Genomic DNA, 56763 nt, shown 5'->3' with positions numbered 1-56763 from the left:
TCTCGCCGGTCCGGCGCAAGCAGTACGCCATCACCCGGCGGAAGGTCTGCCGGAACAGCTGCTCCAGCTGTTCGCCCCGTTCATCCGCGTCCATGCACAGTAATGTCCACCACGGGGCGATGCCTTACGGCTCCCAGCCGGCAGTTGTCCCGCTTGGACGCGGAGCCTTGCTCCGGGTAGGGGGACAGGGGGAGTTCGGACTCAGGGGAGAGCCTGGCGACTGCTTCGTTGACCTTTGACCTCTGGCCTTTGGTCTTTGGCCTCTGACCTCTGGCCTTGGTCGGCTGGAGTCGGCGTACCGCATTTCCTACGGCGTGCCGCTGCGGCCGGGGCCTCTGAGGCGCTGATGCGGTTGCCGGTCCGGGGGATCAGGACGGCTGGTCCAGGCATCAGGTGGCGACGGATGTGTCATTTCCACGTGAGTCGTCGAGTCGTCGAGTCGTCGAGTCGTCGAGTCGACGGGTCGGCAACCAGGCGTCGATGACGCCTGCCAGGTCATCGCGACCGGTGAAGACGTGCCCGTTCATGCCGATGGCCTGCGCGGCGCGGACGTTCTCCTCGCGGTCGTCGACGAAGAGGAAGTCGGCCGGGGCTGCCCGCAGGGGGTGACGCAGTGCTGGAAGGCGGCCGGGTCCGGTTTCGCCGCTTTGATCTTTCCGGAGAAGGCGACGTGGTCCAGCTGGTGCAGCCAGGGCTGCGCGGCGAGGAAGGCGTCCGCGTGGTCGGCGGGGATGTTGGACAGCAGGGCGACCTCGGCGACATCGCGGAGGGACTGGACGTAGGCGACCATCCGTTCGTCGACGCGCGACCAGCTGTCGATGTCGGTGAGGCGCAGTTCCTCGATCGTGTCGGCGTCGGCGGGCCGGGACAGCTGTCGTAGTACGGCGGTCCAGTACTCGGGCGCGGACTGCCGGCCGGCGTCGTAGGGCGGGCGGTAGTCCCAGTACGCCGTGGTGAAGGCGTCGGTGGGTGTGTGACAGCGGGCGGCCATCTTGCCCTGGGCGCCCGGGTGTTGGTGGCGGGCGATGACACCGAAGAGATCGAAGAGCACGATGCGCCGGTCGGTAGGCATGGTGAGGGTTCCTCCGGGTTCTGGCGGCCGGGGTGGGCGGAGAAGCCTGTGCGGCACGGAGTGAGCCGTGCCGCACAGGCGGTCAGTGGCTGCTTGCCGCCGGCTCGCGCGGGCGGTCGGATCCGGTGCGCAGGACTCCGGCGGCCACGGCGGTGATCGCGCACAGCAGGATCAGCAGGACGAAGGCGTGGTTCAGGGCGACGAGGTGGGTCAGCCAGCCGATGGCGGCGGGGCCGGCGAGCATGCCGACGTAGCCGAGACCGGCGACCCGGGAGACATTGGCCCCGGCGGCGGAGGGGTCGGCGTGTCCGGCCGCGCTGAACAGCTGCGGGACACAGCCGGACAGCCCCAGACCGAACAGCGCCCATCCCGCGAACGCGGCCCATATCCACGGCGAGACGGTCACGATCGTGATGCCGACGGCGGCCGTCGCCGCGCCGTACCTCAGGATCGCCATGGATCCGAAGCGGGCGACGAGGCGGTCGGCGAGCAGTCGGCCGACGGTCATGGTCGCCGCGAAGGTGCCGTACGCGAAGGCGGCGGTGCTCGCGGGTGCGCCGAGAACGTCCTTGAGGTGCAGCGCGCTCCAGTCGTTGGCGGCTCCCTCGCACAGCATGACCATCAGGGCCAGGGCGGCGAGGATCCAGATGCGCCTGCCGGCGCGGCGGGGCCCGGCGGCCGGCGTGTGCTCGACCTGCTGCCCCGCAGGGGCCGTGGGTGCGATCGGCAGCAGGGCGCGGGCGGACACCAGGGCGATCACGACGCCGAGGGCTCCCATGGTGGCCATGCCCGTGGCCGGGCTCAGGCCCGCGCTCGCCGTGGCCGCTCCGACCAGCGCGGCGAGGACGCCGCCGACCGAGAACGTGGCGTGGAAGGCCGACATGACGGGCCTGCCGTACGCCTTCTCCACGTGCACGGCGTGGGCGTTCATGCTCACGTCCAAGCAGCCGTTGCAGAAACCGAACACCAGCAGCGCGGCTCCCAGCGTCCACGGCTCGCGGGGCAGGCCTGGCAGCACCAGGGCCGCGCTGCACAGCACGGCGGTGGCGGGGACGACGATGCGCGCCCCGACCTTGTCGGTCAGGCTCCCGGCCACCTGCATGCCGATGAAGGCCCCCAGCCCCAGAAGCACCAGCAGTCCCCCGAGCGTCGCGTGGCTGATGCCCACGCGCTCCTCGATGGCGGGGATGTTCACCACCCAGGTGCCCATCAAGGTGCCGCACAGACTGAAGTAGACAAAGGTCGCCACTCGGGCGGATCGAAGCGAATGGCTCATGACAGCAACCGTAACGAACATCCTGTGTGATTGAATACTGTCGCTTCGCACACATTGCATGTTCGTTTCGAGGGGTGTTCAATCGCGGTATGAGCAACGCAGACCGGCACGGGACGATCGCGCAGGCCGTCCGGGAGACGGGCAGGATCACCGTCCAGGAACTCGTCGAACTGACCGGCGCCTCTGAGATGACCATCCGGCGCGACCTCGACGCGCTGTCCGCGCAGGGTGTTCTGGAGCGCGTCCGCGGCGGGGCGCGGACCCTGCTGCTCCGGGGTGAGGAGCCGCCCTTCGCGCTGCGTGCCCACGAGGCCGTCGACGCCAAGCGTCGTATCGCGGCGGAGGTGTGCTCACTCATCGCCGACGGCGAGACCGTCCTCCTCGACAGCGGCACCACCTGCCTGGAGGTCGCCCACCTGCTGCGTCGGCGGCGGGTCACGGTGATGCCCCTGTCCTTGCAGGCCATCCAGGTGTTCGGCGAGGGCCCGGGCCCGGTCACGCTGATGGTGCCCGGCGGGCAGCCCCGGGCCGCCGAGGGAGCCCTCACCGGTCCTCTCACCCTCGCGTCCCTGGCGGCTCTCCGCTTCGACACCGCCGTCATGGGCTGCTGTGGTCTGAGCGCGGCCGAGGGCCTGACCGCCTACGACCTCGACGACGCGGCCGTGAAGAAGGCCGGCATCGCCGCCGCGCGCCGCATCGTCGTCGCCGCCGACGGCGGCAAGCTCGGCCACACCGCGTACGCCTACGTCGGCCCCTCCACACTCCTGCACACCCTGGTCACCGACACCACCGCGCCCGCCGACGAGATCACCGCACTCGAAGGCACCGGGACCGTCGTCAAGGCCGTCTGACGCGGCACGGGTTCAACAGTGCTCCCGCCAAGGGGAGTTGGGGACCTCAGTCCAGGTCGAGGACCACCTTGCCGACCGCCTCCCCGCTGCGCAGCCGCTCCGCCGCCTCGGCGAACGCGTCGATGCCGTGCCGTTCGATCTCCAGGGTCAGCGCCCCCGTCCGCAGCTCCGCCAGCAGCGCCTCCGCGTCCGCCGCGACCTCCTTGCCCCGCGTCATCAGGTTCACCGGGAGCAGGGACACGTCGGCGAGCAGGAAGTCCGCGAGGTCGACAGTGAGTTCGCGTCCGGCGGTGTAGCCGACGAGCGCGACCCTGCCGCGCGGGCGGACGAGCGGGAGCGTGTCGCGGAGTACCGGGCCGCCGACCGTGTCGATGACCACGTCGACCGGGCCGCCCACGGACTCGGCGGACAGCTCGGAGGCGAGGACCGACTTCGCGGGAGCCGGGACATGGGCGAGTTTGGCCGGGCGTCCGACGACTCCGATCACCTCGGCCCCAGCCCGCGCGGCGACCTGCACCGTCATCGCCCCGACCGCGCCCGCCGCGCCGGTCACGAGCACCCGCTCCCCCTGCTGGACGCGCGCGACCGCGTGCACCGCGGCCCACGCCGTGCCCGCCGGTGAGAACCAACTGCACGCCAGGGCAGGGTCCGTACCCTCCGCGACCGCTTCCACGGCGGCGTCCGGCACCAGTGCGTGCTCCGCCCAGCAGCCGTCACGGCGCAGGCCGAGCGCCTTGCCGCCGAGCCGGACCAGGGTGCCCTCGGGGTGGGTGTCCGAGGCGAGGACGACCCCGCAGCCCGTGGTGCCCGGTACGGCGGGCAGGTCGGGGAGGATGCCGAACCTGCCGTCCACGACGTTCAGATCGAGGTGGCCCACCTGGGCCGCCCGCATCCGGACGAGGGTGTGGCCGGGGCGCGGCTCCGGCACCGGGCGCTCCACCAGGCGGGGCAGCGAGCCGAAGCTCTCCAGGACCAGGGCGCGGGACAGTGCGGACGTCACAGCTTCACTCCGTATCGACGCAGGACGCGGGACGCGACGATCCGCAGGACGCGGTCGAAGACGAACCCGAGGATTCCCAGGGTGATGATTCCGACGAAGACCCAGTCGATCCGCCCGTAGTTGCGGGAGGTCCAGATCAGCGAGCCGAGGCCGACCTGGGAGGCGACGATCTCGGCGGACACGATGGTCAGGAAGCTGTTGCCCATGGCGAGGCGGGCACCGGTGACGATGTGCGGCACGGTCGAGGGCAGCACGATGCTCTGAAGGATCTGCCGGCGGCTCGCGCCCAGGTTCTGTGCCGCGCGCAGCTTCGACTCGCTCACCGCCATCACGCCGGCGCTGGTGTTGACCGTGACGATGAAGACGGCCGTGTAGAAGATCAGGACGACCTTCGACGACTCGCCGATGCCGAGCCACACCACCGCCAGGGTCACGAAGGCGACCGGCGGGATGAAGCGGAAGAACTCGATGTAGGGCTCCAGGAGTTGGCGTACGACCGGGACCTGTCCGACGAGCAGGCCGACCGGTGCGCCCACGAGCACGCCGAGTCCCCAGCCGATCAGGATGCGGCGGCTGGAGGCGACGATCGAGTTGGTCAGCGTGCCGTCCGACGCCAACTCCCTTGCCGCGCTGAGGGTTTCGCTCGGGGAGGCGACCAGTGAGGAGCCGTACGCCAGCGCCAGCAGTTGCCAGACGCCGAGGCCGACGAGGACGGACAGGGTGTACATGCCGAGTGCGCGCAGGCGGCTTGCGGTCGCCCAGGCCGGGCGTTTCCCCGCCTCCGCGCTGCCGGTTGCCGCAGCCGTCGCGACGGTCATCGGTCGTCCTCCTCTGTGTCCCGCGGCTGGTCGTCGAGTCCCTGGTCGCGCAAGGCCTTGCGGACCTCTTCGCCGATGTCCTCCCGGAGTTGGCGACGGAGTCGGACGGTGGCCGGATCGTCCTCGTCTCGCGGCCTGGGCAGGTCGACGGGGTAGACGGACTTCACCGAGGCCGCCGGGCCGGCCGTCATGACGGCGATCCGGTCGGCGAGCAGGATCGCCTCGTCGATGTCGTGGGTGACGAAGACGACGGTGCAGCCCGAGGCCCGCCAGATGCGGTCGGTCTCCTCCTGCATCACCTGCCGGGTCTGCGCGTCGAGCGCCCCGAACGGCTCGTCCATCAGGACCACGCCGGGTTCGTTGGCCAACACGCGGGCGATCTGGACCCGTTGGCGCATGCCGCCGCTGAGCTGGCCCGGGAAGCGGTCCGCGCAGTGCCGCAGCCCCACCAGGCCGAGGTATTCGTCGGCCAGCTTCGTCTGTTCGGCGCGTGAGGCGCCGCGCATGCGCGGGCCGAAGGCCACGTTCTGACGGACCGTCATCCAGTCGAAGAGCGCCTCGCTGCTCTGGAAGACCATGCCCAACTCCGGGTCGGGGCCGGTGATCCGGGCCCCGCCGACGCTGAGGCTGCCCTCGTCCACGGTCACGAACCCGGCCATCGCCGACAGCAGCGTGGACTTGCCGCAGCCGCTCGGGCCGAGCAGGCACAGGAACTCGCCGGCGGCTATGTCGAGGGAGATGTTCTGGACGGCCTGGAAGGAGTCGAAGCGGATGCCGACGCCGTCCGCGCACAGGGCGGCGCCACGGACCTTCGACAGAGCGCTCTCCACGACCTCCGTCATCACGACGTTCCCTTCAAGTGCTGGGTGAACCAACCGCGTTGGACAGCCGTCGTGACATCCGGCTGGGCCTTGACCTTTCCGGTGTCCACGAAGAACTTGGCCGTGTCCGCGTACCCCTTGAGGTCCGTGTCGGTGAAGTCGCGGGTCCCGAAGTCGATCTCCTTGATGGCGGTCAGGGTCTGGGCCGCCGGGACCTTCACGGCCTTCTCGGTCGCCTCGGCCGCGGCCTTCGGGTCGCTCTCGGTCAGCCGGGCCGCCTCTTCCAGGGTCTCGGCGACCTTGGTGGCGGTGTCGGGATTGGCCTTCAGCCAGGCCGCGCTGGTGAGCAGCCACTGGGAGTAACTCAGGCCGTAGGCACCGGTGTTCTCCAGGATTCGGCCGCCCTGCGCGACGCCCTTGGTGGGCCAGGGCTCCCACAGGACGTACGCGTCGACGTCGCCCTTCTGCATCAGGGCCGGGATCTCGGGCGGGTCGGCGGTGATGAACTTGACCGACTTCGGGTCGATGTTCTTCGACTCCAGGAACCGGGTGGCCGCGAGCTCGGACAGCCCGGGGGCCACGGCCATCTTGCGTATCTGCGAAGGGGACTTGACCTTCGGGCCGAGGACGACCTTGAGGTACTTGCCGGACTGCTCGTAGACCAACAGGGAGCGCAGGTCGGGGTCTTGGGGCAGCATGCTGATCGTGGTGGTGTCCGAGTTGCCGGACATCTGGACCTGGCCCGCCACGAGGTTGTTGACGCCTTCGCTGCCCTGTCCGAACTGGACTAGCTGGACGTTCACTCCGTGCTTGGCCCAGAGGCCTTTCGCGTCGGCGAGGAAGAAGGGCGCGTACGAGGCGTCGATGCCGACGCCGATGCGGATCGTGGGGCCCGCGGCGTTCTTGCCGGAGCCGGAACCCGCGGCCGAGTCGGTGGTGCCCGCGCCGCACGCGGTCAGCGTGAGCAGCGCGACGGCCAGGGCGGCGGGGCCTGCGAGGGGGTGGCGTGTCGTGGACCGTGTCTCCATGAGTACCTCAGGGGTCGATGGGAGACCGCCGGCTTCGGCTGGTCGGTGGGGGGGCGGCACGGGATCTGGCGCACCGTAGAACGGGGGGTGTCTGTCGCGCATCGACGAAGGTCCGCTGAACGGGACGCGCAGGTGAGCCCAGGTCTCCCGGCCTGTCCCCGGGGTGCGGTCTGCTCAGCGGGACGGGTCCCTTGGGCGGATCCGCCGGTCCGCCGCATGCTCGCCGGACAGGCATCCCGGCAGCAGGAGGACGCGCACGATGACGGTCGAGGACTCTCCCGACGCACAGCCCACGGTCCGGAGCCGGAGCCGCCGCAGACCCACAGGTGAGCCCGGCCGCCAGGACTGGAAGTCGTGGCCGCACTACGACGCGGCGGGCGCGGGCTTCCGCGGCTACTGGTACCCGGTCACGTGGTCCAGCCAGATCACCGGCGATCCGCTCCCGTTCACGGTCTGCGGCGAGAAGATCACGCTGATCCGCGACGGCGGCACCGCGTACGCGCTGCACAACCGCTGCCCGCACCGCGGCGTCCCGCTCTCCGAGGGCGACCAGCAGTTCCCCGGCACGATCAGCTGCCCGTACCACGGCTGGACCTTCGACCTGCCGACCGGCAAGCTCGCCGCGGTCATCACCGACGGCCCCGGCTGCCGGCTGACCGGCAAGGTCTCGGTGCGGACGTACCCGGTCGAGGAGCGCCTCGGCATGGTGTGGGTGTACATCCCGCTCACCGACGAGGAACCGCACTCCATCGACTCGCAGTTGCCCGAGGAACTCGTCGAGAACGCCTTCGTGATGGGCGGCCGGATCGACCCGCGCAGCGGCAACTGGCGCTTCGCCTGCGAGAACGGCTTCGACGAGGGACACGCCAAGTACCTGCACCGCACGGCACTTTGGCGCCTGTTCAAGCCGATGCCCACCTGGAACATCACGCGCGTCGTCCCCAAGGGCCGCTGGATCTACCGCGTCCAGGACGAGGTGTACTGGGAGGCGGACTTCCCCGGCGTCGGCCGCTGGACCAACAAGCGCTGGTGGAAGGCCCAGCCACCGAAGGAGACCTTCAACATCGGCAACACGGGCAAGCCCGACAAGGTGAACCCGACGATCGAGGCCCAGGAGTTCCCCGGCTTCGCGTCCCTGTCGATGCCGGGTGTGCTGCGCATCGCGTACCCGAACTTCATCCACTACGAGTTCTACGTCCCCGTCGACGAGGACAACCACCGCTATGTCGGCGTGATGGTCAACTTCACCGAGGGCTGGAACACCCTGCGTTTCTACGCCAAGTACCTCGGTGCGATCCGGTGGTTGTTCCACGGCCAGTTCTCCGGCCAGGACGCGTGGATGGTCGACATCACCGACGCACCGCCGGAGAAGCTCTACCGCCCCGACATCTCGCTGACCGCCTGGCGGAACCTCAGCGAGGAGGAGTACGGCAGGAAACTCGCCGGCACGGGCGCCGACTCCGACCCGAGCGCCGAATCCGGCACCGACAAGAAGAAGGCATGACATGGGCCGCACCCTGCTCACCCTGCTGATCGGAGCCGGTATCGCCATCGGGCTGCCGCTCGCCAAGAAGCGCTTCGAGCGCACGGCCATGACCCAGGTCCACAGGATCAACCAGTGAGCCCCGCAGGCGAGTTGGCAGGGCTGGACGCGCAGCGGAGCGGCTGGGTGGAGGACGCCTGGCGGCATGTCACCGCCGACCGGCTGCGCGACCTGATCACCGGGCTGGTCGACATCCCGTCCCCGACCGGCGACGAGGGGCCCCTCGCCGAGCACATCGCCGCCACCCTCACGGCCGCCGGCTGCCGTGCCACGGTCCAGCCGCTCGACGACCGTCAGGCCAACACCTGGGCCCGGCTCTCCGGCGACGGCACCGGCCCCGACCTCATGCTCTACGCGCCCATCGACACCCTGACCGTGGGCGAGGAGAGCGAGGATCTCCCGTGGATCGGGCCGGAGTTGCGCGACGACATGCGTCCGCGGGCCACCGTCCACGACGACCTCGTCGAAGGCCTCGGCGCCTCCAACCCGAAGGGCCACGCCGCCTGCGTGATGATGGCCGCCGAGGCGATCGCCCTGGCCGGCATCCCGCTCACCGGCGACCTGGTCGCGGCGTTCGGCGCGGGCGGCATGCCCACCAACGCCCGGCCCGGCTCCACCCGCCTCAACACCGGCCAGGGCGCGGGGTGTTCGTTCCTCCTGGAGCAGGGCGTGTGGACCGACTACGCGCTCATCGCCAAGCCCGGCTGGACGGTCTCCTGGGACGAGGTCGGCCTGGTCTGGTTCAAGGTGACGATCCACGGCACGCACACCTACGTCGGCTCCCGCCACCGCCTCCCCTACGACAACGCCGTCGCCCGCGCCGGTGAGGTCGCCCGGCATCTGGAGGAGTGGTTCGTCGAGTACGCCGACCGGCACACCTCCGGCACGGTCGCGCCGCAGGGCATCGTCTCCTCGATACAGGGCGGTTGGCCCCGGATGGCGGCGGTGACACCGGCGTCCTGCACCCTCATGGTGGACCTGCGCATCGCCCCGGACACGACACCGATGCAGGCGAAGCGGGAGTTCATGGGTACCCTCGACGCCCTCCGGGAGAAGAACCCGGGCATTGACGTCAGCGCCGACATGGTCCTGTCCATCCCCGGCACGCGCACCGACCCGGAGAGCTGGATCTGCCGTAGCGCGACGGCGAGTTGGGCCGCGTTCGAGGGGCGCGAGCACGAGGTGATCCGGGGCAACAGCGGGGCCACCGACGCCAACATCCTGCGCGGGCGCGGCATCCCGACCGTGCGGGTCGGCATGCCGAAGGTCACGGACTCGCTGTTCGACATCGACTTCGCCCGGGGCATGAACACCGTCTCCGTCCAGGCGATGGAGAAGCTGACGCGCCATCTGATCCGCACGGCGGTCGACACCGTCACCCGGTCCCGCACAGAGGTCACAGAGGTCGAAGGGATGACGCCATGACCGAGATCGTCCTGGGCGTGGGCGCCTCGCACAGCACGCTGATGAACACCCACTGGGAGGAGACCTTCCACAAGGACCGGGCCGAGCGCTTCCGCGACGCGCTCGCCGAGGCCCGGGAGGCGCTCCTCGCGGCGCGGCCCGACACGGTGATCCTCATCGGCTCCAACCACTTCCGGGGCTTCTGGCTGGACCTGATCCCGAGCTTCACGATCGGGGTCGGCGAGTGCGTCGCGAGCGGCGAGTCAGGCACCCCGAAGGGTCCGCAGCCGGTGGACGTCCCGCTGGCCCGGCACATCGCCAACTCCCTTGTGGAGGGCGGCGGTTTCGATCCCGCCTTCTCTGCCAAACTCCAGATCGACCACGGCCAGTCGCACGCCATCCAGTACCTTTTCGAGGGCCTGGACGTGGAGATCGTGCCGATCGTCGTGAACGTCTTCGCCCCGCCGCTGCCCACTCTCACGCGCTGCGAGGAATTGGGCCGCGCGATCCGGGACGCCGTCCTCGCCTTCCCCGGCGACCGGCGCGTCGCGGTGGTCGGCTCGGGCGGGCTCTCCCACCGGCTGCCCTGGCCGGACTGGCGTGAACCGCACGGCGACGACGAGGAGTTCATGGTCGGCGCCTGGCTGAACGGCCGGGAGAACTGGCAGGACTACGACGTCCGGCGCCGCGAGATCATCCGTGCCGCCGAGGCCTCGCTCAACCCCGAGTTCGACGACGACTTCCTGTCTCTCGTCCAGCGCGGCGAGACGCGTCGTATCACCGAGTACACCGCCGAGGAGCTGGAGAAGGTGGCGGGCAACGGCGCGCAGGAGCTGCGTACTTGGCTGCTCATGTCGGCGGTGCTCGACCACGTTCCGGGACGCCGGCTGGCCTACGAGCCGATGCCCGAGTGGCTCACCGGGATGGGCGTAGCCGTCCTCGACCCCCAACAGGCCCCCACCGAAAGGCAGTAAGGCAGTCATGAGCATCTGGACCGAACTCTCGGGCATCGACTACCGGCACGCGTACGTCGACACCGGTGACGTCACCACCCGCGCCCTCCAGGCCGGCCCCGAGGACGGCGAGCACGTCGTGTTCCTGCACGGCACGACCGGTCACCTGGAGGCGTTCGTCCGCAACATCCCGGCGCACGCCGAGGCCGGCTACCGCTGCCACGCCATCGACATGCTCGGCCACGGCTACACCGGCAAGCCCGACCGTCCCGGTGAGATCCCCGCGTACGTCGACCACTTGATGTCCTACCTCGACGCGGTGGGTGCCGAACGCGCGCACCTGGTCGGCGAGTCCCTGGGCGGCTGGGTCGGGTCCTGGGCCGCGAGCGAGTACCCGGACCGGGTCGCCTCCCTCCAGCTCCTGTGCATGGGCGGCACGAAGATCAACCCCGCGGTGATGGAGCGCCTGAAGACCTCGACCCGCGCCGCGGCCATGGAGCCGGAGATCTCGTACACCCGCGACCGGCTGGCCCTGCTGTGGGCCGAGTGGGACGAGGACCTGGGCGAGGAGCTGACCCAGGTGCGCTACGACATCTACCACCACCCCGATTTCCAGCGGAACCTGCACCACCTGCTGGCGCTCCAGGAGGTCGAGGCCCGTGAGCGCAATCTGCTCCGCCCCGACCGCATGGCCCGCATCAAGGCGCCGACGCTGGTGGTGTGGGGCAACAAGAACCCGCTCGGGGACGTCCCTGAGGCCGAGGCGATCGCCGCCGCGATCCCCGGAGCACGGCTGGAGATCTTCACAGAATGCGGACATTGGCCGCAACATGAGAAGGCCACCCTGTACAACCCCCTGAGTTTCGCGTTCCTCGCGGAGTCGTCGTCCGGACACCACCAGTGAGATTCCTGTCGTAACCGTTGATCGAGAGGTGCCCGCCATGACCGTCGTCCCGATCGCCCGCGCCGCGGCCTACTCTCCCCCGCCTCCCGTCACCGGTGCGTCTCCCTCTCCCGTCACCGGCGCGTCCGCCTCGCCGGACTCGATGAACTCCGTCCTCGGCAAGGTGCGGCCCATCCTGGAGGCGTTCACCGTCGACGACGAGTCGCTCTCCCTCGCGGATCTCGTGCGCCGTACCGGAGTCGCCAAGGCCACCGTGCACCGGCTCTGCCAGGAGCTGGTGGTCTGGGGGCTGCTGGAGCGGGCGGGGTGCGACTACCGGCTCGGGCTGAGGCTGTTCGAGATCGGGCAGCGGGTGCACCGGCAGCGGATCCTGCGCGAGGTGGCGCAGCCGTACATGGAGGATCTGCTGCTCGCCACGCAGGAGACCATCCACTTCGCCATCCACGACGGACTCGATGTCGTCTATCTGGAGAAGATCCTTCCGCACCGGGGTCTGAGCGAGGAGTCCCGGGTGGCGGGGCGGCTCCCGCTCTACTGCACGGCCACCGGCAAGGCGATCCTGGCCTTCTCCCCCGCCACGCTGTTCGGGGAGGTGGTCAGGAACGGGCTGAAACCGTTCACCCGGCACACGATCACCTCTCCCGGGCGGCTGCGCGGTCAGGTGGAACGCATCCGGGAGGAGGGCATCGCGACCGAGGCGGAGGAGGTCAGACTCGGCTACATGAGCATGGCCGTGCCGGTCTTCTGCCGGCAGAACACCCTCGCCGGCGCCCTGTCGATCACCGCCCCGACCTACCGCGTGGACGCCGCCGCGCACGCGAGCGCGCTGCGCACCGCGGGTCTGGGCATCGGCCGGGCACTGCGGTCGGCCCTGTGAACGCCCTGGACGAGGTGCTGACCCGGGCCCGAAGTCTCGTCGACCGGTGGGAGGACGAGGACTGCGGCACGGTCACCGTCAAGGACTTCTGCCGGTACGCCGCCGCGCTGAACGACGCCGACTACATCGACCGGGCCCGGAAACGGGAGGCGACGGGCGAGCCGGTCGAGGCTCCCGCCCTCTTTCTCGCCGCCACGATGAGCTGGGAAGACGGGCCGCCCGAAGGGGAGTTGAGGCCGGACGGGCTGGCCGCCCGGGAGTCGCCGTGCACCGAGGGCCTGCCGGTCCGCCAGGTGCACGGCGGCCAGACCGTGCGACTGCTCCGGGCCCCGGTCGCGGGCTGCCGCGTCACCGCCTCCCGCGCGGTCACCTCCGCCGCCCGCAAGCAGGGCCGCTCCGGTCCCTTCGTGCTGCTCGGCCTCACCACCCGCTTCACCTCGGCGGACGGCACCGAACTGACCGCCGTGGACGAGACGATCGTCGTGATGGAAGCAATGGAAGCGATGGAAGCAATCGACTCCCCCGAGGCCCCATGAACCCGCCCGTCGCCGGTGACACCTGCCCGCCGCAGCGGTACACGCACAGCACGGTCCAGCTCTTCCGCTTCAGCGCTGTGTCGTGGAACTCCCATCGCATCCACTACGACGCCGAGTTCGCGGCCTCGGAGGGCTTCCCTGGCGTCGTCGTACAGTCCACGCTGCACGGCGAGACCCTCACCCGGTACGCGTTGGCATGGGCCGGGCCGAACTCCCGTCTGAAGACGGTAAGTTGGCGCAATCGTACGACCGCCGTGGCCGGCGAGCCCCTCACCTGGACCGGAACCGTGCGGGCCGTGGAGGGCGCCCGGGTATCCCTGGAGGTCGCCGTCCTCAAGGCCGACGGCACCCCGTGCGTGACGGGAACGGTCCAAATCGCCCTCGTCTGACCCCCGTCCCGGCAGCCGGACCGGTTCCATTGGGCGCTGAGCAGTCCGTTCCTACGCTCCTGAACCATGAGCGTTCCTATAGATGCGCCGGTCCAGTCACCGGTGATCGAGACCGACATCCTGATCATCGGCGCCGGCCCGTCCGGCCTCTACGGCGCCTACTACGCCGGCTTCCGCGGACTGCGCGTCACCGTCCTGGACGTACTCCCCCAGTGCGGGGGCCAGATCAGCGCGATGTACCCGGAGAAGCCCATCTTCGACATCGCCGGGTTCCCGTCGGTGCGGGGCCGCGACCTCGTCGACAACCTGGTCGCGCAGGCCGCGCCGTACGACGTCCGGTACCTCCTCGGGGAGCGGGCGGTCGACCTGGCCCACGACCGCGAGGGCCATCCCGTCGTCCGTACCGACAACGGAACTGCCATACGGGCGGGGGCAGTTGTGATCACGGGCGGGGTGGGGACGTTCACGCCCAGGGCGCTTCCGGCGGGTGAGGGCTATCTCGGGCGCGGGCAGGTGTACTTCGTGCCGGACCCGGCCGAGCACGCCGGTCACGACGTGGTCGTCGTCGGCGGCGGGGACAGCGCCTTCGACTGGGCGGCGCTGCTCGCCCCGATCGCCCGGTCCGTCACCCTCGTCCATCGCAGCGCGCGGTTCCGGGCGCACGCGGCGAGCGTGGAGAAGGTGCGCGCGCTCGGCATCGAGATCATCACCGACTCCGAAGTGAGCGCGCTGCACGGCGAGTTGGGTGTGGAGAAGGTCGAGGTGCGGCACCGGGTCGAGAAGACCGTCCGGCTGCTGCCCGCCCGTACCGTCGTCGCCGCGCTCGGCTTCATCGCCGATCTTGGACCGCTCCAGACCTGGGGACTCGAACTCCAGGCACGGCGGATCGCCGTAGACACGCGGATGGCGACCAATCTGCCCCGCGTGTTCGCCGCCGGCGACATCACCGACTACCCGGGCAAGGTGCGGCTGATCTCCGTCGGCTTCGGCGAGGCCGCCACCGCCGTGAACAACGCGGCCACCGTCATCGACCCCGAGGCCGCGCTGTTCCCCGGCCATTCCACCGAGAAGGAGAACTGACATGGCCTACGTCATCGGATCGGCCTGCGTCGACATCATGGACCGGTCCTGCATGGAGGAGTGCCCGGTCGACTGCATCTACGAGGGCGAGCGCAAGCTCTACATCAACCCCGTGGAGTGCATCGACTGCGGCGCCTGCGAGACGGCCTGCCCCGAGCAGGCCATCACCGTCGACCGCCTCGCCGACCCGGAGTTCCGCGCCGACAACCGCCGCTTCTTCGAGGAGCCCCTGTCCGGCCGTACGGCACCGCTCGGCACCCCCGGCGGGGCGAGTGCCGTGGGGCCGGTGGGCGTCGACACGGCGTTCGTGAGCGCCCTGTGATCTCCGGCGAGTGGCGCAAATCTGCGTTTCCAGGGGTGGCGCAATCCTGCGCGCCCCGAGGGAATTCCAAGCGAAAGCTGCACCGCAACACCGGCATATCCTCGCCCGCCCACACTCCTGCTTACCAGTTCCCACGGAGAGGAGTGAACACGGTCCTATGACGGAGCGAACAGTCCTGGCCGGAATGACGTTGATCGACGGCACCGGAGGTGCCGCACGGACGAACGCGACCGTGGTGATCGACGGCGCCGTGATCACCGAGGTGGGTGACGCGGACACCGTGGCGACGACCCCGTCGGACACGGTGTACGACCTGCGGGGGACGACCTTGCTGCCGGGTCTCATCGACTGCCATGTGCATCTGCGGTCCAACGCGGGCGCCCGCCCGCAGGACGTGCAGCTGTGGAACATGCTCACGTCGACCGAGGAGCAGACCCTGCATGCCGCGGCCAACGCCCGTGAGGCGCTGCGGTCCGGTTTCACCACGGTCCGGGACACGGCCGGTTCGCTGCCCGAGGTGGCGGTCAAGCACGTGATGGACGAGCACGTCCTCGACGGGGCGCGGGTCGTCGCCTCCGGGCTCGTCGGTATGACGGCGGGGCACGGCGACATGTTCTGCCCGGCGACCCTGGACGAGAAGCGGATGTGGCCGCCGGCCGACGGCGCCGACGAGTGCCGCAAGCGGGTCCGGGAGTACGCCCGCATGGGCGTGGACCTGATCAAGATCTGCACGAGCGGCGGCACGCTGTCCGTGGGCGACAAGACCTCGTGGCGCAACTACACGGACGTCGAGATCGACGCGATCGTCGACGAGGCACACGCCCTGGACCTGCGGGTCGCCGCCCACGCGCACACCCGGGCCGGGATCACGGCCGCGCTGGTCGCCGGGGTGGACACGCTGGAGCACGGCTCCGACCTCGACGAGGACCTCGTCGAACTGATGCTGGAACAGGGCACGTTCCTGTGCCCGACTCTGTCGATCAGCGAGTTCATGACGGAGCACGGACGCCAACGCGGTCTGGTGACCGAGCAGTTGGACAAGGCGGAGCTGCTCCGCGAGCGCCGGCTCATGTCCGTACGGCGGGCCCATCGGGCCGGGGTGCGGATCATCTCGGGCAGCGACTCCTCCAACACGATGCGGTTCGGCAATCACGCCCGTGAGCTGGTGCTGCTGCACGAGCAGATCGGCATGACGCCGGCGGAGGTGCTGGTCGCGGCGACCTCCGCCGCCGCCGAGGCCCTCGGTCTCGGGGCCAGGACGGGGACGGTCGCCCCGGGCAGGTGGGCGGACCTGCTGCTGGTGGACGGTGACCCGCTCGCCGATCTGGGCGTGCTCGCCGACCGGCGGCGGCTGCGCGCGGTGTTCCGCGAGGGCCGGGTCTTCGACCCGAACGCGGCCGATGCCGTCCCCGGCGCGCTGGCCGCGCGACTCCGTCCCTCCGAACCCACCCGTACGACGCCCCGGGCGTCGGCGCCGGCCGCCGCGATATAAGGGGAGAGATCCAGTGCTGCGTTATCTGTCGATCCGTGTGGTCCGCTCGCTCGCGGTGGTCCTCTGCCTCAGCGCCATCGTGTTCGCCCTGGCGCATCTGGTGCCCGGTGATCCGGCGGCCCTGATCGCGGGTGAGAACTCGACGCCTCAGCTGCGCGCTCAGATCACCCGGCAGCTGGGTCTCGACCAGCCCGTGTGGTCGCAGTACCTCACCTGGATCGGGCACGCCGTGCGAGGCGATCTGGGCTCGTCCCTGCTGGACGGGCAGAGCGTCGGCGCGCAGGTCGCCGCCCGTCTCCCGGTGAGTCTGGAACTCGCCGTCTACGCGGCGGTGATCGCGGTCCTGTGGGGTATTCCGGCGGGCATCTGGTCGGCCATGCACCAGGGGCGCGCCAAGGACCGGCTGGTCAACAGCGCGGCGTTCATGGGGCTCGCGGTCCCGCCGTTCGTGGTCGGCACGGTGATGGTCCTCCTGGTGAGCACCCTGGCACCGGCCTGGCCGCTGTTCTCGTTCGTGCCGTTCTCGCAGGACCCGCTCCTGAACCTCCAGGTGCTGCTGCTCCCGGCGATCGCCCTGGGTATCCCGTTCGGCGCGACGCTCTGCCGCTACATGCGGGCCGCCGTCCTCGACGTGGAGGGCCAGGACTTCATGCGGACGGCGGCGGCGAAGGGCGCGGGGCGACGGCGGCTGATGCTGCGGCACGCGCTGCGCAACGCGCTGGTGCCCGTGGTCACCGCAGGCGGTCTCCAGCTCGGGGTGCTGGTCGGCGGCACCGTGATCGTCGAGCAGGTCTTCGCCCTCCCCGGGCTCGGCTCGCTGATCGTCAACTCCATCACCCAGCACGACTTCACGGTGATCCAGGGCGCGATCCTCGCGCTGGGCGCCTCCTATGTGCTGATCAACCTGGTGACCGACCTGGTCTACCCCCTCATCGACCCCCGCATCCGGACGACTGGAGCTCGCCGTGACGGTTGAATCCACCGCGCCCGCCGTCACCGTGGCCCCGGCGCGACGACGACCGCGGCCCCGCCTCGGCTGGAACGCGACGCTGACCACGGGTGTGTGCGTCCTCGGCGCGATCGTGGTGCTGTCCGTGCTCATCGGCGTCTTCGGCCGCTACGCGTCGACGGACGTCGGCGACTCGCTGCTCACCGGTCCGTCGGGGAGCCACTGGCTGGGCACCGACAACCTCGGCCGCGACCTGTTCACCCGGACCTTCGGGGCGGCCCGGCAGTCCCTCATGGTGGCCTTCGGGGCGACCACCCTCGCCGCACTGATCGGCGTCCCGATCGGGCTCGTCGCGGGCTACAACGCCCGGCGCCTGGACGCGGTGCTGATGGCCGCGATGGACACCGCGATGTCGATTCCCTCCGTGCTGCTGGCACTTGTGCTGGTGTCGGTCTTCAGCCCGGGCATGTGGGTCCTCATCGGGGGCATGGGCCTGATCTTCGTGCCGTACTTCGCGCGGATCGTGCGGGCTCCGGCACTCACCGTGCGCGAGCGGGACTTCGTGTCGGCGGCGCGTATCGCCGGCGTACGGACCCCGGTGATCATCGGCCGCCATGTGCTGCCGAACGTGCTGTCCTCCGCGCTCGTCCAGTACGCCAACACCGCGGCGACCTGCGTCCTGGTCGAGGCGTCCCTGAGCTATCTGGGCCTCGGTATCCAGCCGCCGACGCCCAGTTGGGGCCGGATGATCTTCGAGGGCCAGCGCTACATGAAGGACGACCCGCTCCTGGTGATCGTCCCCGGCATCACCCTAGCCATCGCCACGGCGGCCTTCGGCCTCATCTCGGACGGCCTCCAGGAACAGCTCAACCCGCGCGGCAGGCGCCGTACGCCCTGAACAGGCGTCCGCACCACGTCACTTCACCCTCACGTTCTTTCGAAACAGGCGGTCATGATGACGAACCACACCCTCTCCCGCAGAAACGCGCTGGCCCTCGGCGGCAGCACGCTGGCCGGCCTGATGCTGGCGGCCTGCGGCGGTACGGCCACCACGGCGAGCAACACCTCCGGGAAGCCGGTCAGCGGCGGCACCCTCACCATCGGGCTCGACGGGGAGCCCACGGTCGGCTTCGACCCGCAGGTGGCGCAGGCGTACTTCGACCAGCAGATCGTCGCGCAGTTCTACGAGGGCCTGCTGAGCCTGGACAGCAAGGGCCAGATCAAGCCCGGGCTGGCCAAGAGCTACCAGCAGGTCGACTCCACCACCTACCGCTTCACGCTCCGCGACGGGATCACCTTCCACGACGGCACCAAGCTCACCACCGAGGACGTCATCTTCAGCCTGGAGCGGCTGATGGATCCCGCGATCAAGTCGCCGTACACCCAGCAGTACAAGATCAAGACGGTGACCGCGCCGGACGCGAGCACGATCGAGATCAAGCTCAGCACTCCGCAGCCGTCGCTGTACAACTTCCTGGCCCGCCCGTGGAGCGGCGCCATCATGAGCAAGAAGTGGACGACGTCCCGCACCGGGAACCAGCTCAAGCAGACGGAGAACGGCACCGGCCCCTTCGCCCTGAAGAAGTGGTCGAAGGGCATCTCCATCGAGCTCTCCGGCTACAAGGGCTACTGGGACAAGCCGAAGCCGTATCTCGACACGGTGATCTACCGGCTCATCCCCGACGAGACCTCGCGCGTCGCCTCGCTGCGCTCCAACTCGGTGCAGCTGCTGTCCTTCCGCGACCTGCGCATGGTGAGCGACGTCAAGACGACGAGCGGGGTCACCGAGGCGAACGGGCCGATCGTCTCCAGTGTCTGGCTCAACATGAACACTCTCAGCGGACCGCTCGCCGACAAGCGGGTCCGCGAGGCGTTCAACCTCGCCATCGACCGCAAGACCCTGATCAAGACGCTGGGCAGCGGCTCCGCCACCTTCGGCTACGTCATCCCGCCGCAGGACCCGTACGGCATCACGCCCACGTCCGCCGACCCGATGTACACGCAGAACCAGAGCAAGGCCGTCGCGCTGCTGAAGGAGGCGGGCAAGAGCAAGGTCACCATCGAGCTGCTCGCCCCCAGCGACCCGGCCTACGGTCCCGACATCTCCGCCATGGAGCTGATGAAGGCGCAACTGTCCAAGGTGGGCATCACACTCAACCTCAAGCTCATGCCGTTCGCGAGCGTCGTGCCGAAGGTGCTGGCCGGCGAGTACACCGACATGGTGATGATGACCAGCGTGCTCAACGCCGACCCGAGCCAGTACCTCGACCTGTGGTTCGCGAAGGGCAGTCCGGCGACCAAGGTGAAGGACCAGCACCTGTGGGACCTGATGGCCGCCGCGAAGAGCGAGCAGAACAACGCGAAACGGGTGACGCTCTACCACCAGCTCGCCCAGTACATCGCCGACGAGGCCTACCTGCTGGTGCCGTACGCCAAGGCGGTGCGCGGCGAGGCGTGGAGCGACAAGCTGCACGGCTACCAGCCGGACGCCACGGCGACCCGCCTCAACCTCAAGAACGCCTGGCTGTCCCAGTGAAGGCCGACACCCTGACTCCCGCGCGGGCCGGTGCCGACACCGACGGCACCGATCCGGTCCTCGATGTCTCGGGGCTGCACATCGGGTTCGGCGGCTCGGACGTCGTCTCCGGTGTGGATCTCCGCGTCGAACAGGGCGAAGTGGTGGGCCTGATCGGCGAGAGCGGCTGCGGCAAGTCCAGCGTCGCCCTCGCCGCCATGGGGCTGTTGGGCTCCGGCGCCGATGTCCGCGCCGAACGGCTGGAGGCCTGCGGCACGGATCTGCTGGGCAGCCGCCCCGCCGAACTGGAGAGCCTGCGCGGCGACCGCGTGGCCATGGTCTTCCAGGAGCCCATGACCTCGCTCAACCCGTGCATGCGGGTCGGCGCGCAGGTCGCCGAGGTGCTCCGCATCCACGGCAAGGCAGGCCGGAAGGAAGCTCAGGAGCGGGCGGTGGACCTGCTGCGCCTGGTGGAGATCCCCTCGCCGGAGCGCCGGGCCAAGCAGTTCCCGCACGAACTCTCCGGCGGCATGCGCCAGCGCGTCGTCATCGCCATCGCGATGGCGGGCAACCCGCGCCTGCTGCTGGCCGACGAACCGACGACCGCCCTCGACGTCACCGTGCAGGCCGAGATCCTCCGGCTGCTGCGCTCGCTCCAGGAGGAGCACGGCATGGGGATGCTGCTCATCTCGCACGACCTCGGCGTCATCACCGCCATGTGCAGCCGCGTGCAGGTGATGTACGCCGGTCAGGCCGTGGAGTCCGGCACGGTCGACCAGGTGCTGAACGCGCCCCGGCATCCGTACACCCGGGCGCTGCTCGCGGCGGTGCCCCGGATGCGGGAGGGCGACGGCACCCCGCTGACCGCGATCCGCGGCCAACTCACGGACGACGCCCGCCGGTTGCCCGGGTGCCGCTTCGCACCGCGCTGCCCGCTGGCCGCCGACGCCTGCGCCGAGCCCCAGCCCTTGCGGCCCGTCGGCGAAGGGTGGGTGTCGCGCTGCTGGCGTGACATCGAGGACGCGCCGACCGCAGCCGGAGGAAACGATGAGTGAATCGCGACTGGATCTGACAGTGGCCGAACCGACGGCTCCGCCCCCTGCGGCGGACACCGGGGTGCCGCTGCTCGAACTCGCCGGTATCGGCCACGAGTTCGGCCGTCGCCCGGGCCGTTCCGGTGTCCGGGCCGTGGACGACATCTCGCTGGCCCTGAACCCCGGTGAGACGGTCGGCCTGGTCGGCGAGTCCGGGTGCGGCAAGAGCACGCTGGGCCGGATCGCCACCAGGCTGTACCGGCCCACGCGGGGCGCCGTGCGCTTCGAGGGCAAGGACATGACGCACAAGCCGAGGAGCGCCGACCTCAAGGCGTTCCGGCGTGCGGTGCAGATGGTGTTCCAGGATCCCAACGGCTCGCTGAACCCCCGGCTGCCGGTGGGCTCCAGCATCGAGGAGCCGTTGCGGGCCCGAGGGGTGCCGCGCATCGAGCGTCGCGAGCGGCTCGCGGAGGTGCTGGCGGAGGTCGGCCTCGACGCGGCGGCGGCCGCCCGTTATCCGCACGAGTTCTCCGGCGGTCAGCGTCAACGCCTCGCGCTCGCCCGGGCGTTGGCCCCGCAGCCGTCGGTCATCGTCCTCGACGAGCCGACCTCAGCGCTGGACGTCTCCATCCAGGCGCAGATCCTCAATCTGCTCCAGGAGATCCAACAGCGGGACCGCATCGCCTACTTGTTCATCTCGCACAACCTCGGTGTGGTCCGCCACCTCAGCCAACGGGTCGCCGTGATGTACCTCGGTTCGATCGTCGAGATCGCCTCGGCCCAGCAGTTGTTCGAGGCTCCGCAGCACCCGTACTCCATGGCACTGCTCTCGTCCGTCCTCGAACCCGGCGACGACACCGGGCCCGGCGAACAGATCGTGCTGAAGGGCGAGTTGCCCTCACCGACCGACATTCCGACCGGCTGCCCCTTCTCCTCGCGCTGCTGGCTGGCCGACGACCACTGCCGCAGCGAACGCCCCGCACTCACCGAACAGGCACCCGGCCATCTGACCGCATGCCACAAACCAGGGGGTCACTCATGACGGACACACTGCACCGCGGCTACGTATCGAGCCCGTTCGGTCAGCTGCACTATGTCGAATGCGGCACGGGCGAACCGGTTCTGATGCTCCATCAGACACCGCGCTCCTGGACCGAGTACCTGGACGTGCTCCCCCTCGTCGGGGCCACGCACCGGGCCATCGCCATGGACACCCTGGGTTTCGGGGCGTCCGCGAAACCTGACGAACCCCACACGATCGACCGGTGGGCCGACGCCGCCGACGCGTTGATCGAGGAACTCGGCCTGGAGCGCTTCCATCTCGTCGGCCATCACACCGGCGGGGTGATCGCGGTGGAACTCGCCGCCCGCCACCAGAAGCGGGTGGCGAGTCTGTTCCTGTCCGCGACGCCCTTCATCGACGAGGAGAAACGACGCACGGCGGACCAGCGCAAGGCCGTCGACCACGTCTTCCCGCAGCCCGACGGCTCGCACCTGCTCGAACTGTGGAACCACAGGCGGGAGTTCTACGAACTCGGCGAGGAGGCCGCCCTCAACCGCTTCATGATCGACGCGCTGACCGTGCTGGACCGGGTCGAGGAAGGGCACGTGGCGGTACGCGGCTCGATGATGGACCAGCGGCTGCCCCAGGTCACCGCCCGCACCCTCGCCGTCTGCGCGTCCGGCGACCACTTCTCGATGCCGGGTCTGGAGAGGTTCGCGGACGCCGGCTGCGAGACACGGGTCATTCCTGGTGGACACGTCCCCGTGCCGGAGCAACTTCCCGAGGAGTTCTCGCGGCACATCCTCGACTGGGTGGCGGCGGGATGACCACCGCCGGCGCGGTCCGGGAGTCCGGCGAGCGGCCCAACTCGGTGCTCGGCAAGGTGAGTCTGATCCTGTCGGCCTTCGGTGACGACGACTTCTCGCTGGGCCTCGCGGAGTTGAGGTCCCGCACCGGCATCGCGAAGGCCACCGTGCACCGGCTGTGCCAGGAGCTGGTGGCCACCGACTTCCTGGAGCGGGACGGCTGCAACTACCGCCTGGGCGTACGGCTTTACACGATGGGCCTGCGCTCGCCCCACCAGCGCACCCTGCGCGAGGCGGCCAGGCCGGTGATCGAGGGCCTCGCCCAGAGCCTGGACAACGCCGTGATCCTGGCGATCCCGCACGACTCCGAGCTGCTGTGCGTCGAGAACCTCGGCACGCACCGCAACCACGCCCGGTCCACCGCCGACGGCCGACGCCTGCAACTGCACAGCACCGCCGCGGGCAAGCTCACCCTGGCTCTTCTCCCCGAGCAGTATCCGCTCGCGAGCGTCCTCCCCCGGATGGTCCGCTGCACCCCGCACACGCTCGGCCCCGCCCAACTACCCGGTGAACTCAAGCGAGTTCGGGAGCAGGGCTACGCCTTCGAGGTGGAGGAGCGGCGCCTCGGCTATCTCGCCGTCGCGGTTCCCGTACGCGGCGCGGGCGGCGCCTATCTGGGCGCGCTGTCGGTCATCGCGCCCACGGCGGGCAGCAGGATCACCCGGCTGCTCTCGGCCCTGACCGAGGCATCGAGCGTCATCGCGGCGCGGCTCGCCCGGTACGAGTCCTACCGCGCCCCTCTCTGAGCGGGGAGCGAGGGCCCTCCGAAAAGGTCAGTGCCGGGCTCAGCGGACCTGTCGTGTGAGCAGGGCGTCCAGTCGGGGGTAGACGGAGCGGGCGTTGTGTTCCTGGACCGCCGCCAGGTCGGACGAGGGGAGCGCCGCCGCCTCGATGTAGCGGCGGGTGTCGTCGAAGTGGTGCCCCGAGCACGGGTCGATGTCCCGTACGGCGCCGATCATCTCCGAGGCGAACAGGATGTTCCGGACCGGGACGACATCGAGGAGGAGGTCGATGCCGGGCTGGTGGTACACGCAGGTGTCGAAGTAGATGTTGCCCAGGACGTGTTCCTCCAGCGGAGGCTTCCCGAGCGCCATCGCCAGACCGCGGAACCGGCCCCAGTGGTACGGCACCGCGCCCCCGCCGTGCGGGATGACGAACCGCAGCGTGGGGAAGTCCGCGAACAGGTCGCCCTGGACGAGCTGCATGAACGCCGTGGTGTCGGCGTTGAGATAGTGCGCGCCCGTGGTGTGGAAGGCCGGGTTGACGCTCGTGCTGACGTGGATCATCGCAGGGATGTCGTACTCCACCATCTTCTCGTAGAGCGGGTACCACGAGCGGTCGGTGAGGGGTGGGGCGGTCCAGTGGCCGCCCGAGGGGTCCGGGTTGAGGTTGACCGCGACGGCGCCCAACTCCTCCACACAGCGCGTGAGTTCGGGCACGCAGGTGGCCGGATCGACGCCGGGTGACTGCGGGAGCATCGCGGCGGGCACGAAGCGCTCCGGGTACAACTGGCTGACGCGGTGGCAGAGTTCGTTGCAGATGGCTGCCCACGTGGAGGAGGTCGCGAAGTCCCCCACATGGTGGGCCATGAAGGACGCGCGGGGCGAGAAGACCGTCAGGTCGATGCCCCGTTCGTCCATCAGCCGCAGCTGGTTCGGCTCGATGCTCTCGCGCAACTCGTCGTCGCTGATGCGCAGTTCAGCCTGAGCCGGTGGGGCTTGTGGGGTACCGAGTGCGGCGGTCTGTCGTTCGCGCCACTCACCGAGCGCGGCGGGTGCGGTGGTGTAGTGGCCGTGGCAGTCAATGATCAATGTGTTGTCCTTGTCGGAGACCCGGGCCCATCGATGTCCACCGGCCGTCCAGGCCCCCAACGTCGATTACTGATGATATTGTCGACAATATCATCAACGATGACGGGGGCTTCTCCTCCGGACTCATGAGCGCACGTACAGTTGGCCGGCAGTTGTCGAGTTGATCAGGGCGGTAGGAGTGGCGCAGAACCGTAAGTCGGGGCAGGCGGGACGCGGTGTCGTGCAGCAGCACATCCGCCAGGCGCTGGCCGCGGGCGACATGGTGCCGGGCCAGCGGCTGGTCGAGCAGGAACTGTCGGACGCGCTCCTTGTCAGCCGCAGTTCGGTCCGTGAGGTTCTCCAGGAGTTCGCGGCCGAGGGTCTCGTGGAGCTGATCCCGCACCGTGGTGCGCGGGTTCGGGTGATCTCGGTCGAGGACGCCGTGCTGATCACGGAGTGCCGCGCCGCTCTGGAGGGGGTGTGCGCACGGCGGGCCGCCACGCGGGCGACGCCCGACGACCACGTGACGCTGCGCGAGATCGGTGACGCCATGCGCGAGGCCGTGGCCCAGGGCGAGTTGGAGACCTACTCCGCCCTCAACCGTCGTCTGCACGCCACTGTCGCCCGGTTGAGCGGCCAGCACGTGGCGGAGTCGCTGCTCGACCGGCTGAACGGGCAGATGGTCCGCTACCAGTTCCGCCTCGCGTCCCGCCCCGGCCGCCCGTCGCAGTCCCTGCCGCAGCACCTGGCCATCATCGACGCCGTCGTCTCCGGAGACCCGGCGTCGGCCGAGAAGGCCGCCCGTGCTCATCTCGACAGTGTCATCGAGCAGTTGCGGGCCACGAACGGCCCCGCGGCATCCGTCGTCGGCCGCTGATCCGGATCCGGTGCACGACCGCCGGGACGTCCTCCGCCGGGCGTCACGCGGCTGCCCGGTATCCCGCGTCGAGCTCCGAGTCCAGCCGCACCCGGTCGATGGCGTTCTCCCATTTCCCGACGACCAGCGTGGCCACACAGTTGCCGGCGACGTTGGTGAACACGAAGGCCGCCGACAGGATGCTGTGAATGCCCAGCACCAGGGCGACGCTGCTGACCGGAATCCGGTGGGTCGTGCTCAGGGTCAGCGCCAGTACGGCGATCGCCGAACCGGACACCCCGGCACCGCCCTTGGACGTGAGCAGCAGGACCAGCAGCAGCCCGACCTGACCCTGCCAGCTGAGGTCGGTACCCGTGGCCTGGGCGAGGAAGACGCTGACGGTGGCGAAGTACAGGCACGTACCGTCGTGGTTGAAGCTGTAGGCGGTCGGCAGCACCAGGCCCACCACGGGTTCGTCCACCCCGAGCTGCTTCAGCTTCGAGGTGAGCTGGGGGAACACGCTCTCCGACGAACTGGTGCCCAGCACCAGGAAGAGCTCCGCCCGGAAGTACCGCAGCAGCTTGAACAGGCTGACGCCCGCGTACCGGGAGACGGGCCACAGCACCAGGACGAAGAACAGCACGACGACGAGGTAGAACACGCCGATCAGCTTGCCTAGCGACGTCAGTGTGCCGAGGCCGTACTTGGACACGGTGAAGGCGATCGCGCCGAACGCGGCGAGCGGCGCGATCCGCATGACCTTGCGGATGATCCAGAACAGCGTCTGCTGGACGCCGCCGACGATGTCCAGAACCGGCTGGGCCCTGTCGCCGAGGGAGGCGAGTCCGCACGCGAACAGCACCGAGAAGACCAGCACTTGGAGGATGTCGCCCTCGGCGAAGGCCTGGACCGCGGAGGTGGGCACGAGGCTGACCAGGAAGTCGTCGAAGCCCTCCGACTTGGCGGGCGCCGCGCTCGATGCGGCGTGCAGTGACGACGGGTCGATGTGCATGCCGGCGCCCGGACGGAACACGTTGACGACGACGAGCCCGATGATGAGAGCGAGCGTCGTGATCACTTCGAAGTACACCAGAGCACGCACCGCGATACGGCCGACCTTGCCGAGATCCCGGACACTGGCGATGCCGTGGGTGACGGTGCAGAAGATGATCAGGCCGACCACCATCTGGATCAGGTGGATGAAGATGTCACCGAGGAACTGAACGTGTTGGCCGACGGACGGGGCGAAGTTGCCCACGATCACGCCCAGGGCGACCCCGGCGAGGACCTGGAAGGCCAGGTCGCGGTAGAAGGGATTAGGAGGTTTGCGGGCGACTGTCGGTGCGTCCGTGGTTATCGCTTCACTCATCGTCGTTCCCAGTTTCTTCGTTGAAAGACTGGTTGTGGGGATGGTGCAAGGTCTGTCGGGAGGCAGTGCCGGGTGGGGAGCTTCAGGCCGCGTCGTCGCCGAGGATGTCCCTGGCGGGCCCGAACACCTCGTCCACGTCGAGCCGTCGGGGCAGGAGGCCCTGCGCCAGACAGGCGTCGACGATCAACTCGACGGGACCCCGCAGCCGTTCGAAGCCGAAGAGGGTCGGTGACGGCGTGCCCACCGGGTGTTCGACGGTGGCGTCGGCGCGCCGCAACAGCGCGTAGGCCTCGCGGATCGCCGCAGGGTCCTCGCGGCTCACCGACTCGCCCGCGGCGACCATGTGGTTGACCGGCACGAAGCCGTGCCGGCGCCCCCACTGTTCGTCGCGGGCCGGGGCATCCGCGACCACGCGCACGAACTCGTCCCCACCGGGAAGGTCGTTGCCCAGGACGGCGGCGTCGACACGGCCCTCGCGCAGGAGGTCGGGCAGGCTCGTCCCGTCGGCGTCGCGCTCCACGAACTCGGGGTCCGTGTACTGCGCCACGTGCGGTCCCTGCTGGGTGATCCAGCGGGAGTCCCGCGCGGCCAGGCCGAAGTCCTCGGCCAGGTGTGTGCGCACCCACATCCCCGTGGTCTGGGTGTAGGAACGTACGCCGATCCGGGCGCCGGTCAACTCCTTGGGCCCGACCGGTCGCGAGGCATGGGCGATGAGACAGCCGCGCTGGAAGCGCGAGGCCACCACGGCGGGCAGCAGCACGATCGGCCGGCCGTAGGCGATGGCCTGCAAGGCGGTCACGACCGCCAACTCACTGAGGTCGTACGCCTCGTCGCGCACCATGGGCGCGAAGGCCCGGTGGACCGGGGACACGTCGGTGAAGGAGAGCTCGACCCGGTCACTGCGGACCTCGCCGCTCTTCAGGGCGGCGGTGTGCGGGTGGTCGGCGAGGACCGTTCGCAGCACGGTGGGCTCAGGCACGGCTGTCTCCCGCTGTCATGAGGGAGGGATAGAACGCTGTGGCCGTACCGCCGAAGACCATCTCCAGGTCGGCCTCCGACAGACCGGAGACCGCGCCACGGGCCTCGGCGAGGATCTCTGCGAGAGTGCATTCCGCCGCCGGGAAGTTGGAACCCCACGCGATGCGCCCGGCGCCGTAGGCGGCGACCAGGTCCGCCAGGAACTCCGCGGTCGTGGACCTGCCCTTCGCCGCGGCCTCCAGCGGTCGGTGGGTGAGCTTCAGATGCACACCGGGATGGGCCGCCAGGTCGAAGAGGTCCCGCGCGGCCCGGTAGGGGCGGCCGTCGGACAGATCGGGGCGGGCGCAGTGGTCGAGCAGTACGCGGACACGGGGAAACCGCTCCAGCAGAGCGCGCAGTGCGGGCAGTCCCTGGATCGTCATCTGAAGACACACCGGGATGCCGTGTTCCTCGGCGTAGGACCAGGCGGGATAGGAACGTTCATGGCCGAGCCAGTCGGCCTGGCCGGGCATGGTGGTACCGGTGGTGAACAGGCGGAATCCGGACAGGCCCTGTCCTTGCCAGTGTTCGATCCTGGCGACCGCGTCCTCGGCCAGTGCATCGATCGAGTAGACCCCGACGAAACGGTCGGGGTGGGTCCGCACCGCCTCGGCGACATAGCGGTTGTCGTGCCCGTAGACCGTGGACGCCTGCACGACCACCGCCTTGGCGATGCCGGCTTCGTCCAGCGCACGTACGAGGCCGTCGATGTCCACCGGGTGAGCCTGCGACCACTCGGACCGCCGGCCGCCGACGGGGTCGGCGGGGTAACGCTTCGTATCCGGAGAGATGACGTGGGTGTGAGTGTCCACGATCTCCATCAGACCTCCCTGGGTCTAGTCGGACGTGTGGCGGGTTGTCGACGTCCCGGCCGAAACCCGCTCACTGACCCAAACCGAAGTCGAAGATATTGTCAACAATTTCATCAATGATTTTGATAGCCTTGGGCTACCAGAGCCACGAAGCCCTCCGGGTTGTCCCGCATCATGTGGTGGCCCGCATGGGGAACGTCGACGACGGGGATGCCGGCCTGCCGGACGGCGGGCTCGTCCGCGTAGGGGCGGCTCCGGGTGCCTATGAGCATGACCTTCGGCTGCGGAAGGCCGTAGAAGAGTTCCGCCGTCCCGGGAGTGGTCCCGCGCACCAGGCTCACGGCGCTGCGGTGCAGGATCGCGGGATCGGCCGCGCGCATCCGTGCCGCGTAGTCGGGCTCCAGTCCCGCCAGGACCGTACGGAATCCGTGGCTTACGAAGTCCTCCTCCCGGTAGGCGGCGATGGCTCCGCTGTACAGGCCGCCGCCCGTGCGGAGGTTGGGCTCGGCGAGGACGAGGCGGGAGGCGAGGTCGGGGCGGGCCGCGGCGAGGACGATCGCGATGGCCCCGCCCATCGAGTGTCCGACGAGGACGGCGTCCTCGATGCCCTCGTCGTCGAGGACGGCGGCGACCGTCTCGGCGTGGGCCTCCAGCGTGCCGGGGAAGTCCTTGGGGCGGTCGCTGAAGCCGTGGCCGAGGAGGTCCACGACGATCGCGCGTCCGCCGGAGAGAGCCGCGATCCCCGTGAAGTCGGCCGAGCCCGCGCAGCCCAGCCCGTGGAGGTACACCCGTGCGGGGCCGTCACCCGGGATGTCGATCCAGCGCAGGTGGCCACCGGCCCCGGGGATGTACGTGGACCGCATCAGTGCTCCTCAACAGCCTTCGGGCAAGGGGAAGTTCGGGGTGTCGCCGTCATCGCCAGAGGCGTTTGTCGTCCGGGACGGCGAGAAGCGATTCGGCCGGGTCGTGGGTTCCCTGGGGTTCGCGCAGCGGTACGACGCCGACGCAGCGGCCGTCGCGATCCAGGATCCGGCCCATGTGCTTCACCGTGCGCAGGACCACCGAGCGGTCGTCGATCACCAGGCGCGGGAGCCGGCGCGACAGGTGCGCCTCGAAGGTGTGCACGTCGGCCAGGGCGCGCAGCCAGACGTCGATGACGAGGTTGTTCGGGCCCGCGGTGATCGCGCACGAGCGGACCTCGCGCACGCCGGACAGGACGCGGCTGGTCTCCTCCAGGTACTGGGCGGGCACGGACGCGAAGTACACCGCCGACAGCGGCCAGCCGGACAGCCGCCGGGCGAGGTCGCAGCGCAGGCTCACGCGGGAGGCCAGCAGCGACTGGAGTCTGCGGCGGACCGTGGTGACGCCGACGCCGGTCGCGGTCGCCAGGGCGCGGATCGACATCCGGCCGTCGGAGCTGAGGAGTTCGAGGATCTGCGCGTCCAGGGAGTCCCAGGGCGCGGTGGACCCCGTGCCGGGGTCGGGCGGGACGTCCGACGCGTGGCTCGCCTCGACGCGCGCGCACTGGGCCGCGTCCAGACTGCGCAGCCGCCAGCGGCTGCCCTCGGTGGGGACGCCGGTGGAGACGTGGGTGCGGGTCGCGCGGACGCCCGGTGTCTGCTGGAAGAGCCGGGTGGTGAGGTGGGCGAGTTCGTCGAGGTCCCTGGTCTGGACGGCGGTCACGACATCGCGGCCGCCGGCCGTGATCTTGACGTTGGCCACGGCGTGCTCGGCGGCGAGGGCGCGGGCCACGTCCTCCGCGACGCCGGGTTCGGTGTCGACCTCGACGATGCCCGTCACCACGATCCGGGAGTCCGACAGCCTCGGGTAGGCGGTCACCCACGCCAGCCCGGCCTCCTCAAGACGCTGCCAGCGCCGGGCGACCGTCACCGGGTTCACGCCGAGCACATCACCGACCAGGGTCCAGGGGGCCCGGGGGTGGATCTGTAGCGCGTGCACGACTCCGCGGTCCAGTTCGTCGAGATCCGCGGCAGCGAAATCCTGCGCCTCCTGGGACGGCGTATTCCTGCGCGCCCGACTGAAATCAGGATCGGAAGCTGCACCGTAGCGCGGGGTTATCTCGTCCATTGCAGACTCCCTTTCGCCTGTTCCTGATAGCGAGGTTCCCCGACACCGAGGTTCCTGATACCGAGGAGTGATTCGGCCCCACCATGACGGATGCCATGACGCAAGAGACCTTTCGGACCATGTTGCGCGTCGAGAACGCCCGCCTCGTCGACGGTACCGGTGCGCTCCCGGTGCCCGACGCCGTCGTCGTCGCGGACGCGGAGGGAGCGCTCACCTACGCCGGACCAGCGGCTACGGCCCCACCCGTGCCAGGTGACGGCTCCGCGGTCCGGATCATCGACGCCGGCGGCCGGACCGTGCTCCCCGGGTTCTTCGACTGCCACACCCACCTCGCGTACGCGCAGGGCTCGCCGCCCGGGCGGCGCGGCGAACTCGATCCGGTCCTGGTCACCTACGACACCGCGACCCGGCTGCGGCAGACCCTGGACGCCGGCATCACCACCGCCCGTGACCTGGGCGGACTGTCGACCGGGTTCCGTACGGCCGTCGAGACCGGCCGGATCGTCGGCCCCCGTCTGCACACCGCCGTACGGATCATCAGCCACACCGGCGGCCACGCCGACTTCCGCCTCCTCGACGGCACCGACCTCAGCGGCGGCGAGATGGCCGAACTGGCCGACACCGTGGACGAGTCCCGGCTCGCCGTGCGCAGGATGATCCGCGCGGGCGCCGACGTGATCAAGATCTGCGCGACCGGCGGCATGGCCAGCCCCTACGACCAGCCCGAGGACGAGGGGCTGATGGAGGACGAGATCCGGGCCGTGGTGGACGAGTGCCGGCGTCACGGCGGCAAGCCCGTCGCCGCCCACGCGCAGGGCACCGCGGGCATCCTCACCGCGATCCGCGGCGGCGTCACCAGCATCGAGCACGGCTACGGCCTGGACGAGCGGGCGCTGGACCTGGCGGGCGAGCGGGGCACGTTCGTCGTGCCGACGCTGTCCACGGTGTTCGCGGGCCTCGACAAGAACCTGATGCCGGAGCACCACTACCAGAAGAAGGTCCGCTGGTCGGGCATCACCAAGGAGAACATCGCCCGCGCCATCGACCAGGGCGCCCGTATCGCCCTCGGCACCGACGCGGCCGTCTGCCCGCACGGCCAGAACCTGCTGGAGCTGCGCTTCCTCGTGGACCTGGGCATGGACCCCATGGCCGCGATCGTCGCCGGCACCCGCGTCTCCGCCGAACTCCTGGGCCTGTCCGACCGGTTGGGCACGCTGACCGTGGGCAAGACCGCCGATCTGATCCTGTGCGACGGCGACCCGCTCACGGACATCGGCGTGCTCGGCGATCCCGGCAACATCGTGTGTGTCGTCCAGGACGGCGTCGTACGCAAGGATCTGCTGCCCGCTGCGGGAACCCGCTGACGGTCTCATCCCCGGAGAGCACCTGAGCGGAGGGCCGGCAGGACCGAGCCGCCGACGGTCTCGATCAGGTCGGTGGGCAGGTCGTAGGAGCCGACGTGCTGGAGGAAGACGTCGGTCACGCCCAACTCGCGCAGGGTGCGCAGGCGTTGGGTGATCTGTGCGGCCGTGCCGATCAGGCAGAACTCCTCGGCGAAGCGGACGGCCGCCTCGTCGCTGATCCAGGCCGAGCAGATCCTGACCGCCTCGTCCCAGTCCTCGGCGTGCACGAGGTCCGGGTAGACGCCCTCCACCGTGGCCGGAACGTCCACGTCGATGCCGGCGAGGGCGAGGAAGGACGCGCCGCCGTTCTGGGCGATCGAGGCGCAGATCGGTTTGATCAGGCGGGCCTCGGCCTCGATGTCGTCGGTGACCGCGCAGAACGCGGACACGGTCACCGGGAGGGTCTCGGCGCTCCGGCCCGCCGATTCCGCGCCCTCCCGCACCCGGGCGGTGGCGGCGGCCAGGGTGCGCGGCGAGACTCCGCTGAGCAGGATGACGCCGTCGGCGATCTCACCGGCCAGCCGCAGGTTGCGCGGCCCGCTCGCCGCCAGATGCAGCGGCACGGACGGCTGGGGGTCGCGCAGCCGGGAGCGGACCTTGCCCTCGAAGTCCCACTCGTGCCCGTCCAGCAGGGCCCTCAACATGCCCAGTCCTTCGCGCAGTTGGGCCGAGCCGGTCTGCCGCAGACCGATGGGCGCGACGGAGCTGTTGCCCACGCCGAGGCCGAGGGTGAACCGGCCGGGCGCGAGTTCGGCGACGCTGCGCGCGGCCGACGCGACGACGGAGGGGTGCCGGGTCGCCAGGTTGGTGACGGCGGTGCCGAGGCCGATCCGTTCGGTGGCGAAGGCGGCCGCGGTGAGCGTGGTGAACACGTCCCGCCACAGCAACTGCGAGTCGGGGAACCACACTTGGTCGAAGCCGAGCTCCTCGGCCCGACGTACGGTCCGGGCCACGCGGTCCGCCCGGTCGCAGGGCGGGACGCGCACGCCGATCCGCAGCGGGCCATCGTCGCGGCTCTCCGAAATGTCGCTGTTCATGGAGAGGACCCTAGGGACGAACGACAGGCCGTCGAACAGCCTCGGTCCGCTCAGCGAGCCGCTCCCGGATTAAGTGCCGGCGCTGCTGAATCCGATGAAAGGGATCGGTTGGACGCGCACGGCGGGCGCGGGCACAGTTGGCGTCGTGAACCACATCGCAGATCCGGGGCGCTACGACAGCACGATGCGCTACCGCCGCACCGGCCGCTCGGGGCTCGACCTGCCCCTGCTCTCGCTGGGCTACTGGCACAACTTCGGTGACGACCGCCCCTTCGAGACGCAGCGCGAGATCGCGCTGCGCGCCTTCGACCTCGGCATCACCCACCACGACCTGGCGAACAACTACGGCCCTCCCTACGGCGCCGCCGAGTCCAACTTCGGCCGGCTGCTGAAGCAGGACCTCGCGCCGTACCGGGACGAGCTGGTCGTCTCCACGAAGGCCGGCTGGGACATGTGGCCGGGCCCCTACGGCCAGGGCGGCGGCTCCCGCAAGTACGTCCTCGCCTCGCTCGACCAGTCGCTGAAGCGCACGGGCCTCGACTACGTCGACATCTTCTACTCCCACCGCCTCGACGCCGGCACCCCGCTCGAAGAGACCATGGGCGCGCTGGACACCGCCGTCCGCCAGGGCAAGGCGCTCTACGTCGGCATCTCCTCCTACGACGCGGAGCGCTCCCGTGAGGCCGCCGCGATCCTGCGCGAGCTGGGCACGCCGCTGCTCATCCACCAGCCGTCGTACAACATGCTCAACCGGTGGATAGAGACCGACGGGCTGTTGGATGCCGCGCAGGACGAGGGCTTCGGGGTCATCGGTTTCACGGCACTGTCGCAGGGGCTGCTGACCGGGCGGTACCTGGACGGGATCCCGGAGGGGTCGCGGGCCGCGCAGGGCACGTCGTTCGACGCGGGCTGGCTGACGGAGGACATGGTGCGCCGGCTGCGCGCGCTGAACGACATCGCGGGACGGCGCGGGCAGTCCCTGGCGCAGATGGCGCTGGCGTGGGCGCTGCGGGACGAGCGGGTCACCTCGCTGGTCATCGGCGCGTCCCGCACGGAGCAGCTCGAACAGAACGTGGCCGCGCTGGACAACCTCGCCTTCAGCGCCGAGGAGCTGGCCGAGATCGACTCGTACGCCGTGGACGGCGGCGTCGACCTGTGGCAGGACGCGCGGACTGGGAAACTCGGCTGAGTCGCACAGTGCCGGCCGTCATGGCCGGCACTGCCCGGAACAGCGCGGAGGCATGAAGTACATGACAGTTGACGGCTCGGTCGAGCGTACGGACGGCAGCATCGGCGGCGAGAGCGTCCCGACCACGCAGGCGGTGCTGGAGTCCCTGACACCCAGCGCGACCTTCCTCGTCGTCACCGTGGAGCCGGGCGGCGAGCAGACGGTGCGCCAACTCCTCGAAGATCTGGGCGGGTTGATCCGGTCCATCGGGTTCCGCGCGCCGGACGGGCGGCTCAGCTGTGTGACCGGCATCGGGTCGCGGGTGTGGGACCGGCTGTTCGAGGGCCCGCGCCCCGCCGAACTGCATCCGTTCCGCGAACTCGCCGGCGAACACCACACGGCCGTCTCCACCCCGGGCGACCTGCTGTTCCACATCAAGGCCGTACGGGCCGACCTGTGCTTCGAGTTGGCCGCCGAGATCATGGGGCGGCTCGACGGTGCGGTCGCCGTGGCCGACGAGGTGTCCGGGTTCCAGTACTTCGACGTGCGCGATCTGCTGGGCTTCGTCGACGGCACGGAGAACCCCGTCGGGCAGGCGGCCCGCGAGGCGGTGGTGATCGGTGGCGAGGACCCGGAGTTCGCGGGCGGCAGCTATGTGATCGTGCAGAAGTACGTCCACGACATGGCGGCCTGGAACGCGCTGCCTGTGGAGCAGCAGGAACGGGCTATCGGGCGCAGCAAGTTGACCAACATGGAGATGGACGACGACGTCAAGCCGGCCGACTCGCACATCGCGCTCAACGTGATCACCGGCCCGGACGGCACCGAGCGGAAGATCCTGCGCGACAACATGCCGTTCGGCAGCGCGGGCCAGGGCGAGTTCGGCACCTACTTCATCGGGTATGCCCGCACGCCCTCGGTGACCGAGCAGATGTTGCGCAACATGTTCCTGGGTACGGACACCGCGTCCCACGACCGCATCCTGGACTTCTCCACGGCCGTCACCGGAAGTCTTTTCTTCGTGCCCTCGGCGGATTTCCTGGACGACCTGCCCGCTTCCCCGGCTCCCCAGGACGAGCAACTTAAGTGAACGGTTAACCAGCCGTTGACACCCCTGTCCGCCGAGCGCCCAATGAGGCCCGGACACGGCGCCCGGCCGACCGGCCAAGAGCCGTGCAGGACAGGGGGATTGCGGTATGCAGGTTCCCGCTCCGTTCGAGTACCAGCGGGCCGGCAGCGTCGGTGAGGCGGTCGCGCTGCTCGACCGGCTGGGCGACACGGCACGGCTGGTGGCCGGCGGGCACAGTCTGATCCCGATGATGAAGTTGCGGCTGGCCAACTTCGAGTACCTGATCGACATCAACGACCTGCACGACGAACTGGGTTACGTCCGCGTCGAACCCGGGCTGATCCGCATCGGCGCGATGACCCGCCACCGCGAGCTGCTGGAGTCGGACGAACTCGCCGCCGCCTTCCCGGTGTTCCGAGACGCCGAACGTGTCATCGCCGACCCCGTGGTGCGCAACCGGGGCACGCTCGGCGGCTCCCTGTGCCAGGCCGACCCGTCCGAGGACCTGTCCGCCGTGTGCACGACGCTCGACGCCAGCTGCGTGATCCAGGGCATGGACGGCGAACGGGTGGTGTCCATGGAGGACTTCCACCGGGGACCGTACGAAACCGCCGTGGGCGACGCGGAGATCCTCACCGAGGTCCGCTTCCCGGTCCGCCCGAACGGCTCCAGCGCCTACGAGAAGGTCGAACGGCGGGCCGGTGACTGGGCGGTGGTGTCGGCCGGCGCCGCGGTGTGGCTGGACGGCGAGGGGCTGATCGCCGACGCCCGGGTGGGGCTCGCCGCCGTGGGACCGAACACAGCGGGCATCCCCGGCATCGCCGACGCCCTGCGCGGCCGGCGACCGACCGAGGAACTGTACGGACAGGCCGGGGACATCGCCGCCGAGGCCTGCTCCCCCGTGACCGACCGGCGCGGCAGTGCCGAGTACAAGCGGCATCTGGCAAGGGAGTTGACCATGCGCGTGCTGCGCCGGGCCGTGGCCCGCATCGACGGACAGGAAGTGTGATCGTGCAGGTCAGCATGGTCGTCAACGGCGAAGAGGTCACCCGGGAGATCGAGGGGCGGCTGCTGCTCGTCCACTTCCTGCGCGACCACCTCCGGCTGACCGGCACCCACTGGGGGTGCGACACCAGCAACTGCGGTACGTGCGTGGTGTGGTTGGACGGCGAACCGGTCAAGTCCTGCACCGTCCTGGCCGCGATGGCGGGCGGACACGAGGTGCGCACCGTGGAGGGGCTCGAACAGAACGGTGAACTCGACCCGGTGCAGCGCGGGTTCGTCGAGTGCCACGGTCTCCAGTGCGGCTTCTGCACTCCCGGGATGATGATGACCGCGCGTGCGTTGCTGGACCGCAACCCCGATCCCTCCGACCAGGAGATCCGGGAGGCGATCTCCGGGCAGATCTGCCGCTGTACCGGCTACGCCACCATCGTCCGCTCCGTCCGGTGGGCGGCGGCCGAGGAGGCCGGGACCCGAACTTCCTTGGAAACACAGGCCACTTCGGCTTCGGCTTCGGGGAGCGCGTCATGACCACCGTCTCCGAGAACGGCCACCGCACCGCCTTCGTCGACAACGACAAGAAGCCCTGCGGCCACGGCCGGATGCTCCGCAAGGAGGACCCGCGCTTCGTCCGCGGCAAGGGCCGCTACGTCGACGACCTCGACCTGCCCGGCATGCTGCATCTGGCCATCCTGCGCTCGCCGTTCGCGCACGCCCGTGTCCTCTCCGTCGACACCACCCTCGCCGAGGCCCACCCGAAGGTCCGGCTGGTGGTCACCGGCGCCATGCTCGCCGAGAAGGGCCTGGCGTGGATGCCGACCCTCTCGAACGACGTGCAGGCGGTCCTCGCCACCGACAAGGTCCGCTTCCAGGGCCAGGAGGTCGCCTTCGTCGTCGCGGAGGACCGCTACGCGGCCCGGGACGCGCTGGAGTTGATCGACGTCGAGTACGAGCCCCTCGACCCGGTGATCGATGTCCGCACCGCCCTCTCCCCCGACGCGCCCGTCATCCGCGACGACCTGGAGGGCAAGAACGACAACCATTGCTTCGACTGGGAGACCGGCGACGAGGCCGAGACCGAGGCCGTCTTCGCCCGCGCGGACGTCGTGGTCACCGAGGACATCGTCTACCCGCGCGTGCACCCGGCACCGATGGAGACGTGCGGTGCGGTCGCGGACTACGACCAGGTCGACGGCCGCCTCACCCTGTGGTCCACCACCCAGGCACCGCACGCCCACCGCACCCTCTACGCGATCGTCGCCGGACTGCCCGAGCACAAGATCCGGGTCGTCTCCCCCGACATCGGCGGCGGCTTCGGCAACAAGGTGCCGATCTACCCCGGTTACGTGTGCGCGATCGTCGGCTCACTCCTCATCGGCAAACCGGTGAAGTGGATGGAGGACCGCGCGGAGAACCTCATCAGCACCGGCTTCGCCCGCGACTACGTGATGCGCGGCGAGATCGCGGCCACCCGCGACGGCAGGATCCTCGCCGTCCGCACCCAAGTCCTCGCCGACCACGGCGCGTTCAACGGCACGGCCGCACCGGTGAAGTACCCGGCCGGCTTCTTCGGTGTCTTCACCGGCAGTTACGACATCGAGGCCGCCCACTGCAAGATGACCGCCGTCTACACCAACAAGGCGCCCGGCGGGGTCGCGTACGCCTGCTCGTTCCGCATCACAGAGGCCGTCTACCTGATCGAGCGGATCGTGGACTGTCTCGCCTACGAACTGGCCATGGATCCGGTCGAGTTGCGGATGAAGAACTTCATCCGGCCCGAACAGTTCCCCTTCCGCACCAAGACGGGCTGGGTCTACGACTCGGGCAACTACGCGCCCACCATGGAACTCGCCAAGGAACTCGCCGGCTACGACGCGCTGCGCGTCGAGCAGGCCGAGAAGCGGGCCCGGGGTGAACTCATGGGCATCGGCGTGTCGTTCTTCACCGAGGCGGTCGGCGCGGGTCCCCGCAAGGACATGGACATCCTCGGTCTCGGCATGGCCGACGGCTGCGAACTGCGGGTGCATCCGACCGGGAAGGCGGTCGTCCGGCTGTCGGTCCAGTCGCAGGGGCAGGGGCACGAGACGACGTTCGCGCAGATCGTCGCCGAGGAACTCGGCATCCCGCCGCAGGACATCGACGTGGTGCACGGCGACACCGACCAGACACCGTTCGGCCTGGGCACCTACGGCAGCCGGTCCACGCCCGTCTCGGGCGCCGCCGCGGCCCTGGTCGCCCGCAAGGTTCGCGACAAGGCACGGCTCATCGCCTCGTCGATGCTGGAGGTGTCGGTCGCCGACCTGGAGTGGGAGAAGGGTTCCTTCCGGGTCGCGGGTGACCCCGAGGCCTCGGTCACGATCCAGGCCATCGCGATGCGGGCGCACGGCGCGGGCGATCTGCCGGAGGGTATGGAGGGCGGTCTGGAGGCGCAGATCTGCTACAACCCGGAGAACCTCACCTATCCGCACGGCGCCTACATCTGCGTCGTCGACATCGACCCGGGTACGGCGAAGGTGACCGTCCGCCGGTTCGTCGCCGTCGACGACTGCGGCACCCGTATCAACCCGATGATCATCGAGGGGCAGGTGCACGGCGGGCTCACCGACGGCGTCGGCATGGCACTGATGGAGATGATCTCCTTCGACGAGGACGGCAACTGCCTCAGCGGCTCGCTGATGGACTATCTGATCCCGACATCGCTCGAAGTCCCCGACTGGGAGACCGGGTTCACCGTCACGCCCTCCCCGCACCACCCCATCGGCGCCAAGGGGGTCGGCGAGTCCGCGACGGTCGGCTCGCCGCCCGCCATCGTCAACGCGGTGGTCGACGCGCTGAAGCCGTACGGCATCCGGCACGCGGACATGCCGCTCACGCCCTCGCGGGTGTGGGAGGCGATGCAGGGCCGACCGGCTCCGCCGATCTGAAGGTGGCTGTGATGACCGGCAAGTTGAGTGCGCGGGCCCTCGAACTCACCGAGCGGCGCGTGCCGTTCGTCCACGCGCGCGTCGTGCGGGCCCAGGCGCCCGCATCGGCACACCCCGGCGACGAGGCCATCGTGCACGGCGACGGCACCATCGACGGCTTCGTCGGCGGCCAGTGCGCCGAGGGTTCCGTGCGTACGGCCGCGCTCGGCGCCCTGCACGACGGCGGGCCGCTGCTGCTGCGCGTCCTGCCGCAGGGGGACGCCGAGTTCCCCGAGACACCGGGAGCGCGGGTCGTGGTCAACCCCTGCCTGTCGGGAGGTGCGTTGGAGATCTTCCTGGAGCCGGTGCTGCCGCCACCGCTGATCGAGGTCGTCGGAACCACACCCGTCGCGGAGGCCTGCGTCGCCTTCGCCGGCCTGCTCGGCTACGCCACGGCCCGCTCCCTGCCCGAACACCCGCCCACCGACCACACGTCGGCGGTGATCGTGGCCGGGCAGGGCCGCGGCGACGCAGAAGCCCTGCGCGCCGCCCTCGACGCGGGCGTCGGTCACATCGCGCTGGTCGCCAGCCACCGCCGTGCCGCCGCCCTCCTCGACGAACTCGGCCTGAACGAGGCGGAACGGGCCCGCGTCCAGGCGCCGGCCGGGCTGGACATCGGCGCCCGTACGCCGGCCGAGATCGCGCTGTCGATCCTGGCGGACGTGGTACGGGTCGTACATGCGGCAAAGGCCCCCGTGCCCGAGCGCCCTTCCCAGGCCGTGGACCCGGTGTGCGGGATGACCGTGTCCGTGCGCGCCGACACACCCCATCTCGCCACCGGGGAGGGCGAGTTCTGGTTCTGCGGGACGGGCTGCCTAGACCGCTGGTCCGCGGGTGGGCGGGCCACCGGGTGAGCGGACTGTTCGCGGACGCCGACGACGTACGGCGGCGGCTCGACGAGGTCGGCCACCTCGTCGACGACGGCACGGCGACCGCCCTCCTCCTGGCCACGCTGCTCGACCGGCCGCTGCTGCTGGAGGGCGAGCCCGGCGTGGGCAAGACCAGTGCCGCGAAGGCGCTCGCCAAGGCCCTGGACACTCCGCTGATCCGGCTCCAGTGCTACGAGGGGCTGACGGCGGGCGAGGCGCTCTACGAGTGGAACTACCAGCGCCAACTGCTCGCCGTCCGGCTCACCGAGGCGCACGGACGGGAGTTGTCCGACGCCGACCTGTTCACCGAGGACTTCCTGCTCGACCGGCCTCTGTTGCGGGCGGTGCGCCATCAAGGCCCGCTGCCGCCCGTGCTGTTGATCGACGAGATCGACCGGGCCGACGACGAGTTCGAGGCGCTGCTCTTCGAGTTCCTGGGCGAATCCGCCATCAGCATCCCGGAGTTGGGCACCTTCACCGCCGTACGGCCGCCCGTCGTGGTGCTGACCTCCAACCGCAGCCGGGAGCTGCACGACGCGCTGCGCAGGCGCTGCCTCTACCACTGGATCGACTTCCCCACGCCCGAACGCACGGCGGAGATCCTGCGCCGTACGGTACCGGCCGCGAACGAGCCGCTCATCGCGTCCACGACCGAATTCATCGGCCGGGTGCGCGAGTTGGACCTCGACAAGGCGCCCGGCATGGCGGAGGCCATCGACTGGGTCTCCGCCCTGGCGGCACTGCGGGTCGCGCGGCTGGCCCGCGACGACATCGTCCGCACGCTCAGCACGGTCGCCAAGAGCCCCGACGACCGCACCGCCGTCGTCGGCGCCCTCGACGCACTCGGTTATCCCGAAGAAGCGAGGACACCATGAAGATCGACAACGAGTTCAGCGTCGGTGTGCCGGTCGAGCGGGCGTGGCAGGCCCTCACCGACCTGGAGGCCCTCGCCCCGTGCATGCCCGGCGCGGAACTCACCGGCGTCGACGGCGAGATCCACCGGGGAAAGGTCCGGGTCAAAGTCGGGCCCATGGTCAGCCAGTTCGCGGGTACGGCGCGCTTCGTGGAGCGGGACGAGAGCGCCCACCACGCCGTCATCAGCGCGGCCGGCAAGGACATGCGCGGGGGCGGCAACGCGTCCGCGACGGTCGACGCACGCCTGCGCGGCGAGGGCGCGGGCACGGTCGTGACGGTCAGCACGGACCTCAACATCAGCGGCAGGCTGGCCCAGTTCGGCAGCGGCATGATCAAGGAGATCTCGGAGAAGCTGTTCGCACAGTTCGTGGCGAACGTGGAGACGCAGCTGCTGGCGACGGAAGAGGCGGAGAAAGCAGAGGCGGAAGCAGAAGCAGTGCCGGAGACCGAACCTGTGCCGGAGACCGTCCGGGCGGCACCCGTGGCGCAGCCGGCGCCGAGTGAGCCGCTGGACCTGATGCGGGTGGCCGGCGCGTCCGTGTACAAGCGGCTGCTCCCCGCCATCGGTGCGGCCGTCGTCATCGCCGTGGTGATCTATCTGCTGGTCCGATGACACCGAGCGGTCCGCTGCTGCCCGCCGTCGACCGGGCCGCGTTCGCCACCGCCCTGGCTGCCCGGCTCAGGGAGCACGGCGTACCGGTGGGTCTCACCGGCACCCGGGATTTCGTGAACGCGCTCGCGGCCGCCCCGCCGAGGACGCGCACGTCGCTGTACTGGACGGCTCGCGTCACCCTCGTACGCGACCGTCCCGACCTGGCCCGCTTCGACGATGTCTTCGACGCGGTCTTCGGGCAGTCCGTACTCGCTCTCGACCCGAACGCGCGCCGTAATGGGCACAGTACGGGGGCTGGTGGTCAGGACTCTGTGGGCGCCGACTCTCACGGCGGTGAACCCGTCGGCGGTTCCGGTCTGCCGTGGGTGACTTTGCCGCCCGCCGTCGACGGTACCGAACACCGTGCGGAGCGTGCCCCGACGATGCCGGAGCGCCTGCCCAGCGAGCTGGCCGCCGCAGTGGACACGCCGTTCGGTGAACTGGACGCGGAACAGGCCGAGTTGCTCGGCCGCTGGCTCGAAGCACGGCTGCGGGACTGGCCCGTACGCCGCACCCGGCGCCACACCGTGCGTGCGAGCGGTCACCGGGTGGCGATCCGGGAGACAGTGGCCCGGGCCCGGCGGACCGGTTGGGAACCGGTACGGCTGGTCCGGTCCGGGCCGGTGGACCGACCGCGCCGGGTCGTCGTGCTGTGTGACGTGAGCCGGTCGATGCAGGCGCAGGCGATGGCGTATCTGCACCTGATGCGCGCCCTCGCGCTGACGACTCATGCCGAGGTCTTCGCGTTCGCCACGTCCTTGACCCGGCTCACCACGGTGCTCGCGCACCGCTCGCCGCAGGAAGCGTTCGACGAGGCGACGCAACGGGTCACCGACCGGTTCGGCGGCACTCGCATCGCCCACTGCCTGAGCACCCTCCTCACCTCGCACCACGGCGGCACCCTGCGCGGCGCGGTCGTGCTGATCGCCTCGGACGGCTGGGACGGCGATCCACCACTCCGGCTCGCCACCGCCATGGCCCGGCTACGACGACGCGCCCACACGGTGATCTGGCTCAACCCCCGGGCCGCCGCCCCCGGTTTCGCACCGCGCACGTCGACGATGGCCGCGGCTCTGCCGTACGTGGACCTGCTGCTGCCGGCCGACAGCTTCGGCGCGCTGCTGCGGGTGCCGGGCGAGGTCGCTCGGCTCAGCCGCTAGGGCCGGTGGCGATGTCCCTCACCCCGTCACCTGCGTGCGAGCGGAAAGCGCCCGCCGCCCACTCGGGAACCGCTCAACTCCCTTTGTGCGTAGGTACATTGAGGACACTGAGGCAGGGGGCCTTGATATGCGGTATGTGCGCGGCTTACGAGCTGTCGTGTTACTGGGCACGCTGGTGTTGGCCAGTGGCTGCTCGGACGGCGACGACGGAGCGCGTGGATCGTCGGAGACGTCCGCCGCCTCGACCCCGGCCGCGACGTGGACCGAGGCGGAGACCCCGTCGAGCAGTCCGCCCCAGTCGCCGTACAGCGACACCGACACCGTGCTGCTGGCCAAGGACGACTGTTACGGGTCCGCGGCCGATGGCATGGAGGGCCGTGTCGAGGAGATGGCCTGCGACGACCCCGACGCCATCGGCAAGGTCCTCAAGCGCGTCAAGGAGAAGATGACCCGGTCCACCTACATCGACTGCCCCGGCTCCACGGACGCCGTACTGGGCGTCACCGATGCCAGTGGGCCGGAACTCGCGGGCTCACGTAACTACGCCCGGTGGCTGGGCGGCGTGGGTTACGTCTGCGTGCGCAACCTCAAGGCCCCGCACCCCGGTGACCCGGGCGGAGGGGGCATGGAGATCCGCGTCGGTGACTGCCTGTGGACTTCGGGCCCGACCGACCAGTACAAGGAAGTCCCTTGCAAAGGGGAGACGTTGCCCGATCTCAAGATCATCGGCGAGCCGGACCTGTACGGCAACTGCCCACGCAAGGACGACATCAAGCTGGCAGAGGACTCCTACCTGGACATCGCCGGGCTGGACGGTCCGACCTACTGCGCAAGGCACGTCACACAACAGTGAGCGGACATCGACGACGGGGCCTAGCTCCACAACGTCACATGAATCGCCGGCCGAAACCGCCCAGCCGTCACCCCCGCACCACGAAGCATCGCCTGGATAGCCCGCGGCGTGGTGACGAACCGCCGCAACTCCGCGGCAGCGGGCGGCGCTTCGCGGTCGGGCAGGGTGAGCAGGTTCCAGGAGCCGCGGGCGGGGAGTTGGGGGCCCGCGAGTTGACGGAGGTCGCCCTCGGCGAGGTCCTTCGTCACCGCGAAGGCGACGGCCAGGGCCACCCCTTTGCCGCGCTTGGCCTCGTCGACGGAGGCGGCATGGCTCTGGAAGATCCGCTGGTTGTGTTCGGGGATGCCCAGGCGGCGCAGCACCGACGGCACCATGCCCGTCCGCCCGACCGCCGAGGGACCCAACAACCAGGTCTGGCCCCGCAGTTCGGCCGCACCGGCACTCGCCGCGGCCGCGAGCGGATGGTCGGGCCCTACGACCGCGATCACCTGGTAATTGAGGAAGTGCGTGCAGGTCGCGGCGTCGTCGAGGGTGGCGGGGCGGGGCCCTATGGCCACGTCCACGGCGCGGGTCAGCAGCAGGGAGGCGAACTCCTGCGGGCCGTGCACGCTCAGTTCGACGTCGAGGTCGTCGGCGCGCCCCGCGAACAGCTCGATCAGTCCGGGGGCGGCGTGTTCGGCGAACAGGCTCGACGCGGCGACGCGCAGCAGTCGTCGGCCGGAGCCGGCCTGTTTCACTTCGAGGATCGTCCGGTCCTGGAGCCCCAGCATCTCGGCGGCGCGGCTGGCCAGCCGCAGCCCGCCGGGGGTGAACGCGAGCCCGTTGGCCGTGCGGGCGAAGAGCTTGTCGCCGAGTTCCCTGCGCAGATGCGCGATGTGGATGGAGACGGCGGACTCGGTGACGGCGAGATCGGCCGCGGCGGCCTTCACGGAACCAAGGCGTACGGTCGCCGCGAAGGCCCGTAGTTGCGCCGGGGTCAACCAGAACCTCCCGCACTCGCCACGGGTGCCCATTCACCTGTGCCCTGGACCTCAAATTAGCGCACTTGTTCGCCGAGAGCCATGGTGGTGCCGAGAGCCGCCGGAACACAGGAAAAGCACAGGCAGGAAAGTTCAGCGGTCTGCCAAAGCCCGTACACCGCACGGGTGTTGACGTGCACACACCGGCCTGCGAAGGTCTGGACCTGGCGCAGCCAGTAGCGCCCCCCACAGCCAAGAACCTGGAGTTGGCGTGCCTCATTCGACACCCCCCACCACAAACCCCGCAAGAGCGGCGAAGCCCCGTACCCGGCGCCTTCGCCGCTCCGCCGTCGTCACCGTCCTCGGTGCGCTGGCCCTCGTGGTCGGCCAGGCGACGGCCGCCCAGGCCAACGTACTCACGTTGCTCCCGCAGAACGCGGACGGCCAGGAGCAGACCTTCTCCCCGGCCTACGACTACGACGGCGACGGCTGCTACGCCACGGCCGCCATCGGCCTGGACGGCACCATCAACCCCGGGCTGAAGCTCGGCGGCGACGTCAACGGGCACTGCCACGACATGGCCCAGCTGAACAACGCCAACACGTACTCGCGGACCAAGTGCAACAACGACTGGTGCGCGGTGATGTACGCCAGCTACTTCGAGAAGGACCAGGTCACCCTGGGTCCGGCGGCGATCGGGCACACCCACGACTGGGAGCACGTCGTGGTATGGATCAAGGACAACACGGTCCAGTACGTGTCGGTGTCGCAGCACTCCGCGTACCAGGTGTCGGCGGCCTCGGGGGTGCGCTTCGACGGCACGCACCCCAAGATCGTCTACCACAAGGACGGCATCGGCTCGCACGACTTCCGCTTCGCCAACACCAACGACGAGCCTGCGGAGAACGCCACCGGCAACTGGTTCTACCCGCGCCTGGTGGGCTGGAACGGCTACCCCGCAGGCCTCAAGGACAAGCTCCTCGCCGCGGACTTCGGCTCGGCCACGCTGAAGATCAGGGACAGCGACTTCAACTACGCGCTGTCCATCGCGGAGCCGTCCGGCATCTCGTTCGACCCGAACGCGTGATGCCGGCCCGGCCTCGGAACTGGTCCTACGGGCGGGTCTCGTAGCGCGGTTTCGGGGCCGGGTGGATGTTCTGGTTGAGGCGGAAGACGTTGTCCGGGTCGCGGTCGGCCTTGATGCGGGCCAGGCGCTCGTAGTTGCCGCGGTAGCTGGCCCGGACACGTTCCTGTCCCTCGTCCATCATCATGTTCACGTACGCGCCGCCCGCCGAGTACGGGTGCAGGGCCTCCTGGTAGTCGGTGGCCCACCTCTTGATGAGGCCGGCGTTGGCGGGGTCCCGGTCGACGCCGGCGAAGACGGACGCCCAGCGCGCGTCGCGATACGCCCACGGGGTCTCGTCGTTGCCGACGTCGTGCGCGGCGCCGTCGATCGGGTAGAGGTGCATCGTCGACTGCGGGGTGGGCACCTCGGCCCCGAACTTGGCGTGGAGTTCCACCGCGTCATCGGGGATGTCGTTGACGAAGTCGGCGCGCCAGTACCACTGGTCGCCGGGCGGGTAGAGACCGTCGAACATGCCCTGCATGTCGGGGTGTTGCATCGGTCCGGCCGCGTGCAGCAGGGGTGCGGGCAGTGCGTCGAGCAGCGGGGCCATCTCGCGCGCGGCGGCCTCCGTGTCGCCGCCGGTGTAGCACCACACGACGCCCGCCGTCTTGCGCAGCTGGATCTCCTCGGGGAACGGCGGGGCGGGCGGCACACAGCCGTGGAGGAAGAAGGCGTTCAGTTCGCGGGGCGCGTTCGGGAGGAAGTCCCGGTAGGCGGCGAGGACTTCGGCACTGTTCTCGACCGGCCAGAAGGTGGGTCCGGCGACGACCGTGCTCACCTCGTGCAGCCGGAACAGGAACGAGGTGACGACGCCGAAGTTGCCGCCACCGCCCCGCACCGCCCAGAACAGGTCGCTGTTCTCGTCCGAACTCGCCCGTACCCGGCTCCCGTCGGCCAGCACGAGGTCGGCCTCCAGCAGGTTGTCGATGGTCAGCCCGCACTTGCGGGTGAGGTGGCCGAGCCCGCCGCCGGTCGCGATACCGCCGACGCCGGTGGTGGAGATGATGCCGCTGGGTGTGGCGAGTCCGTGCGCGTTGGTGGCCCGGTCCACCTCGCCCCAGACACAGCCGCCACCGACCCGTACCGTCCGGGCCTCGCGGTCCACGTGGATGTCCTTCAGGGGTGACAGGTCGGCGACCACTCCCCCGTCGGCGGTGCCGAGTCCGGCTCCGTGGTGCCCGCCGCCGCGTACCGCGAGGGGCAGTTCGTGGGCGCGGGCGAAGGCGATCACGCGGGCTACGGCGTCCGCGTCTGCACAACGGGCGATGAGGGCGGGCCGTTTGTCGATCATCGCGTTGTAGACGGCGCGGGCCTCCGGATAGCCTGCGTCGTCCGGACCGATCAACTCCCCGGCGAAGTCGGTCAGTTCACGGCGAGCGGCCTGTGCGGGTGCGCTGGACATGCGGTCCCCCGTTTCGTGGTGCACTGGATGACCTGCTTGTTCTATTTCGCCCGGAACCATGCGGTCATCCGTGCGCGTCACCCAGCTCGGCGCCGCCGGGTACCTACGTTTCGCCGTACGGCAGCAGCCCGAGTTCCGTGGCACGGGCCGCGGCTTGCCGCCGGGTGGGTGCGTCGAGCTTCTCCAGTACGGCCCGCACATGGTTGTCGACGGTACGGACCGACACCACGAGCCGGTCGGCGATCTCCGGGTTCGTCAGACCGTCCACCAGCAGGCGTACGACCTGGAGTTGGCGCACGGTGAGTCCGCCCGGGTTGCCCCGGGTCGCCGCGTGCGGTCCGCGTGGGATACGGCGGACGCCGAGGTCACGCAGTTCGGTGCGGATGCGGCGGGCGAGGGGTTCGGCGCCGAGCGCGTCGAGTTCGGCGAGCGCGGCGAGTTTGTCGGCCGGGGCGGGGCTCTCGGCGAGCGCGGCGGCGTGTTCGTAGGGGCAGCCTGCTTCTTGCCACAGATCCGCGGCCCGCTTCCACTCCCCGGCGGCCTGGAGCGCGTACGGGTGGTCGCTGTCGTGGACGGCCACCGGATGCCCGACCTTGCTGAGCCAGTAGCCGAGTTCGGCCCGGTACGGCCCGTGGTCGAGGTGCGCCGCCTGCGCGTGGACGGGCTCCGCCGCCTCGGTCACTGCCGCGTGGTCGCCCCGCAGCCAGGCCGCCTCCGCCCGTGCCGCCGCCACCGGGCCCATGCGCTGCAACTCCCCGGCCCGTACGGCGATCTCCTGAGCCTGGGTGAGGAGTTCGCCGGCGCCCGGCCTGCCGCAGCGGACGCGCACGCGGGCCAGGACGGTCAGCGCGGGGCAGCGGGCCGGTACGAAGTCGTGCATCCCGTACTCGGCGTGCCGCTCGGCCTCCTCCCAGTCGGCGGCGGCGAGCCGGCGCATGGCCTGCTCGACGTGGAGGTAGTTGAAGAACCCCAAGTGCTCGGCCCTGTCGGCGAGTTCCATGGCCGGGGGCAGATAGCGGTCGGCCTCGGCGTAGCGGAGGTTGTCGAGGAGGGACCAGATGATGTTGGCGTAGGACCGGCAGGCGTGTTCGACCTCGCCCGCGGCCAGCGCCACCGCGAGACTCTCCTCGACCTGCCGTCGCCCGTCCGGGTCCCCGCTGCGCCAGCGGGCGGTGCCCACGTTGTTGAGGGCGTGGGCGAGGATCGCCGGGTCGTCCGCGCGGCGGGCCAGGGCGATGGCGCGTTCGCCGTGCGCGATGGCCTCGGCGTACCGGTCGGACAGCATCCGCAGCTGGGCGGTGTTGCTGAGCGCGAGGGCCAACAGCCGGTCGTCACCGGCGTGTTCGAGGACGGCGATGGCTTCCCGGGCCGCTTCCTGGGCCTCCTCCGCGTGGCCCGCCCACCAGTGGATGCGGGACAGCCAGCGCAGATCGGCGCCGAGCGTGAGGGTGTCGCCGAGGGAGCGGCGCAGGGCAACGGCGTCGCGCTGGGCGGCGACGGCCTCGACGGAGTCGGCGACGGTGTAGCACTCCACCGCGTAGCGTTCGAGCAGGTCGGCGAGTTCGGCGGGGGTGTAGCGGTGCCGTTGCCGCAGCACGAGCCGTAGATGGGCGGCGGCCTCGCGGTGGGCGCCCGCCTCGGTGGCGTCCCGGGCCGCGCGGGGGCCGTAGCGGGCGATGGCGTCCTGGTCCCCGGCCTGTGCGGCGTGGTGGACCACGCGGGCCGGGTCGGAGCCCGGCCGGAGCATGAGGGCGGTGAGCACATTGCGGTTGAGGTCGATCCGCCGGGCCGCGGGCAGGGAGTCGGCGACGGCGCGGCGGATCAACTCGTGCCGGAACGCGACCCGTTCGGGGGTCACCACGAGAAGCCCGCGCTGTTCGGCAGCGGCCAGCACGGCGACGCCGCCCGTCAACAGCGCGTCGACGAGGGGCCGTTCGACGGCCGAGGGCACGACGGCGAGTTGCTCCAGCGCGTCGACGGTCCGGCCGTCGAGTCCGCGCAGCCGGGCGAGCACCGCGTCGACGACCGTCGGGGGCACTCCCCCGGTGCCGCCGGCCGCCAGGACCTCGGTGACGAAGAAGGGGTTGCCCGATGTCACCTCGTAGACCTGCGCCGGGTCGAGGCGGCTGGCCGAACTGAGCGTGTGCACCGCCGACTTGGAGAGGCGGGCCAGCGGCAGCCGGTGCACGCGGTCCGTGCGGGACACCTGCCCGAGGAGGTGGCGCAGCGGGTGCTCGCGGCTCAACTCGTCGTCGCGGTAGGTGAGGACGAGTACGGCGGGCAGCCGATCCATCCGCCGGACCAGGAAGCGCAGGGCGTCCAGCGAGGCCTCGTCGGCCCAGTGGACGTCCTCGACGACGAGCACCGCCGGATGCGGTACACCGGCCAACTCCCCTTGCAGGGCTTCGTACACGCGGTGGCGGTCGCCGCCCTCCAGGACGGCCCGGGCGAGTTCGGTGCCGACGCTGCCCACGAGGTCGCGGAACGGGCCGAGGGGGCGGCGGGTGGCGAGGTCGTCGCACTGACCCAGGAGGACGCGTGCGCTGTGCGGCAACCGGTCCGGCATGGCCTTCACCAGGCTCGACTTGCCGATACCGGCCTCGCCGAAGACGAGCACCACGGAGCCGGCCCCGTCCGCCGCCTCACGTGCGGCCGAAGCCAGTCGCGCCAGTTCGGGCTCACGCTCGAGGATCCCCCGATCCACGTGGCTGATTGTGCCACTCGCCGCGAACTCCCGTACGGGTGTCACACTTCGGCCTCCGCCGACTCCCGTACCGGTGTCACACTTCGGCCTCCGCCGCCCTCTTGAGTGCAGACACTCACGGGAGGCGTTCATGACCAGGACCGAACCGGCCGGGACGACCGCACAGCACCTGATCGAGCTCTCGGCCGGGCCCGTCGCGTACGAGGACACCGGCGGCGATGGTCCCGTCCTGGTGCTGCTGCACGGGCTGTTGATGGACGCGTCGTTGTGGACCGGTCCAATCACCGAACTGTCCCCCGCTCACCGGTGCGTGGCCCCGACCCTCCCGCTCGGCGCCCACCGCCACCCGATGCACGCGGACGCCGATCTGTCGCTGCCCGGGGTGGCCCGGCTCGTCACGGAACTCCTCGACCGGCTGGATCTGCGGGACGTCACGCTCGTCGGGAACGACACCGGCGGGGCGCTGGTGCAGCTGCTGATGGCGGAGGGGACCGCGCGCGTGGGGCGGGTGGTCCTCGTCTCCTGCGAGGCGTTCGACAACTTCCCGCCGGGTCTGACGGGCCGGACGCTCGTGCTCGCGGGGCGCCTCTCACCCTGGTTGTTCGGGCTGTTCATGCAGCAGATGCGGCTGCGGATGCTGCGCCGCCTTCCGCTCGCCTTCGGGTGGCTGACGAAGCGCGGGGACGCGGTCACCGCGCGGTGGACGGAGCCGGTACGGCGGCACCCGGAGATCCGCCGTGACGCCGTACGCGTGCTGCGCGCCGCGTCGGCGGGCGGGCGCCGTCTGCTGGAGCAAACCGCCCTGCGGCTGCGGGAGTTCGACCGCCCCGCCCTCGTGGTCTGGGCGAGCGAGGACCGCGTGATGCCGCCCGCCCATGGCCGTCGCCTCGCCGAGCTCCTGCCTCAGGGACAGCTGGTCGAGCTGGACGACGGCTACACGCTGCTCCCCCTCGACCGACCGGCCGAACTCGCGCGGCTCATCAGGGAGTTCGCACGCCCTGCGGCGCCTTCCGCACCGACATGATGTGGTGCCGACGGCGCGGCTTGGGGGCGTCGAGCATGCTGACGCCGATGTAGCCGCGGCTGCGGAGGAAGAGCGTGGGACCGGCCACGAAGGTGACGAAGATGGCGATCACGCTGACGGAGAACAGGACCGGGAGCGACTGCCCCTCGGGGAGGGTCTTCCCGCCTTCGTGAAGGGCGTAGGCAAAGGCCGCGAAGAAGGCGACCAGGCACAGCACCGCGAGGACGAGGAGGACGCTCGCGATCGTCCGGGTGGAGGAGTGGTTGCGCACCTCGGCCAGCAGAGACGCCGAGCACACGGGGCAGGTCAACTCCACCGTGTGCTTGCCCGATGCGGGCCGCTTGACGACGAAGTGGGAGTCCTTCCAGGTGACCGTGCGCGTTCTCGGTCTGAGGAATCCCCCGGAGAGCTTGTCACTGAGTATGTGCCGGACTGCGACCTGCACGGTCCCCGCTGTGTTCATGGTTCCTCCGACACGCGCCCGTCGATCATCACGAAGTCTGCAAAGTGTGACCTGTGAGAACCGGCCACTCAATGGTCCTGATGATTTCTTTTCCTGCGCCTACAACTTCTCAACTCACCTCCGCCCCGCAGGACTTCTCCGGTCGCACCTCTTGACGGCTTTGGTGCAGACCTTTAGGTTCACCAGCCAACAGACCTCCCATGAATGCATTCCACGCTCACATATGTGAACACTCGTGTTCACCTCTCACCGCCCTTACGCCGGCGGCGTCCACCCCCCACCCAGGACGAAAGGCCCCCTCGTCATGCAACGCCTCGCCCTGCGCTGCGCCCTCGCCCTCTCCCTCGGCCTCACCGCCGTCGGCACCCTCGCAGCCCCCTCCGCCTCGGCCGCGACCGGCACCATCACCGGCCTCGGCGGCAAGTGTCTCGACGTCGCCGGCGCGAGTTCCGCCGACGGCACGGCCGTACAGATCTACGACTGCAACGGAACGGCCGCCCAGCAGTGGACGGTCGGCTCCGACGGAACCATCAGAGCCCTCGGCAAGTGCCTCGACATCACCGGCAATTCGACGGCCAACGGCGCCCAGCTCCAGCTGTGGACGTGCGGCGGCAGCGCCAACCAGCAGTGGACCGTCAGCGCCGCGCGCGACATCGTGAACCCGGCCGCCAACAAGTGCCTTGACGTCACCGGCAGTTCCACGGCCAACGGCGCCCGCGCCCAGATCTGGACCTGTTCCGGCGCCGCCAACCAGAAGTGGACCGCACCGGCCGCCGGCGGCACGACCCCGCCCACGACCGCCCCGATGGCCGTGGCCCCGTACCTCTACAACGGCTGGGGGAACCCGCCCAGCCCCACGACTGTCATGAACGCGACCGGCGTGAAGTGGTTCACGCTGGCGTTCGTCCTGAGCAACGGCTACTGCAACCCGCAGTGGGACGGCGGCCGGGCGCTGACCGGCGGCGTCGACCAGTCGACCATCAACACCGTGCGGTCCAACGGCGGTGACGTCGTCCCGTCCTTCGGCGGCTACAGCGGCAACAAGCTGGAGAGCTCCTGCTCCAGCGCGAGCGAACTGGCGGCGGCGTACCAGAAGGTCATCAACGCCTACTCGCTCAAGGCCATCGACATCGACATCGAGGCCGACGCGTACAGCAACGGGACCGTGCAGCAGCGGACCGTGGACGCGCTGAAGACCGTGAAGGCCAACAATCCGGGCATCAAGGTGTACGTCACCATCGGCACCGGGCAGAGCGGTCCCGACACGAGCCTGATCAACCGGGCCGCGTCCTCCGGGCTGACCGTGGACGCCTGGACGATCATGCCGTTCGACTTCGGCGGCGCGGGACAAAACATGGGCACGCTCACCCAGCGGGCGGCCGAGGGTCTCAAGACCGCGCTGAAGAACGCGTACGGCTACAGCGACGACGCGGCCTACCGGGACATGGGCATCTCGTCCATGAACGGCATCACGGACAACAGCGAGACCGTCACCACCGCCGACTTCCAGACCATCCTCGGCTACGCGCAGGCCCACCACCTCGCGCGGCTGACGTTCTGGTCGGCCAACCGTGACCGTCCCTGCCCGGGCGCCTACCCGAACGACGACACGTGCTCGGGCGTGAGCCAGAGCAACTGGCAGTTCACCAGCATCTTCGCCCAGTACACCGGCTGACGGCCGCCCCCTCCGACCTTTTCTCCCCAACCCCCCATCACCACAGGAGAATCCGTGCTCAGACGGAAGAGACTGACCGGCCGCCACGCCATACCGAGAGCGCTCACGGCGGTCGCGCTCGTGGCGACCACCGTGACCGGAATCGAGTTCGCCACGCAGGCCTCGGCGAGCGCGGCGAGCACGGCCGCCGCCGCGATCCCGACCGGGTACACCACCGTGGTCAACAAGGGCAGCGGCAAGTGTGTCGACGCCCGCTCGGCCGCGAGTGCCGACGGCACCGCCGTCCAGCAGTACACGTGCAACGGAAGCACCGCGCAGAACTGGCAGTTGGTCGCCACCGACGGCGGCTACTACCGCGTGAACAGCAACCTGAACGCCGCCGAGGCATGGGACGTCACCGGCGTCTCGACCGCCGACTCCGCGCTCATCCAGACGTGGACGTACTCCGGCGGCAACAACCAGCAGTGGCTGCCGGTCGCGGAGGCCGACGGCGCCTACCACTTCGTCAACCGCAACAGCGGAAAGTGCCTGGACGTCCCGAGCGCCTCCACCGCCGACAGCGTGCAGCTCGCGCAGTACACCTGCAACGGCACGGCCGCGCAGTCCTTCACGCTCGGCGGCGGCTCCACGAACCCGCCGGGTACCCCGGACTTCGGCCCGAACGTGACGGTGTTCGACCCGTCGATGTCGGCGTCCAGCATCCAGTCCAAGCTCGACTCGGTCTTCACCCAGCAGCAGACCAACCAGTTCGGCCCGGCCCGCCAGGCCCTGCTGTTCAAGCCGGGCACGTACAGCGCCAATGCCAACGTCGGCTTCTACACACAGGTCGCCGGCCTCGGCTTCTCGCCGGACGACGTGACCATCAACGGTTCCGTGCACGCGGAGGCCGACTGGTTCCAGGGCAACGCGACACAGAACTTCTGGCGCGACGCCGAGAACCTGTCGGTCAACCCCACTGGCGGCACCGACCGTTGGGCCGTCTCGCAGGCCGCCCCGTACCGGCGCATGCACGTGCGCGGCAACCTGGCGCTGGACGACGGTGGTTGGTCCAGCGGCGGCTTCATCTCCGACACCAAGGTCGACGGCCAGATCCAGTCCGGCTCGCAGCAGCAGTTCCTCACCCGGAACTCCACGATGGGCAGTTGGTCCGGCTCCAACTGGAACATGGTCTTCGTCGGCGACCAGGGCGCACCCGCCCAGTCCTTCCCGACGTACACCAATGTCGCCAGCTCGCCCACGATCCGCGAGAAGCCCTTCCTGTACGTCGACAGCGCGGGCGCCTACCAGGTGTTCGTGCCCGGGTTGCAGTCCAACGCCGTCGGCACGACGTGGAGCGGGAAGACCCCGGCGGGCAAGTCCCTGCCGATCGACCAGTTCTACATCGTCAAGCCCGGCGCCACCGCGGCCGACATGAACACCGCCCTCGCGGCCGGCAAGAACCTGCTGGTCACCCCGGGCGTCTACCACCTCAACCAGACGCTCAACATCACGCGCCCCGACACGGTCGTGCTGGGCATGGGCCTGGCGACCTTGGTGCCGGACGGCGGGATCACCGCGATCTCGACAGCCGACGTGGACGGCATCGAGCTGGCGGGCCTGCTGATCGACGCGGGCACCACCAACTCCGCGACGCTGGTGCAGATCGGCCCGTCCGGTTCGTCCGCGACCCACGCCGCCGACCCGACGCAGTTGTCCGATGTCTTCGTCCGCATCGGCGGCGCCACCGTCGGCAAGGCGACCAACTCCGTTGTCATCAACAGCGCCAACACGATCATCGACCACACCTGGATCTGGCGGGCCGACCACGGCAACTCCGGCACGGTCGGCTGGACCACCAACACGGCCGACACCGGACTGATCGTCAACGCCGCCAACGTGACGGCTTACGGCCTGTTCGTCGAGCACTTCCAGAAGACCCAGGTCGTCTGGAACGGCAACGGCGGCAGAACGTACTTCTTCCAGAACGAGATGCCCTACGACCCGCCGAACCAGGCCTCTTGGATGAACGGCACCGGCAAGGGCTATCCCGCCTACAAGGTCGCCGCAGGCGTAACCACCCACGAAGCATGGGGACTTGGCAGCTACTGCTACTTCAGCTCCAACTCCAGCGTGGTCGCCGATCGCGCCTTCGAGGTACCGAGCGTGTCCGGGGTCAAGTTCCACGACATGGTGACCGTCTCGCTCGGCGGGGTCGGCACGATCAGCCACATCATCAACAGCACCGGCGGACCGTCCAACTCCAGCACCAACGTCGCCTACTTGACCAACTACCCGTAGACCGCACGGAAAGGATCGATCAGAAGATGAACACTGTCAGATCCGGTTCCACCCGCGCGCTCCTGCGGGTCCTGCTCCTGCTGGCGACGCTGCTGGGCCTCGCGGCCGTACCGCCCGCCGCCCAGGCGAGCACGGCGGCGACGCCATTCAAGATCCTCGCGCTCTACAGCGGGACCTACGACGCGGCGCACATCGACTTCGACAAGGAGGCCAACGTCTGGTTCCCGCAGCAGGCCGCGGCGAACGGCTACACCTACACGGCCAGCACCAACTGGGACCTGCTCGCCAACGGCGGGGTCAACGCCTACCAAGTCGTCCTGTTCCTCGACGACTTGCCGCAGACGTCCGCCCAACGCACCGGTTTCGAGGCGTACATGAGGGGCGGCGGCGGCTTCATGGGCTTCCACGTCTCCGCCTTCACGACCAACGCGGCGAGCTGGTCCTGGTACCACAACACGTTTCTCGGCTCGGGGAACTTCGTGTCCAACACCTGGGGTCCGACAGCGGTGACCCTGAAGGTGGAGGACCACTCGATCCCGCCCACCGCCGCCCTGCCGGCCACGTTCACCTCGTCGGTCAGCGAGTGGTACAGCTGGTCCAACGATCTGCGGCAGAACCCCGACATCAAGATCCTCGCGTCGATCGACCCGAGCAGCTTCCCGGTCGGCACCGATCCCAACCAGTCCTGGTACAGCGGGTATTACCCGATCCTGTGGACCAACACGAAGTACAAGATGCTGTACGCGAACTTCGGCCACAACGCGATGAACTACACGACCAACACGCGGCTGTCGTCGACGTTCGCGAGCGCCACCCAGAACCAGTTCCTGCTGAACGGGCTCAAGTGGCTCGGCGGGGGCGACACTTCGACGCCGCCGACGGACACCCCGATCTCGGAGACGTCCTGGTACTCCGTGCAGAACGGCGGCAACGGCACCTGCGTCGACGCCCGTTCGGCGGCCACGGCCAACGGGACGGCGATCCAGCAGTACGCCTGCAACGGCACGACGGCGCAGCAGTACCAGTTCCGCTCCACCGACAGCGGGTACATGCAGATCACCGCGCGCGGCAACCCGGCGCAGGCCATCGACGTGGTCGACCGTTCGACGGCGGACAACGCGCCGTTGCAGCTGTGGGCCTACTCCGGCGGCACGAACCAGCAGTGGCAGCCCGTGAAGGAGACCAGCGGGCGCTACCACTTCATCGCCCGCCACAGCGGCAAGTGCCTGACCGCCGCCACGGCGGCGACGAACAGTGTCCAGCTCACCCAACGGACCTGCGACGGCTCGACCGCGCAGGCCTTCCAACTCGCCGTGCAGTCCTGAGCCTGTACGGCGACCAGGGGCGCCTCCGTCGTATCGCGGGTCGATACGACGG

53 protein-coding genes (1 of these 53 only partly in view) are annotated in these 56763 nt (G+C 70.0%); 35 read left to right on the top strand and 18 right to left on the bottom strand.

The features are described 5' to 3' along the window. From ACNFOC_RS05470 to ACNFOC_RS05460, 3 genes are all read right to left on the bottom strand, one after another. Positions 1 to 94, bottom strand: the beginning of a protein-coding gene (locus ACNFOC_RS05470; protein ID WP_416957137.1) for an RNA polymerase sigma factor. The gene continues 473 nt to the left of window position 1, outside the view; the window shows 94 of its 567 coding nt (coding positions 1–94); the start codon lies at positions 92 to 94; the stop codon falls past the left edge of the window. 429 nt (positions 95 to 523) lie between these two features. Then, entirely contained in the window at positions 524 to 1072 is a 549-nt protein-coding gene (locus ACNFOC_RS05465; protein WP_416957135.1) for an HAD family hydrolase, read from the bottom strand. An 82-nt stretch (positions 1073 to 1154) separates the two neighbouring features. Further along, positions 1155 to 2348: an MFS transporter gene (locus tag ACNFOC_RS05460; protein ID WP_416957133.1), complete on the bottom strand. Its 1194-nt coding sequence runs from the start codon at positions 2346 to 2348 to the stop codon at positions 1155 to 1157. A gap of 89 nt (positions 2349 to 2437) precedes the next feature. On the opposite strand from ACNFOC_RS05460, the gene ACNFOC_RS05455 reads away from it, so the two are divergent. Further along, the gene (locus tag ACNFOC_RS05455) at positions 2438 to 3199 is read left to right on the top strand and encodes a DeoR/GlpR family DNA-binding transcription regulator (protein WP_416957131.1); all 762 of its coding nucleotides are present in this window, start codon (positions 2438 to 2440) and stop codon (positions 3197 to 3199) included. Between the two features lie 46 nt (positions 3200 to 3245). On the opposite strand, the gene ACNFOC_RS05450 is transcribed toward ACNFOC_RS05455, so the two are convergent. The 4 genes from ACNFOC_RS05450 to ACNFOC_RS05435 are packed head-to-tail and all read right to left on the bottom strand — an operon-like array spanning position 3246 to position 6866. Beyond that, a complete protein-coding gene (locus tag ACNFOC_RS05450; RefSeq protein WP_416957129.1) occupies positions 3246 to 4199 on the bottom strand; it encodes a quinone oxidoreductase family protein in 954 nt (317 codons plus the stop codon). Further along, positions 4196 to 5017: an ABC transporter permease gene (locus ACNFOC_RS05445; RefSeq protein ID WP_416957126.1), complete on the bottom strand. Its 822-nt coding sequence runs from the start codon at positions 5015 to 5017 to the stop codon at positions 4196 to 4198. The genes ACNFOC_RS05450 and ACNFOC_RS05445 overlap by 4 nt, the downstream gene beginning before the upstream one ends. Next, positions 5014 to 5859: an ABC transporter ATP-binding protein gene (locus tag ACNFOC_RS05440; protein WP_416957124.1), complete on the bottom strand. Its 846-nt coding sequence runs from the start codon at positions 5857 to 5859 to the stop codon at positions 5014 to 5016. Before ACNFOC_RS05440 ends, ACNFOC_RS05445 begins: the two co-directional genes overlap by 4 nt. After that, complete coding sequence (locus tag ACNFOC_RS05435; protein ID WP_416957121.1) at positions 5859 to 6866, bottom strand: ABC transporter substrate-binding protein; 1008 nt, start codon at positions 6864 to 6866, stop codon at positions 5859 to 5861. The genes ACNFOC_RS05440 and ACNFOC_RS05435 overlap by 1 nt, the downstream gene beginning before the upstream one ends. Positions 6867 to 7125: 259 nt before the next feature. Between ACNFOC_RS05435 and ACNFOC_RS05430 the strand changes: the two genes are divergently transcribed. The 17 genes from ACNFOC_RS05430 (at position 7126) to ACNFOC_RS05350 (ending at position 23479) form a co-directional block, all read left to right on the top strand. After that, complete coding sequence (locus ACNFOC_RS05430; protein WP_416957119.1) at positions 7126 to 8370, top strand: Rieske 2Fe-2S domain-containing protein; 1245 nt, start codon at positions 7126 to 7128, stop codon at positions 8368 to 8370. A gap of 114 nt (positions 8371 to 8484) precedes the next feature. After that, positions 8485 to 9834, top strand: a complete 1350-nt coding sequence (locus tag ACNFOC_RS05425) for a M20 family metallopeptidase (protein WP_416957117.1) — start codon at positions 8485 to 8487, stop codon at positions 9832 to 9834. Next, a complete protein-coding gene (locus ACNFOC_RS05420) occupies positions 9831 to 10787 on the top strand; it encodes a DODA-type extradiol aromatic ring-opening family dioxygenase (protein ID WP_416957115.1) in 957 nt (318 codons plus the stop codon). Before ACNFOC_RS05425 ends, ACNFOC_RS05420 begins: the two co-directional genes overlap by 4 nt. Positions 10788 to 10794: 7 nt before the next feature. Beyond that, complete coding sequence (locus ACNFOC_RS05415; RefSeq protein ID WP_416957113.1) at positions 10795 to 11670, top strand: alpha/beta fold hydrolase; 876 nt, start codon at positions 10795 to 10797, stop codon at positions 11668 to 11670. Between the two features lie 37 nt (positions 11671 to 11707). Next, entirely contained in the window at positions 11708 to 12547 is an 840-nt protein-coding gene (locus ACNFOC_RS05410) for an IclR family transcriptional regulator domain-containing protein (RefSeq protein WP_416957111.1), read from the top strand. Then, positions 12544 to 13083, top strand: coding sequence for an FAS1-like dehydratase domain-containing protein (locus ACNFOC_RS05405; RefSeq protein ID WP_416957109.1), 540 nt, complete (start codon positions 12544 to 12546; stop codon positions 13081 to 13083). The genes ACNFOC_RS05410 and ACNFOC_RS05405 overlap by 4 nt, the downstream gene beginning before the upstream one ends. Further along, positions 13080 to 13472 (top strand): hotdog family protein, encoded by a 393-nt coding sequence (locus ACNFOC_RS05400; protein WP_416957107.1) that lies wholly within the window; start codon positions 13080 to 13082, stop codon positions 13470 to 13472. The genes ACNFOC_RS05405 and ACNFOC_RS05400 overlap by 4 nt, the downstream gene beginning before the upstream one ends. 66 nt (positions 13473 to 13538) lie before the next feature. Next, entirely contained in the window at positions 13539 to 14552 is a 1014-nt protein-coding gene (locus tag ACNFOC_RS05395; protein ID WP_416957105.1) for an NAD(P)/FAD-dependent oxidoreductase, read from the top strand. Position 14553: 1 nt separating this feature from the next. After that, complete coding sequence (gene fdxA, locus ACNFOC_RS05390; protein WP_416957103.1) at positions 14554 to 14874, top strand: ferredoxin; 321 nt, start codon at positions 14554 to 14556, stop codon at positions 14872 to 14874. A gap of 157 nt (positions 14875 to 15031) precedes the next feature. Further along, the gene (locus tag ACNFOC_RS05385) at positions 15032 to 16366 is read left to right on the top strand and encodes a metal-dependent hydrolase family protein (protein ID WP_416957101.1); all 1335 of its coding nucleotides are present in this window, start codon (positions 15032 to 15034) and stop codon (positions 16364 to 16366) included. A gap of 13 nt (positions 16367 to 16379) precedes the next feature. Then, a complete protein-coding gene (locus ACNFOC_RS05380) occupies positions 16380 to 17342 on the top strand; it encodes an ABC transporter permease (RefSeq protein WP_416957099.1) in 963 nt (320 codons plus the stop codon). Continuing rightward, the gene (locus tag ACNFOC_RS05375; protein ID WP_416957097.1) at positions 17332 to 18213 is read left to right on the top strand and encodes an ABC transporter permease; all 882 of its coding nucleotides are present in this window, start codon (positions 17332 to 17334) and stop codon (positions 18211 to 18213) included. Before ACNFOC_RS05380 ends, ACNFOC_RS05375 begins: the two co-directional genes overlap by 11 nt. Positions 18214 to 18270: 57 nt before the next feature. Then, complete coding sequence (locus ACNFOC_RS05370; RefSeq protein WP_416957095.1) at positions 18271 to 19851, top strand: ABC transporter substrate-binding protein; 1581 nt, start codon at positions 18271 to 18273, stop codon at positions 19849 to 19851. Next, on the top strand, positions 19848 to 20885 hold the full coding sequence (locus ACNFOC_RS05365) for an ABC transporter ATP-binding protein (RefSeq protein WP_416957093.1): 1038 nt from the start codon (positions 19848 to 19850) through the stop codon (positions 20883 to 20885). Before ACNFOC_RS05370 ends, ACNFOC_RS05365 begins: the two co-directional genes overlap by 4 nt. Then, positions 20878 to 21906: an ABC transporter ATP-binding protein gene (locus tag ACNFOC_RS05360; RefSeq protein ID WP_416957091.1), complete on the top strand. Its 1029-nt coding sequence runs from the start codon at positions 20878 to 20880 to the stop codon at positions 21904 to 21906. The genes ACNFOC_RS05365 and ACNFOC_RS05360 overlap by 8 nt, the downstream gene beginning before the upstream one ends. Beyond that, complete coding sequence (locus ACNFOC_RS05355; RefSeq protein WP_416957089.1) at positions 21903 to 22694, top strand: alpha/beta fold hydrolase; 792 nt, start codon at positions 21903 to 21905, stop codon at positions 22692 to 22694. The genes ACNFOC_RS05360 and ACNFOC_RS05355 overlap by 4 nt, the downstream gene beginning before the upstream one ends. Continuing rightward, positions 22691 to 23479 carry an IclR family transcriptional regulator gene (locus tag ACNFOC_RS05350; RefSeq protein ID WP_416957087.1) on the top strand — a complete coding sequence of 263 codons (789 nt, stop codon included), beginning with the start codon at positions 22691 to 22693 and terminating at the stop codon, positions 23477 to 23479. The genes ACNFOC_RS05355 and ACNFOC_RS05350 overlap by 4 nt, the downstream gene beginning before the upstream one ends. A gap of 39 nt (positions 23480 to 23518) precedes the next feature. Here ACNFOC_RS05350 and ACNFOC_RS05345 read toward each other — a convergent pair whose 3' ends face one another. Then, a complete protein-coding gene (locus ACNFOC_RS05345) occupies positions 23519 to 24544 on the bottom strand; it encodes an amidohydrolase family protein (RefSeq protein WP_416957085.1) in 1026 nt (341 codons plus the stop codon). A gap of 178 nt (positions 24545 to 24722) precedes the next feature. Here ACNFOC_RS05345 and ACNFOC_RS05340 point away from each other — a divergent pair, with 178 nt between their 5' ends. Further along, on the top strand, positions 24723 to 25400 hold the full coding sequence (locus tag ACNFOC_RS05340) for a GntR family transcriptional regulator (RefSeq protein WP_416957083.1): 678 nt from the start codon (positions 24723 to 24725) through the stop codon (positions 25398 to 25400). Positions 25401 to 25443: 43 nt separating this feature from the next. Here ACNFOC_RS05340 and dctA read toward each other — a convergent pair whose 3' ends face one another. The 5 genes from dctA to ACNFOC_RS05315 form a co-directional block, all read right to left on the bottom strand. After that, entirely contained in the window at positions 25444 to 26748 is a 1305-nt protein-coding gene (dctA, locus tag ACNFOC_RS05335; protein ID WP_416957081.1) for a C4-dicarboxylate transporter DctA, read from the bottom strand. Positions 26749 to 26830: 82 nt separating this feature from the next. Then, positions 26831 to 27727: a type 2 periplasmic-binding domain-containing protein gene (locus ACNFOC_RS05330; protein WP_416957079.1), complete on the bottom strand. Its 897-nt coding sequence runs from the start codon at positions 27725 to 27727 to the stop codon at positions 26831 to 26833. Then, positions 27720 to 28586 (bottom strand): amidohydrolase family protein, encoded by an 867-nt coding sequence (locus ACNFOC_RS05325; RefSeq protein WP_416957077.1) that lies wholly within the window; start codon positions 28584 to 28586, stop codon positions 27720 to 27722. The genes ACNFOC_RS05330 and ACNFOC_RS05325 overlap by 8 nt, the downstream gene beginning before the upstream one ends. 104 nt (positions 28587 to 28690) lie before the next feature. After that, a complete protein-coding gene (locus tag ACNFOC_RS05320; RefSeq protein ID WP_416957075.1) occupies positions 28691 to 29440 on the bottom strand; it encodes an alpha/beta fold hydrolase in 750 nt (249 codons plus the stop codon). 49 nt (positions 29441 to 29489) lie between these two features. Beyond that, positions 29490 to 30665, bottom strand: a complete 1176-nt coding sequence (locus ACNFOC_RS05315; protein ID WP_416957073.1) for an Lrp/AsnC family transcriptional regulator — start codon at positions 30663 to 30665, stop codon at positions 29490 to 29492. A gap of 83 nt (positions 30666 to 30748) precedes the next feature. Between ACNFOC_RS05315 and ACNFOC_RS05310 the strand changes: the two genes are divergently transcribed. Then, the gene (locus tag ACNFOC_RS05310) at positions 30749 to 32029 is read left to right on the top strand and encodes a metal-dependent hydrolase family protein (protein ID WP_416957071.1); all 1281 of its coding nucleotides are present in this window, start codon (positions 30749 to 30751) and stop codon (positions 32027 to 32029) included. A 5-nt stretch (positions 32030 to 32034) separates the two neighbouring features. Here the strand turns inward: ACNFOC_RS05310 and ACNFOC_RS05305 are convergent, their stop codons facing one another. Next, entirely contained in the window at positions 32035 to 33105 is a 1071-nt protein-coding gene (locus tag ACNFOC_RS05305) for an LLM class flavin-dependent oxidoreductase (RefSeq protein WP_416957069.1), read from the bottom strand. A 145-nt stretch (positions 33106 to 33250) separates the two neighbouring features. On the opposite strand from ACNFOC_RS05305, the gene mgrA reads away from it, so the two are divergent. The 10 genes from mgrA (at position 33251) to ACNFOC_RS05255 (ending at position 43756) form a co-directional block, all read left to right on the top strand. Continuing rightward, entirely contained in the window at positions 33251 to 34294 is a 1044-nt protein-coding gene (gene mgrA, locus ACNFOC_RS05300) for an L-glyceraldehyde 3-phosphate reductase (RefSeq protein WP_416957067.1), read from the top strand. Positions 34295 to 34355: 61 nt separating this feature from the next. Further along, the gene (locus ACNFOC_RS05295; protein WP_416957149.1) at positions 34356 to 35363 is read left to right on the top strand and encodes a Dyp-type peroxidase; all 1008 of its coding nucleotides are present in this window, start codon (positions 34356 to 34358) and stop codon (positions 35361 to 35363) included. Between the two features lie 106 nt (positions 35364 to 35469). Beyond that, positions 35470 to 36351, top strand: a complete 882-nt coding sequence (locus ACNFOC_RS05290) for an FAD binding domain-containing protein (protein ID WP_416957065.1) — start codon at positions 35470 to 35472, stop codon at positions 36349 to 36351. After that, on the top strand, positions 36348 to 36875 hold the full coding sequence (locus ACNFOC_RS05285; protein ID WP_416957063.1) for a (2Fe-2S)-binding protein: 528 nt from the start codon (positions 36348 to 36350) through the stop codon (positions 36873 to 36875). Before ACNFOC_RS05290 ends, ACNFOC_RS05285 begins: the two co-directional genes overlap by 4 nt. Next, a complete protein-coding gene (locus tag ACNFOC_RS05280; RefSeq protein ID WP_416957061.1) occupies positions 36872 to 39268 on the top strand; it encodes an aerobic carbon-monoxide dehydrogenase large subunit in 2397 nt (798 codons plus the stop codon). Before ACNFOC_RS05285 ends, ACNFOC_RS05280 begins: the two co-directional genes overlap by 4 nt. A gap of 11 nt (positions 39269 to 39279) precedes the next feature. Then, the gene (locus ACNFOC_RS05275) at positions 39280 to 40161 is read left to right on the top strand and encodes an XdhC family protein (RefSeq protein ID WP_416957059.1); all 882 of its coding nucleotides are present in this window, start codon (positions 39280 to 39282) and stop codon (positions 40159 to 40161) included. Next, entirely contained in the window at positions 40158 to 41051 is an 894-nt protein-coding gene (locus tag ACNFOC_RS05270) for an AAA family ATPase (RefSeq protein WP_416957057.1), read from the top strand. Before ACNFOC_RS05275 ends, ACNFOC_RS05270 begins: the two co-directional genes overlap by 4 nt. Continuing rightward, entirely contained in the window at positions 41048 to 41704 is a 657-nt protein-coding gene (locus ACNFOC_RS05265; protein WP_416957055.1) for an SRPBCC family protein, read from the top strand. The genes ACNFOC_RS05270 and ACNFOC_RS05265 overlap by 4 nt, the downstream gene beginning before the upstream one ends. Next, positions 41701 to 42903, top strand: a complete 1203-nt coding sequence (locus tag ACNFOC_RS05260) for a vWA domain-containing protein (RefSeq protein WP_416957053.1) — start codon at positions 41701 to 41703, stop codon at positions 42901 to 42903. Before ACNFOC_RS05265 ends, ACNFOC_RS05260 begins: the two co-directional genes overlap by 4 nt. A gap of 157 nt (positions 42904 to 43060) precedes the next feature. Further along, positions 43061 to 43756 (top strand): hypothetical protein, encoded by a 696-nt coding sequence (locus ACNFOC_RS05255; protein WP_416957051.1) that lies wholly within the window; start codon positions 43061 to 43063, stop codon positions 43754 to 43756. A 20-nt stretch (positions 43757 to 43776) separates the two neighbouring features. Here ACNFOC_RS05255 and ACNFOC_RS05250 read toward each other — a convergent pair whose 3' ends face one another. Continuing rightward, entirely contained in the window at positions 43777 to 44736 is a 960-nt protein-coding gene (locus tag ACNFOC_RS05250; protein ID WP_416957049.1) for a LysR family transcriptional regulator, read from the bottom strand. Between the two features lie 358 nt (positions 44737 to 45094). On the opposite strand from ACNFOC_RS05250, the gene ACNFOC_RS05245 reads away from it, so the two are divergent. Then, entirely contained in the window at positions 45095 to 45802 is a 708-nt protein-coding gene (locus tag ACNFOC_RS05245) for an NPP1 family protein (protein ID WP_327406960.1), read from the top strand. A gap of 25 nt (positions 45803 to 45827) precedes the next feature. Here the strand turns inward: ACNFOC_RS05245 and ACNFOC_RS05240 are convergent, their stop codons facing one another. Together ACNFOC_RS05240 and ACNFOC_RS05235 are read right to left on the bottom strand one after the other, a co-directional pair. Beyond that, entirely contained in the window at positions 45828 to 47243 is a 1416-nt protein-coding gene (locus ACNFOC_RS05240) for an FAD-binding oxidoreductase (protein ID WP_416957047.1), read from the bottom strand. A 103-nt stretch (positions 47244 to 47346) separates the two neighbouring features. Continuing rightward, positions 47347 to 49947: a helix-turn-helix transcriptional regulator gene (locus tag ACNFOC_RS05235; protein ID WP_416957045.1), complete on the bottom strand. Its 2601-nt coding sequence runs from the start codon at positions 49945 to 49947 to the stop codon at positions 47347 to 47349. Between the two features lie 130 nt (positions 49948 to 50077). Between ACNFOC_RS05235 and ACNFOC_RS05230 the strand changes: the two genes are divergently transcribed. Beyond that, entirely contained in the window at positions 50078 to 50971 is an 894-nt protein-coding gene (locus ACNFOC_RS05230; RefSeq protein WP_416957043.1) for an alpha/beta fold hydrolase, read from the top strand. Here the strand turns inward: ACNFOC_RS05230 and ACNFOC_RS05225 are convergent. Then, the gene (locus tag ACNFOC_RS05225) at positions 50928 to 51434 is read right to left on the bottom strand and encodes a hypothetical protein (RefSeq protein WP_416957041.1); all 507 of its coding nucleotides are present in this window, start codon (positions 51432 to 51434) and stop codon (positions 50928 to 50930) included. The genes ACNFOC_RS05230 and ACNFOC_RS05225 overlap by 44 nt on opposite strands. A 304-nt stretch (positions 51435 to 51738) precedes the next feature. Here ACNFOC_RS05225 and ACNFOC_RS05220 point away from each other — a divergent pair, with 304 nt between their 5' ends. Genes ACNFOC_RS05220 through ACNFOC_RS05210 form a run of 3 tightly spaced genes read left to right on the top strand, consistent with a single transcriptional unit; the run spans position 51739 to position 56711 of the window. Beyond that, a complete protein-coding gene (locus tag ACNFOC_RS05220) occupies positions 51739 to 53109 on the top strand; it encodes a ricin-type beta-trefoil lectin domain protein (protein ID WP_416957040.1) in 1371 nt (456 codons plus the stop codon). Positions 53110 to 53163: 54 nt separating this feature from the next. Continuing rightward, positions 53164 to 55386 carry a pectate lyase-like domain-containing protein gene (locus ACNFOC_RS05215; protein WP_416957038.1) on the top strand — a complete coding sequence of 741 codons (2223 nt, stop codon included), beginning with the start codon at positions 53164 to 53166 and terminating at the stop codon, positions 55384 to 55386. 26 nt (positions 55387 to 55412) lie between these two features. After that, positions 55413 to 56711 carry a ThuA domain-containing protein gene (locus ACNFOC_RS05210; protein ID WP_416957036.1) on the top strand — a complete coding sequence of 433 codons (1299 nt, stop codon included), beginning with the start codon at positions 55413 to 55415 and terminating at the stop codon, positions 56709 to 56711. The last annotated feature ends 52 nt before the right edge of the window (positions 56712 to 56763 follow it).

The sequence above is a fragment of the Streptomyces colwelliae genome, assembly GCF_048158785.1.
Lineage (GTDB): Bacteria > Actinomycetota > Actinomycetes > Streptomycetales > Streptomycetaceae > Streptomyces.
This window is presented reverse-complemented; position numbering and strand designations above follow the sequence as displayed.

What these genes read in the sequence shown, in the direction of transcription:
- ACNFOC_RS05410 (WP_416957111.1), top strand. Translation starts at nt 11,708, where the DNA reads ATGACCGTCGTCCCGATCGCCCGCGCCGCGGCCTACTCTCCCCCGCCT.
- ACNFOC_RS05240 (WP_416957047.1), bottom strand. Translation starts at nt 47,243, where the DNA reads ATGTCCAGCGCACCCGCACAGGCCGCTCGCCGTGAACTGACCGACTTC.
- ACNFOC_RS05315 (WP_416957073.1), bottom strand. Translation starts at nt 30,665, where the DNA reads ATGGACGAGATAACCCCGCGCTACGGTGCAGCTTCCGATCCTGATTTC.
- ACNFOC_RS05355 (WP_416957089.1), top strand. Translation starts at nt 21,903, where the DNA reads ATGACGGACACACTGCACCGCGGCTACGTATCGAGCCCGTTCGGTCAG.
- ACNFOC_RS05360 (WP_416957091.1), top strand. Translation starts at nt 20,878, where the DNA reads ATGAGTGAATCGCGACTGGATCTGACAGTGGCCGAACCGACGGCTCCG.
- ACNFOC_RS05435 (WP_416957121.1), bottom strand. Translation starts at nt 6,866, where the DNA reads ATGGAGACACGGTCCACGACACGCCACCCCCTCGCAGGCCCCGCCGCC.
- ACNFOC_RS05230 (WP_416957043.1), top strand. Translation starts at nt 50,078, where the DNA reads ATGACCAGGACCGAACCGGCCGGGACGACCGCACAGCACCTGATCGAG.
- ACNFOC_RS05460 (WP_416957133.1), bottom strand. Translation starts at nt 2,348, where the DNA reads ATGAGCCATTCGCTTCGATCCGCCCGAGTGGCGACCTTTGTCTACTTC.
- ACNFOC_RS05320 (WP_416957075.1), bottom strand. Translation starts at nt 29,440, where the DNA reads ATGCGGTCCACGTACATCCCCGGGGCCGGTGGCCACCTGCGCTGGATC.
- ACNFOC_RS05395 (WP_416957105.1), top strand. Translation starts at nt 13,539, where the DNA reads ATGAGCGTTCCTATAGATGCGCCGGTCCAGTCACCGGTGATCGAGACC.
- ACNFOC_RS05350 (WP_416957087.1), top strand. Translation starts at nt 22,691, where the DNA reads ATGACCACCGCCGGCGCGGTCCGGGAGTCCGGCGAGCGGCCCAACTCG.
- fdxA (WP_416957103.1), top strand. Translation starts at nt 14,554, where the DNA reads ATGGCCTACGTCATCGGATCGGCCTGCGTCGACATCATGGACCGGTCC.
- ACNFOC_RS05290 (WP_416957065.1), top strand. Translation starts at nt 35,470, where the DNA reads ATGCAGGTTCCCGCTCCGTTCGAGTACCAGCGGGCCGGCAGCGTCGGT.
- ACNFOC_RS05415 (WP_416957113.1), top strand. Translation starts at nt 10,795, where the DNA reads ATGAGCATCTGGACCGAACTCTCGGGCATCGACTACCGGCACGCGTAC.
- ACNFOC_RS05310 (WP_416957071.1), top strand. Translation starts at nt 30,749, where the DNA reads ATGACGGATGCCATGACGCAAGAGACCTTTCGGACCATGTTGCGCGTC.
- ACNFOC_RS05265 (WP_416957055.1), top strand. Translation starts at nt 41,048, where the DNA reads ATGAAGATCGACAACGAGTTCAGCGTCGGTGTGCCGGTCGAGCGGGCG.
- ACNFOC_RS05430 (WP_416957119.1), top strand. Translation starts at nt 7,126, where the DNA reads ATGACGGTCGAGGACTCTCCCGACGCACAGCCCACGGTCCGGAGCCGG.
- dctA (WP_416957081.1), bottom strand. Translation starts at nt 26,748, where the DNA reads ATGAGTGAAGCGATAACCACGGACGCACCGACAGTCGCCCGCAAACCT.
- ACNFOC_RS05325 (WP_416957077.1), bottom strand. Translation starts at nt 28,586, where the DNA reads ATGGAGATCGTGGACACTCACACCCACGTCATCTCTCCGGATACGAAG.
- ACNFOC_RS05305 (WP_416957069.1), bottom strand. Translation starts at nt 33,105, where the DNA reads ATGAACAGCGACATTTCGGAGAGCCGCGACGATGGCCCGCTGCGGATC.
- ACNFOC_RS05370 (WP_416957095.1), top strand. Translation starts at nt 18,271, where the DNA reads ATGACGAACCACACCCTCTCCCGCAGAAACGCGCTGGCCCTCGGCGGC.
- ACNFOC_RS05445 (WP_416957126.1), bottom strand. Translation starts at nt 5,017, where the DNA reads ATGACCGTCGCGACGGCTGCGGCAACCGGCAGCGCGGAGGCGGGGAAA.
- ACNFOC_RS05465 (WP_416957135.1), bottom strand. Translation starts at nt 1,072, where the DNA reads ATGCCTACCGACCGGCGCATCGTGCTCTTCGATCTCTTCGGTGTCATC.
- ACNFOC_RS05210 (WP_416957036.1), top strand. Translation starts at nt 55,413, where the DNA reads ATGAACACTGTCAGATCCGGTTCCACCCGCGCGCTCCTGCGGGTCCTG.
- ACNFOC_RS05455 (WP_416957131.1), top strand. Translation starts at nt 2,438, where the DNA reads ATGAGCAACGCAGACCGGCACGGGACGATCGCGCAGGCCGTCCGGGAG.
- ACNFOC_RS05385 (WP_416957101.1), top strand. Translation starts at nt 15,032, where the DNA reads ATGACGGAGCGAACAGTCCTGGCCGGAATGACGTTGATCGACGGCACC.
- ACNFOC_RS05260 (WP_416957053.1), top strand. Translation starts at nt 41,701, where the DNA reads ATGACACCGAGCGGTCCGCTGCTGCCCGCCGTCGACCGGGCCGCGTTC.
- ACNFOC_RS05440 (WP_416957124.1), bottom strand. Translation starts at nt 5,859, where the DNA reads ATGACGGAGGTCGTGGAGAGCGCTCTGTCGAAGGTCCGTGGCGCCGCC.
- ACNFOC_RS05295 (WP_416957149.1), top strand. Translation starts at nt 34,356, where the DNA reads ATGACAGTTGACGGCTCGGTCGAGCGTACGGACGGCAGCATCGGCGGC.
- ACNFOC_RS05420 (WP_416957115.1), top strand. Translation starts at nt 9,831, where the DNA reads ATGACCGAGATCGTCCTGGGCGTGGGCGCCTCGCACAGCACGCTGATG.
- ACNFOC_RS05280 (WP_416957061.1), top strand. Translation starts at nt 36,872, where the DNA reads ATGACCACCGTCTCCGAGAACGGCCACCGCACCGCCTTCGTCGACAAC.
- ACNFOC_RS05225 (WP_416957041.1), bottom strand. Translation starts at nt 51,434, where the DNA reads ATGAACACAGCGGGGACCGTGCAGGTCGCAGTCCGGCACATACTCAGT.
- ACNFOC_RS05400 (WP_416957107.1), top strand. Translation starts at nt 13,080, where the DNA reads ATGAACCCGCCCGTCGCCGGTGACACCTGCCCGCCGCAGCGGTACACG.
- ACNFOC_RS05220 (WP_416957040.1), top strand. Translation starts at nt 51,739, where the DNA reads ATGCAACGCCTCGCCCTGCGCTGCGCCCTCGCCCTCTCCCTCGGCCTC.
- ACNFOC_RS05275 (WP_416957059.1), top strand. Translation starts at nt 39,280, where the DNA reads ATGACCGGCAAGTTGAGTGCGCGGGCCCTCGAACTCACCGAGCGGCGC.